Here is a 57,671-nt window from a genome sequence, read left to right on the forward strand (position 1 = left end):
ACTACCGTGTGGTACTTAGGTGTAGATAATGATTCTGATGGTTACTTCGGTAGCCAGTTAACCGCTACTCAGTGTACAAACCCTGGTGGGTACTCGACTACAGCGCCAACAATAAATGATTGTGATGATAACGACAATACCGTTTACCCTGGCGCTACAGAAGTTCCGAATGATGGCATAGATCAAGATTGTAATGGATCAGACCTAACAACACTAGAATCAGAAGATTTGAGTCTTGAAAGATTAACCATTACTCCTAATCCGTTTAATGATTATATCTCAATAAAACTTCCGTTAGGATTTACTAATAGTGAGTTTAACATTAAGGTATTTGATTTAAATGGTAGAATGATCATAGATAGAAGTTATACGAGCATGAATAATGAAATCCAAATTAAGGATTTAGATAAACTCGATCAAGCACCATACCTGTTTAAAATCATAAATAAAAAATCAGGTTTAATAACTTACAAGAGATTGATTAAATACTAATCGTTCTTAAATCAACGTAATCTTAATCAAAAGGGATGATTTTTAATAAAATTCATCCCTTTTTTTGTTCTTTGGTAATAATCATTCAATTTCCTGAATAATAGTTAAAATTTCATCGAAATCAATATTTTTAACCATCTGATTATCAATACAACAAAACATACATTATGCATTTCATCGATTAAATTTGTATTTCATGGAGTTATAATCTACTTTTGTTGAGTAAAATAATTAGTCCCAAGCTAAATTTAACCTCTTATGAGAAAAATTACTTTTTTAATAAGGGCTAGTATACTTATTGCTGGTATGCTACTCTCAACCATTGGCTTCTCTCAAAGTCAAACCTTTACTACATCAGGAAGTTTTACTGTCCCAGCTGGTGTTACGCAAGTAACAGTAGAAGCATGGGGTGCTGGTGGTGGTGGTAGTGATAGAAGTGGCAACGGAAATGATGGTGGTAATGGTGGTGCTGGAGGAGGTTTCAGAGGAGGAATAATGGCTGTAACACCAGGTGATAATATTACAATAACTATTGGTACTGGTGGTAATGGTGCTACTGACGGTGATGGTAACGATGGATCAAATGGAGGAAATACTATTGTCACTCATACTATAGGCACAATTACCGCAAATGGTGGTGCTGGAGGAATCGTTGGTAATTCTGCAGGAGGTCCTGCTGCCGTGGGTGGCGGTGGTTCATTCACTGGAACTATAACAAGTCAAATTGCCTTTACTGGCGGAAATGGTGGTATAGGTGATAATAATGAAGGTGGAGCCGGAGGTGGTGGAGCTGGAAATACTCAAAACGGAGGAAACGGAGACAACGGAAGTGATGGCACCCACAATGGAGGAAGCGGTGGTACGTCTAACGGTGGAAACGGTGGCTCTGGGGGTGATGATGGCTCTGGAGGCAATGGTCAAAATTACGGCGGTGGCGGTGGTGCTGCCGGCGATGCAAATGGTGGAGGAAGAACCGGTGGTAATGGTGCAAATGGATTAGTTGTTCTTAATTGGACCGTTTCTGCTCCAGAAATAAATATACAAGGAAATGCAACAAACATTGTAGACGGAGACACAACGCCTTCCACAGCAGATGATACGGATTTTGGAAATGTAGATGTTACAGTTGGTACAAACGCCAACACCTTTACTATACAAAATACTGGATCTGGAACATTAAACTTAACGGGCGCACCATTAGTAGTTATAGGTGGTGCTCATCCTGGAGATTTTACGGTTACAACTGCACCTGCAGCTTCCGTTGCAGCATCAGGGAGTACAACTTTTACGATTACATTCAATCCGAGTGCAACCGGTTTAAGAACAGCAACAGTAAGTATCGCTAACGACGACTCTGACGAAAACCCTTATAATTTTAATATTCAAGGTACCGGTATTACTACATTACAAGAAATGAATGTACAAGGTAATGGTGCTGATATTGCAGATGGAGATACGACTCCAACTACCACAGATGACACCGATTTTGGAAGTATTGCTGTTGCTGGCGGAACCAATGCAAATACATTTACAATTCAAAATTTAGGAACCGTTTCTACTCTTAACTTAACTGGAGCATCACCATACATAACAATTACAGGAACACATGCAGCTGACTTTACTGTTACTGTAATACCAGCTTCAACAATTGCTGGTAGCAGCAGTACAACTTTTGAAATTACATTTAATCCTAGTGCAGGTGGTTTAAGAACAGCTACTGTAAGTATTGCCAATAACGATTCTGATGAAAATCCATATAATTTTGATATTCAAGGAAACGGACTTTTGGGCCCACCAGAATATACAATTTATTATGAAAATTTCGATAACAACAATGGTGGATGGACCATGTCAAATACAGGTTCTGGTTCTACCTTTGCATATGGAACAAATACTACCGAAGTTGGAGAAGCTAATTATTGGTATACAAACAATTATAATAATTATGCCAATAACACATCCACTTACGCTACTAGCCCAGTCATTGATTTAACAGGTTACTATAATCTAGAATTTAAAATTGATGTTCGTTTTCAAACTGACACTAACGATGGTGCGTTAATTGAATATACAACTGATGGCTCTACTTGGACAACATTGGGAGCCTCTGGTTCTGGTTATAATTGGTACAATGCAACTGGCGTTAATGCTCTTGGTAGTGCCGACGGTTGGAGTGGCAATGGTGATATCACTACAGCAGTAGCAGGTAGAAACAACTTTTATCAAGGCAGTATACCATTACCAACTGCTTTAGACAACCAAGCAACTGTTCAATTTAGAGTATATTTTGCTTCGCAAACTTCTAACGGAAACGGTTTTTGTTTTGATAATGTTTTTATTCATGGAGACCCTTATGTGGCCTTTTCAGATCCAACATTCGCACCAGGTGGTGTAACAAATAATTTAAAATTATGGTTAAAAGCAGATTCTGAAATCGGAACTGTTGCTGATGGAACTGATATTGCCATTTGGAATGATCAAGCTCAAGATAATAATGCCATAAGCGTAACCGCAACTAGCCCAGTTTTTAATAATAATGCAGCTGGAAATATAAACTTTAATCCTTATGTTGATTTTACGAAAGCTAATCAAGATGTGATGAAAGGTAAAGGTGGTTATTATGCAAGAGAATATTTTATAGTTATACAAACAGATGGCATAATAGATATGCAAGTTGCAAATACACAAGCACCAATTTCTGGTAGGCATGCTACACAAACCATGCATAGTGATGGCACCGGGTTATACTTTGGAGCTGGTTCACAAAGGTTTCAGAATTATAATTCCATGGTAAACCATATGGTAAGTACAGTTCCTGCATCATTAGCTGGATTAGGAACAGATGGCTCTTATGGTAGAACGTATTCAAGTGCAACAGATTCTTATGATAACGAAGTCATTGTCTTTAATATAAAAAATAATGCAACCAATACTTCTACTGAAATTTATAAAAATGGTATTCGAATAGACAACGTTACGGGTGAAGTTTCAAGTTCGCCATATGATACATTGCCATTTATCGAATATTTAAATTCTTATTTTTGTTTAGGTAGTGGACGTATTTCTATAAATGGTCACCCATTTGACACCTTTTTTGATGGAAAAATTAGCGAAGTATTAAGTTATTCTTTAGCAAATTCATCAACAGATCAGCATAAAATTCTATCTGCCCTTTGTTTAAAATACGGAATTACACTTCATGATACAGGAAGTACTACTGCCGTTAATTTAAATGACAAAGATTATATCGATTCTCAAAATACAGTAATTTGGGATACTAGTGCAAACAGCGGATATAACTATGATGTCGCTGGAATTGGAAGAGATGATGCTTCAGAATTAACACAAAAACAGTCAAGTAGCTCAAACGATGCTACAGATGGCACAGGATTAATTGAAGGTATTTTATCTATTGGATTAACTGATATTTATGATACTAACAGCGATAATATAACTAGTAACCCTACCAATTTTAATGATAGAGAATTCCTAGTGTGGGGTAATAATGGCGTCGATTTAAACTTAGCTGCCTCTACGGTAAATGTAGATATGAGCTCTGGTATCGCTGGCTTATCAACACCTGTTTCATTTGTTGCGATGCAGCGTATATGGAAAGTTGTTGAAACTGGAGGTGATATTCCTTCATGTAAAGTAAGGATTCCTCAAAATGCTATTCGAAATATCACACCTCCTGGCAATTACTATATGTTTATTTCTGATAATGGTGTATTTGATCCAACTGCAGATTATAGAGTAATGACTGCCGATGGTAGCGGGAATTTAGAAACGAATTATGATTTTAGTGGCACTAAATACATCACTTTTGGATATGCACCTCAAGTCATTGTAGAACGCTCTGTATATTTTGATGGTGCTGTTGATTATATAGACATTGAAGATAATTTAGATTTAAACCCTACTGAATTTACAGTGTCGGCATGGATTAAAAAAGATCTTACTACTTTAAATGCCTCCATTCTTTCCAAAAGAAATGCGGCCAATAGCGAAGGTTATGATTTAAGAATTAATGCACTTGGTAGATTAGAATTTACATTGAATGGTGGTGCCGCAACCTTAACATCTTCTGTAGCAATACCTGCAAATGAATGGCATCAAGTAGCTGTTATCTACGATAGTGGTACTGCCACTTTATACATTGATGGCGTTCCAGATACTTCAGCAACCGGATTACCCGCACCTGTAGCTACTTCTCAAAAATTTCTTATTGCGGCTGCAGATGGATGGGATCCTAATACAACAGATTATTTTGGAGGAAATATAGATGAAGTAAGAGTTTGGGATAGGGCGCTTTCAGTAGATCAATTACGATATATCATGAACCAAGAAATTTCTAATGATGTTACATTAGCATTAGAATATGGTGATGTTATTCCAACCAGTATTACTAAAAATGAAATAAGCGCAATACCTTGGACCGATTTAGCTGGATATTACCCAATGTCTGTTTATACTTATACAAATACAGATGATATGTCTGGAAACGGAAATCAAGGGGCTTTAAGAAATTTAAATACAGTTGATTTTCAAACTGCGCCTCTACCATATCAAACACAGGCTGCAGGGTCATGGGATGCGAGTGCAACATGGTTAAACAATACTGTTCAAACATTACCAAATGCACTTTCCATTATTGACGGAACTACACCTATTGACTGGAATATAGTTGAAATGAACCATGATTTATACCTTGGTGCAAATGCTACAGATGCTAGATCGAGAGATTGTTCAGTTGAAGCTTTAATAATAAATAGTGGCGATTTACAAGTTAACGGGAGTACCGCTTCAAATACTGGTATTGGTTTAACAGTAACACACTATTTAAAACTAGACGGAACTATAGATTTAGAGGGAGAATCTCAATTAGTACAAACAGATCAAAGTGATTTTGATGCTACAAGTACTGGTACACTAGAACGCGACCAACAAGGATATTCAAATACATTTTTATATAATTATTGGTGTTCGCCAGTAGCTCCTACCAGTAATGCTGCATATACGATACCAAATGTTATTAACAATGTTGGCTTCTTAACTTCTGGATATAACGGAACGACTTCCCCAGTAAGAAATGCAGATTATTGGATTTGGAAATATACAAATAGACCAAATGACACCTATAGTGAATGGCAACATTTACGAAGTACTGGGTCGCTAAATGTAGGTGAAGGATTTACAATGAAAGGCCCTGGTACAGGAACACCAGACCAGAATTATGAATTCTTAGGACAACCTAATAACGGCGATTTTAGTTTAGCTGTTACTGTTGATAATGAGTATTTAATTGGAAACCCATACCCTTCTGCTTTAGATGCTAATCAATTTATATTAGATAATATTAGTACTACCGATGGTGGAACCAATACAACTAATGTTATTAACGGTGCACTCTATTTCTGGGATCACTTTACAAATAACAGTCATTATTTAAGTGATTATGAAGGTGGTTATGCAGTATATACCTTATTAGGAGGAACCGTTGCAATTTCTACAGATACAAGAATAAATGCAAGTTATGCTTCTGGAACTAATCTTCCGGAGCGCTATATAGCTGTTGGACAAGGATTTTTTGTGTCAGCAGTTGATGATGGTGGTTTAACCGGATTAACTCAACCTATTGTTGGTGGTAATATTTTAATCAAAAATAGCCAAAGGGCATTTCAAAAAGAGATTGTTTCTGGAAGCAATACAGGTTCTGTATTTCATAAAACTGGTAAAAATTCTAAAACTACCGCTAATAAGATAAAAGATACAAGAGAAAAAATAAGATTAATGTTTGATTCTCCAGACGGTTACCATCGTCAATTACTAGTTGGAGTTGATAAAAGTGCTTCTAATGATTTTGATTTAGGTTATGAAGCTATTCTAGCCGAATCAAATCGTGAAGATATGTATTGGAATTTGAATGGTACAGACCTTGTAATTCAAGCACTAGGTGATTTTAATGAATCGCAAAAAATCCCATTTACAATGAAAATTAATAAAGAAGGATTAGCTGTGATTAAAATTGATGCTTTAGAAAACATAGATGAAAGTAAAAATATATTTGTGCACGATTTAGAATTAGACACGTATCACGATTTAAGAGATGGTAACTTCGGCATCGTTTTAAGTCCAGGAATATATGCTGATCGTTTTGAAATAACATTTTCAAATAATGCTTTTGCATTAAGCACCGATAATTTAGACCAAGAATATGTGTATGTATATTTCTCAAATGAAAAGGAAAGCATAATTGTTCATAATCCTAATTCAAAAAATATTCAATCAGTAGAATTATATAATGTACTTGGTCAATCTATTTATAATCAAACTAATAATGAAAATTCAGATTATTTAGAATTTAAAACAAATAAAATACAAGCTGGAACTTTTATCATAAAATTAAATACGGAAGATGGTATAGTTTCCAAGAAAGTATTAATTGAATAATAAATAAATTTCAATAAAAAAAAGCGAGATTCTCATAATTAAAGCCCTAATAAAATAGGGCTTTACTTAAAAAAAATACATTTAATCGGATTTTAATATCATTTTATCGATATAATTAATAATTTTTATTATATTAGCCAAATAAGTGATTTTATAAACTTATTAATATTTAGCCCCAAACTAAATACCAACTTATGAAGAACATTACTCGCAATATATTATTAGTGCTCTCACTCTACTTTTATAATTTACAATTGCACGCTCAACTTCATCCAGAGCCTAGTTGCGGGCAAAACTTCAATTTAAATTGGACAACTAGCACAGTTAGCGATGATCACTACTGGCCTCCAGGACAACTCTCTACCACTTATACAAACGTCGACGGCTCTGGAACAGATATTACAGTAACTTTTACTGGAGAAACAAGCACATTAGGCTTTTGGGCTGGACAAACACCTAAAGTAGGAACACAATCAAGTTACCTATACAAAGGCATAGATTTATTATCAAATGGTTTCTCGGGTGAAGGAATAACATGTACAATAACATTTAGCAAGCCTATTTATGCATTTTCTTTTGATATTCACCATGTAAATGTTTGGGAAACAAATGGTGATAAATTCACTTTTACTGGAAAAGACACTAATGGTAACACCATTTACCCAGAATTCACGAGCTCTCCATACCCAACATACACGACAGATAATAGTACTGGTGTTGTCAATGCAATATCGAACATGAGTTCAGGTACAAATCCTATTGTAGGGGTTAATTTTGCAGACCCTAACTACATTGAAAGCGTTTCTTTTTTATGGGATGATTGCAACGATTGTGGTCCTAATCTTCCACATGCTGCAGGCATTGGAAATTTTAGCTTTTGTACGCCACAAGCACTAGGTTTTGATGGTGTAGATGATTACATAAGCCGCGATCAATTAATAAATGGTCAATCGGATATCACTATGATGTCATGGATTAAACTGGATGATGATTTTAATGGTGGTGAAATTATGGGTCAACCAAACTTCAGACTATTTGTAAACTCTAGCAATAAATTAAAAGCATATTTTAAACCTAATATTGGCAATGGCATAAGTTCGCCTGAAATATCAAAATTAACTCTTGAAAAGGACCTTTGGTATCATGTTGCATTATCATTTAATTCTAATACTGGCACACTAACGCTTTATTTAAATGGCACTGCTATTTGGAAACATGAAGATAGTGCTTTAATTGGTTCACATATTATTGATACCGACGACTATACTGATTATGATTTTGAAATTGGAAGGAATTCTGAATTCGATAATTACTTTTTCAAAGGATCGATAAATGAGTGCAGAGTTTATAATAAAGCTTTAGATTTAAATCAATTACAGCAACAAATAAATCAAAAAATTGAAAATAACAACGGTAATGTTTCAGGAACAGTAGTACCGAAAGATATTGAAGGCTTAATGTGGAGTGATTTAGTATTGTATTACCAAATGGACGTTCTGGATACAGGCCATACTGCTGACGATTCTGATAGCAAAATTGATGGAATCCTTCATAATATGACGGACTTTCAAGAATACACTGCGCCGCTGCCTTACGAAACTACCTTAACAGCAAATGGATTTTTAACCAATGCTAACAACTGGCTTCATGGTGATGTTTGGGATGTTTCAAATAATATACCTGAACATGCCATAATTAAAATAAATGGTAATCTAGAAACATTCTCAGATTTAAATACGTCCGGACTTATTATAGAAAAAGACGGTTCCTTAACCGTAAATCAAAATTCTGGGGTATATAATACTTGGTATTTAAAGTTAGATGGTAAGTTAGATTTAGTAGAGCAATCTCAATTAATTCAAACCGAAAATAGTACGCTTGATATCAATAGCATAGGATTTTTAGAGAAAGATTTAAAAGGTACCGCAGATATTTATACATACAACTATTGGTCTTCCCCAGTTGGAAGAATAGGCAGCAATAATATAAATAGCAACTATACGGTTAGAGAAATATTTAAGGATGTAGATTTTTTAACAAGTGGTTATAACGGAATAGCTTCTCCTTTATCCATTTCAGATTACTGGATTTGGAAATTTAGTAACAGATTGAGTGATACCTACTCAACTTGGCAACATGTTAGAAGCAACGGTGAAATCATACCAGGTGAAGGCTTTACAATGAAAGGCCCAGGAACTGGCTCTATTACCGAAGAACAAAATTACACTATTCAAGGAAAACCGAATAACGGCGATATTAATTTAACAGTTAATGCGGGTAATGATTACTTAGTAGGTAATCCCTATCCATCAGCTATTGATGCTGTTAAATTTATTGAAGATAATAAATCAATAGACTCTCATAATGGTGCTACGAATGGATCCTTATATTTCTGGAATCATTGGGGTGGCGGTTCTCATGTAGCCAGTGACTATCAAGGTGGATACTCTACTTTCTCCCTTTCTGGTGGTGTTCCCGCTGCATCAAAAAACACAGAAAGTTACCTAGTTTCGACTGGTGGCACTCCTGCTGATATACCTAATAGGTATATTCCTAGCGGTCAAGGTTTTTTTACAACTGCCGTAAAAAATGGTACTATAAAATTCAAAAATACGCAACGTGTATTACAAATTGAAGAAGACGCTAATTCAGGAGCTCATAAAAACAAAAGAAAATCTGAAAACCTAGCTAGCAAATCGTACAACGATACAAGAATGAAAATTCGCTTAGGGTTTAATTCTGTGAATACTCTTCGAAGACAATTGCTAATAACGGTAGATGAAAATGCATCTTCAGATTATGATTGGGGTTACGACTCCAAGTATATAGATACTCAGGTTGACGACATGTACTGGCTTATAAACAGCGAAAAGTACACCATTCAAGGTATAGACAATATTGACGAGGAAACAACCATTCCTTTAGGCATACACACCAATAAAGATGGAATAAACAGTATCGCTATTGATGAGTTAGAAAATATTCCTAATGATAAAAATATTTATTTACATGATAAAGATTTAAACATCTATCATGATTTAAAACAAGGCAAATATGAAACATTTATTCCTGTCGGCGCTTACTTCAATCGATTTGAATTAACCTTTGCTAAAAATCAAACACTAGGTACAGAAGAAAATGAAAACAAGCAAATAGAAGTTTATTTTTCAAATGAAAAACATTGTGTTGTTATAAATAATCCCGAAGCTAAATTTATTGAAACGGTGGAGATGTTTAACATTCTTGGTCAAGCGCTATTTAAAATACAAACCAATACCAACAATAGTTATTTAGAATATAAAACAAGCCAGATCGCGGCAGGTAGTTACATTTTAAATGTAGAAACAGAATATGGTACCATTACCAAAAAAGTATTAATCAAATAAACATAAGTCTAGTAGAAACTCATTATTTTTTTACTTCATTTAATTTGATAATGTTACAACATTTATTCTCATCTCTTTTTGTGAAAATCATTTTTTTATTTTTTTTGTAGTCTAAATAGTATAACATGTTACGTTTTATCGGATTTATTTGTATTTTAATAGATAATTTCATACTATTGACAATAATTAATAAGATTTCCCCTCAAATCTTAAAATAACCTAAAATGAATAATGTTTTATTGCTTAACTCGTATGTTTCTAGCAATAGTTCGTCTCACACTATTATTAACTATTCAAAAAACACAAGTTATAGCCAAAGTTTAAACCCAAACAAAAAAATATGGGCTTTTGCTATTCTTCTAATATTAGCCTTCAACAATTTATTATCGGCCCAAATAACAGGTACAAATAACACACTTGTTGATGGTAGCGGCTCTGATCCTCAAACGGTAAGTACTAGTATTAATTTACCTAGTGGCGTAATTACATCTGCTGCAAACATTTCCGTTTCCATAGTGGTTAATCATAAAAATCTTGGCGATGTTACGGCAACATTATCAGGTCCTTGTGGTTCAACCATTTTGTTTAGTGAGCCTATAGGCGGAACAGGCAGCAGCACTTACGATTTGACTAAAAATGGTAGTTACGTTTTTTCAAATACAGGAGCCTCTTTTCCAATAAGTAGTAATAATAAAGAAGTTAATCATGAATTATATGCAGGAAATTTTAATGGATTAACATTCCCCTGTAATTATGGAGGAAATTGGACGATAACCTTGTCAACAAAATCTGGTGGAGATAATCAGAAAATAACTTTGAATAGTTGGTCAATTACGGTAACATCTACAGTTAAAAAACAACTATATCTTTCCGATCCTTCACAAAGTCTTGACAGAATTGACCCGGTAGCCACAAATGATTTAACCACGGTTATTTCTCCTGTGATAACTCCTGGAAGCTCAGTCACGGTTAATCTAATAGCTACAAAAGATACTGGTATAAAGTTAAAAAAATCAGATAAAAATTATGGTTCATGTACCGCAATTGAAATAGACAGAGAAGCTACAGATCTTCAAAGAGCATTATTTCAGTTCGACTTGTCTTCTATACCTACAGGAGCCATTATACAAAATGCTGAATTGCAATTAAACTGCATATCTGGAGCAGATATGGATGTAAGTGTAATTAAAATCGGTAGTTCTGATTCTTGGGACGAAGGAAACTCATGTGATTCTAATAATTCATCAAATTGGGATTATAGGACGGCCTCCTCAAATTGGAGTGCTATAGGCGCAATTGGCCCAGACCATGATTCAGGTACGCCGGAAGCAACGATAAATGCCAAAGATACGGGTATTCAAACCTGGCCATTAACATGCCTGGTAAAAGAATGGGTTTCAGGTATTTCAATAAATAATGGTATCGTTGTTGGCAGTCAAGACGGTGGAGGAGATCGTATAGCTACTTATGATACTAGAGAAACAACATCAGGTGTAAAACCAACTTTACAAGTCACTTACACAACTGGAGGCATTTCTTTTAATCAAAGTCCTTCATTTTGCAGCCCATTTACTATTAAAGGTGGAAGTCCAATAACAGTCACTAATTATGTTGATATCGTAACTGGAACTATGCCAACTAACCCCGACGTTACTGCAGTTTTAAAAACAGGTTGTTCAAATATCATTATAACCTTGACAAACCCAACTTATAATTCGGGTACTGGAATACTAACTTGGACAGGAACTTTAGCATCCGATGTTACTATTCCGGCAGGTGATGCTATAAATCTCTTTGTGTCTTCAGCCGAATCAGGCGTTGGTTTTTCTATTAATTATGATAGTAAAACAAAACCCTCTAAAATTGAATTTGAAACACCAAGTTACATTAATATAAATTCTCATAATGTATATGATGCACCCTATCCGGGAGGTTCTCTGATAACATCAGCAGGTGTAGTAACTCCTGTGTATGTCCGTACGGTTGTCACTGACCCTTTTGGTTTTGAAGATATTACAAGTTTAGAATTAAATATAGCAGGAAGTCTCGTAAATGTTACATCAGTATCGAATACAAGCTGTACTCGCACATATGAATACAATTGGAATACACCAACTGTGGCAGCCATCTATTCCATACCTGCTAAAGCTAAAGAAGGCTATGAAAATACCGTAACCCATGAAATGCCCCTAACTTTTGAAGTAACAGGTGGATTTGACAGTGACGGTGATGGTGTATTAGATGGTATCGATATTGATGATGATAACGATGGCATTTTAGACACATTGGAATGCCCAAATATTGTTAACCCTCCTTTATTGGACCCAGATTTTGAATCCGTAGACATTGTTTCATCTGGTTTAGATGGAGGGCCAACGGATGTAACACCTACAACAGGTCTATGGAAAGGTGATGCAAACAATATTCCTTTTTGGCAAAGTGCGGATCCTGTGAACAATTATTTAGAAATATGGAGTAATTCTCAAACTGCTGGAAATGATGTTGGAGGTCAAGCCTATACTGGAAACCAGTGGGCCGAAATTAATGCTTCCACCAATGACGGTTTATATCAAGATATTGTCAGCACCCCAGGTGATATACTACAATGGTCTTTTGCACACCGTAAACGAACTGGTTACGCTGGAAGTGCTACTGAAGATATTGCGCGCCTTATGATTGGAGATCCTAATGGCACCATGTCAAGTCAAGGTGATTTTGCTTCAGCAAATAATGCTTCTTGGACAAATCATTCAGGAACATATGTTGTTCCTCCTGGACAAACAACCACCCGATTAACGTTTACTTGGGTAAACTCTGTTTCTGGTTCACCTAGTAGTGGTAATTTTGTAGATAATGTGCAATTATTTGTAATTCCTAACGATTGTGCAGATACGGATGGAGATTCCATTCCTGATTATTTCGATTTAGATTCTGATAATGACGGAATACCGGATATTGTAGAGGCAGGATTAGGATCAATAAGTGCTGGAACTGGTAAAATTCCACTAAGCGTATTTATAGACAATAATAATAATGGCATGCATGATGCCTTTGAACAGCATACTCCTTTAGATTCTGACGGAGATGGTACACCTAACTACTTAGATTTGGATAGTGATAATGACGGCGTATTTGATGTGGATGAAGCGCGAACGGAGCGCTATGTTTTTTCCGAACTTGTTTTTGAAAATGGAGATGGTGATGTTACCGGAGATGGCGTTGGGGATGGTACCGATTCAGAAGCTTTTAGAGAAAGAGATTTTGATGGAAATGGGATTTTAGATTATTTTGGAGATGGCATCTTGGATATATATGATTATGGAACTGGAGCCAATGAATTTGGTAATTTAAGTCAAGGAACTAGCCCTTTATTTATTAAAGACACAGATAATGATGGCATACCTGATTATATTGACACGACATCTGATGGATCAACCTTCGACATATCGCATACACATTATGCAGATTTAGATGCAAATAATGACGGTCTTATTGATGATAACTACGATTCAGATGGTGATGGTATTCTAGATTTATTCGACACTAACGATGCTGTTTTTGGTTCGCCTAGAGACCTTGAAGGAAAGTTTGATTTATTTTTTGATGGCCGAAACGATTTTGCAGAAGATATTAATTTTATAAATGGATGGAATGAAGCCACTATCATGGCTTGGATTAAAATTGATCCTACTGCTTCCGGAACTCAAGTTATTGTGGGTCAAAACACCTTTTACCTTCAACTTAATGCCGATAAAAGTATTTCGGCAATTGCTAACGGAAATACAGCAACAAACGGTGTTGGTATAAACACCAATCAATGGACACATATTGCAGCAACTTATAGCAATAATAATGGTTTGCTTAAATTGTACATTAATGGTGAAGACATATCAAGCACTGAGGTTTCAGGAGCGCTTTCTGCCGATAGTTCTAATTTTACAATAGGACGTAAACCTAACACCAATAGCAATTATTTTAAAGGCTATTTAGACGAAATACGTGTATTTCTTACAGCACTCTCAACCAATGAACTTCAAAAAATGGTATATCAGGAAATTGAGAGTAATGGGAATAATACAAAAGGGCTAATCATTCCTTTAGATGTAGATAATTTAATAGACACTGAAACGAATATTCCTTTGGCTTGGAGTAATTTGAAAAGATACTATAGAATGGATGGTTTCAAAGATGATATTCTAGACGATTTTACAACTCCTAGTGCCGATGTGGGCTTAGGTGCTAAAATCTATAATATAAAAATAATCGATACCCAGACTGCACCACTTCCCTTTGTGACCAAACAGAGTGGTAGACTTAATGCAGCGGTAAATGATCCTGATAATGGTATAAATGGTGATGACGCTATTAATAACAATAGTGCTATCGTTAAAATAGAACACAATGATGTGTTTATTGATAGCGAGCTGAAACAATTAGGCTTATTTATAAACCAACAAGATGCCAGTTCAAATCCTATATTATTTGAAGTTAAAAATGATTCTGAACTTAATGTAAGTTGGTATTTAAAATTAGATGGGAAAATAGATCTTGAAGGTGAATCACAGTTAGTTCAAGGTCAAGAAAGTGTTCTCGATCCAACGAGTTCTGGTACTTTAGAAAAAGACCAGCAAGGAACGGCAGACACTTATACCTATAATTACTGGTCGTCCCCTGTAGGGTATTCAAATAGCACATCTAACAATAATAGTTATTCATTACCAGATGTATTTTCAGGTTTAAACTTTTTATCTTCTGGATATAATGGATCGGCTTCACCTCTGGCCGTTGCAGATTATTGGATTTGGAAATATAGTAACCAACAAAGTGATAATTATTCTAAATGGCAACATGTGCGTAGCACTGGTTCTATGATTGTTGGTGAAGGCTTTACAATGAAAGGTCCAGGAACTGGATCCATATTAACACCCCAAAACTATGTTCTTGAAGGAAAGCCAAATAATGGAACAATAGAATTAACGATTAATGCAGGCAATGACTATTTAGTTGGAAACCCTTATCCATCATCAATTGATGCAAATAAATTTATAACTGATAATGGCCCTACAATTGCTGGTGCAGATGTTGGAGCTAATATAAACGGAACACTTTATTTTTGGGAACATTGGGGTGGCGGTTCGCATAATTTGAGTAGCTACCAAGGTGGCTACGCAACTTATTCACTTTCTGGTGGAGTACCTGCAGCAGCTAAAGGAACGAATGATCCTGATGTTGGAACAGGAGGAACACCAACTAAAACACCAGGGCGTTATATTCCAGTTGCTCAAGGATTTTTTGTAACAGCTGAAAATGGCGGTACTATTGAGTTTAATAACAGTCAGCGTGTATTTCAAATTGAAGATGGAACTAATTCTGTATTTACTAAATCTACAAATGAAAGTAGTAAGAAGTCATCAAATAGTAACACTGTAATTTCAGATGAAAGAACAAAACTGAGACTTGGCTTTAATTCAGTTAACACCATACACAGACAACTTTTAGTAACTATAGATGACGCTGCAACGCCCCATTATGATTGGGGTTATGATGCACCTTATATTGATTCTCAAATGGATGATATGTATTGGGTAATAACAGATAAAAAATATACAATTCAAGGCATAGATGAAATTAATGCATCTACAATATTGCCTTTAGGTATACACACTAAAAATGATGGCTTAAATACGATAACCATAGATAAATTAGAAAATGCGCCAGAAGATTTAAATATCTATTTACACGACAAAGAATTAGAAATTTATCATGATTTAAAACAGAGTGATTATGAGGTCCATTTGTTTTCAGGTCAATATTTAAATCGTTTTGAAATTACGTTTTCTAAAGGACAAACCTTAGGCACAAAAGACGTTTATCACAATATAATTGAAGCTTATTTTTCAAATGAAAAAAACAAAATAGTAATTCATAATCCAAATTCTAACTTAATAGAATCTATTCAAATGTTTAACATTTTAGGACAATCACTATTTAAAATTGAATCGAACACGAGCAACAATCACATAGAATATAATGCTAATCAAATTAATACTGGCAATTATATATTGAAAATTGAAACCGAATTTGGAATTATCTCGAAAAAAGTACTAGTTGAATAAATCATGTAGCCATAGAGCTAGTTATCAATTATAAACGAAGTCTCATTTTTTTAAAAGTAGTAAAATTCTCCAATATCATATAGAATATTGCATTTTATCGTATTTTTTTACACTTTATCGTGGTTGTATTAATAATTTTTGTATATTAGCACCATAAACAATTGATATTTATAATATTAAAGAAGAAATTATACCAATAAAGATTACGGTTTTATTATAAAATAAGTATTGATAGATTAAATAGTTATTTGAGTTAGTCACTTTAAAATAAATACTCCAAATCTAAAATACTAAACAGGTCCTGAACTGACGTTCGGGACTTCTTTATTTAAAAAGACTTATTAACGCTTCAAGTAAAACCTTATCTTGCTCCCCAGAAATCATATTTTTTAAAGTATAAGTATTCGATTCCATCTCCTGCTCACCAACTAAAACTACAAACGGAATATTACGCTTGTTAGCATGATTCATTTGCTTTTTCATTTTGGCAGCATCCGGATATAATTCGGCATTAATACCTTGTAATCGCAATTGTTTAATAGCCTTTAAACTAAACAATGCTTCCTTATCGCCAAAGTTGATAAATAAAACCTCAACATGTTTTGCAACTGTTTCAGGAAATAACCCTAATTCTTCGAGCACTAAATAAATACGATCCAATCCAAAACTAATACCAACACCGCTTACATTTTTTAATCCAAAAATTCCAGTTAAATCATCATAGCGACCACCTCCACCAATAGAGCCCATTTGCACAGTTTCAGGTGCTGCAACTTCAAAAATGGCACCCGTATAATAATTCAATCCTCTAGCTAAAGTAACATCAAGCTGCAATGTAGCAGTTGACAGTCCTAATTCTGAAATGGCTTTATTTATAAAATAAAGTTCTTCAATACCTTTTTTACCTTCTTCAGAAGTATTCAAAATACTTTTCAAACTTGCTATTTGAGACTCGAACGAACCGGATAAAGTGAATAAGGGTTGTAATTTTGTAATACCATCTTCTGAAATACCTTTAGATAGCATTTCTTCTTTTACCTTCTCCTCTCCTATTTTATCTAATTTATCAAGAGCTACTGTAAAATCAATGAGCCTATCGCTAGCGCCAATAACTTCCGCAATTCCAGATAATATTTTACGATTGTTTATTTTAATGGTAACACCTTCCAATTTTAATGCAGAAAAAACAGTGTCGTATAACTGAATAAACTCAACCTCTTGCCATAAAGAGTCACTTCCAACAACATCGGCATCACATTGGTAAAACTCCCTAAACCGGCCTTTTTGTGGTCTATCTGCTCTCCAAACCGGTTGTATTTGGTAACGTTTAAACGGAAATTCTATCTCGTTTTGGTGTTGCACCACGTATCGTGCAAAAGGAACTGTTAGGTCGTAACGAAGGGCTTTTTCGGAGATTGAAGGGGTTAATTTATTTGAATCTTTTTCAGAATAAGCAGCATTATTAGCTTTTGACAAATAATCCCCAGAATTCAAAATCTTAAAAATCAGTCTATCGCCTTCATCACCATATTTTCCCATTAAGGTTTCAGAGTTTTCAAAACTGGGTGTTTCAATGGGTTGAAAGCCATAAGTTTCAAAAGCAGTACGAATCGTATCAAAAATATAATTTCTTTTCGATACTTGTTCCGGATTAAAATCTCTTGTTCCCTTTGGGATGCTTGGTTTTTGGGCCATATATATGCTTGCTTTTACAGGAGTCTTTTTTTAATTATACTTTTTACATCAACGTTTCCTCAACGCCTAAGGACAAACAAAAATAACAGTTTAATTTGAAACAAGTTACTATCTAATTAGAATAGACAATTCTCAATTAATCAAATTATTAAAATAATTAAACAATTCGCCTTTTGTAATCACTGCACCTTGCTCAATCATTTTAAATTTATCTAAATTTTTGTCATCGGTATACGCTTTATCTGCTTGCAAAAACTCAACCGAATCATCCATCAAATTTTCACGAAGCCAATCATAACCTTCTTGAGTTGTAATATCTATAGCTTCATTTTTCACATTCACAACTATGGCTTGCATATTGTTTTCACCTAAATAAAATAAGTACATATGCTGTGGCGCAAAGTGCTCTAAATATTCAGCTTTGTTTAATACACCTTCCCAAATTAAATCGCTAAACACATCCAGTTCGGTTTCAGCAAGCTCAGGTTTATTAACTTTTAAGTTGGTCCACTCATCATGCGTAATAGATTGAGTTGCCAAAAAATTTATAAATTCTTGGTGTAATTCTTCAAATTGTTCTTTGGTAAGTCTTCTATATTTCATAATTAATTATTTGGGCGTTATAACACGCTTTACGCTATACCTGCCTGCCGGCAGGCAGGTCTTTTTGCACACAAAAAGGATGTCGCTGCAATCGTTAACGCAAAAAAAATGCGCTCCTTTTTGTTAGGAGCGCAAATTTAAGAATATCTAAACTATTATTTTAGAAAATATATCTTAATCCAAATTGTGCTTGCCATCTTGATGCTAAACTAGAATCAAAACCAAAGGTACTTGTTTGGCTACCATTAAAAGAATAAGTTGGAGTTCCAGTACCATCAACCGACACACCTATTGGCTGTATGTTATTTGGTTGTTGAATTACGCCCCAATCAGAATTTAACAAGTTTCCAACGTTTAAAATGTCTACACTAAATTGAACGGTATTGGTTTTATCTTCAGAAATTTTAATGTTTAAATCTTGCAAGAATTTAATATCCCAACGCCCTCTCCAAGGCGCGATCGCACCGTATCGTTCAGCATACTTCCCTCGTCTGTCATTTAAATAATCATCTTGCTGTATAAATGATTCTAAGGCAGCAGCATCTCCTGAATTGGCAAATTGCATTTGCCCTATTTCATTAGCTGTTGGAATATAAATTAAATCGTTTAAGTTAGACCCATCTCCATTAATGTCGCCACCATATGTATAGTTAAAACGACCACCTTGAGCATACTCAAAGAATGTGGATAAAGTTGTGCCCCATTTACCATTTCCGTAATTCCATTTTTTACTTGCTACACCAATAAAACGATGTGTATCACCGTATTTAGAATAGCCTAAAACATCATCATTCACATCTCCTAAAGCTGGGTTAAAAGCAAAGGCATCACCAGTAATTTCGGCTTCAATAGAGTTAACATCTTTTGAGTTTAAATAACTATATGCTAACATGGTATAAAGACCGTCGCTAAATGTTTTTTGAGCTTTTACCGAAGCATTCCAAATTCTACCTTTGTCAGAATTCGTAAATACGTAGGCATTATTTATAATATCTGAAGATTGATAAATGGCTCTATTATCAACACCTTGTAATGTTCCTGTCGGAGGTAATAAGCCCCAGTTTTGAACATGTGCACCATTAATATCCTTAGTAAACGATACATCTCCAGTTAAAATTAAGCCGTTTTCAAACTTATAATCTGAACCAATGTTAGTTCTCCAAACTTGTGGATATTTATAATCTGGATCTACCATTTGGTAGAAAAACACTTCAGGATTTGCAATTTGATTTCCTAACCATACAAATGGGAAACGACCTGTAAATAATCCAGAACCACCACGTAATTGGAAGGTATCATCGCCATTAACATCGTAATTGAAACCTATTCTAGGAGAAATTAACCATTCACTGTTAGGCATTCTTGTATTATCTAATAATACGGTTTCTCCTGTATTAGGGTTTCTATAAGGTATGTCTGGCACATAACAACATGCTCTATCAATAACCTCTTGTGCTTTTTGGGCAGTATCAAAAAACATAGGTTTATCAAAACGTAAACCATACGTTAATTTAAAGTTCTCGGTAAGGTTCCATTCATCTTGTAAATAGAAAGATAATTGTCCTACATTGGTTTCAGCTAAAGCCCAACCTCCAGCAACACCTTCGCCATTGGCATCAATCGCATTGTGTGCTGCAGTGGCATCATTTAACATCGCTTCAAGTCCACCACCTGGTGCTGAATCAGCTAAAAAATCTGCTACACTTCCATATGATGGAAAGAAAACACCTCTCGCACCATAAACACCTAAATTAAATGAATTATCAAACTCAAACTTCTCAAAAGATATACCTACTGTAAATGTATGATCACCTTGATAAAAATTTAGATTATCGGTAAATTGGAATACTTTCTGATCCAATTTATTATGAATTGAAAATGGCTCATGACCTGCAATAATGTAGTTCGATCCACCTTCTTGAATCGTAATTGTTGGTGCTGGAACAGATAACGGGTTTCTAAAATCATCAAAATGAGTATATCCTATTTGTAATTTGTTAGAAGAAGTTTCAGAAAGCGTAGAGTTTAATTCTAACTGAACAGATTTTAAATTATTATTAATCTCATAACCTGTATTTTCAAATTGTAATGTTGCTGCACCAGGACCTCTAAACCCTAAAGCTGTTGGATGCGCAGGTTTTTCTTTTGATGCATTTAAGAAATTATATATAACTGCTAATCGGTTGCTATCGTTAATATTCCAGTCTAATTTTACAATTCCTTTTTTAGATTGTGAAGCATATGTAAACCCTTTATAAGCGCCTGTATTATAACCTAAAGTAGCTAATGCACTTTGTACTGCCATGAGGTCTGTCTCGGTAACTCTAGATTCGTTTATAGCACCAGAGCCCGTATTTGGCACCCAACCATTAGACCCTAAATCGTCTCTTTCATCGCTTTCAAAATTCGCAAAAAAGAACAATTTGTTTTTAACTATAGGTCCGCCTATACTAACACCATATTGAGTTTGGTTTAAATCTGGTCTTGTTACTTCTTCACCCTTTATTTTTTTACCAGTCATTTTTTCATTTCTGGTAAAGCCATAAACGGTTCCGTGAAATTCGTTTGTACCACTTTTTGTAACAGCATTTACAGAAGCTCCTGTAAACCCAGATTGAGTCACATCATAAGGGGCCGTAGATACTTGTATTTGGTCTATAGCATCTAAAGAAATAGGTTGTGCATCGGTTTGTCCACCTGGAGTTGCAGCATCTAATCCAAATGGATTATTAAAAATAGCACCATCTAAAGAAAAGTTGTTAAACTGATCGTTTCTACCTCCAAAAGAGTTTCCACTTGCTGTTGGCTCTAATCTAGTAAAATCTGATGCTGATCTTGAAATAGTTGGCAATCGTGTTAATTCTCGTCTGCCTACACTCGTTTCAGCTCCTGTTCTATCGCTTCCAAATGTACCAGTACCTTGGCCTCCTTGAATAACTACTGCATCTAGCTGCTCATTATCCTCGCTCATTACTATATCAAGGTTTTTCGTTTTACCAAGGGTTAGGAACACATCATTAAATGATTGTTCTTTATACCCTACATAAGTAATTGTAATGGCATAAGGGCCACCTACTCTTAAATTTAATAGATTAAATCTTCCATCAATGTTTGATGCTGCACCATACTTAGTACCTGTGGGTGTATGAATGGCAACAACATTCGCACCGGGAAGCGGTTCTGAAGTTTCGTCCTGAATTAAACCTTTAATGTTTGACGTAGTAACCTGTGAATAGGCCAGTACACCAAATGCTAAAAACAAGATTAAAAGCGCTGTTTTTTTCATGAGTTGAGTTTTATTGTGTTAGTTATTATGCGTGCATAGTTTGTAATGCCTAACAAAAATAACATAAATAAAAAAGACCACTCAAAATGAGTGGTCTTTTTATTTAGTCTTTTATTAACTTTATGTTAATATTAATTTGCTTGAGCAATAACTTCGAATTCTAAATCAACAGATACTTCTCTGTGTAAACGCACAACAGCAGTATATTTACCTAATCGCTTTACAGTTGTAACTGTAATGAATTTTTTGTCGATTGATTGTCCTTCTTTTTCTAAAGCAGCTGCAACATCAATGTTGTTCACAGATCCAAATAATTTGTCTCCTGTACCAACTTTAGCAGGTATTTTAATTTCTAAAGCTTTAATTGATTCTGCCATTTTATTAGCATCATCAACTATTTTCTTTTCTTTAAAAGCACGTTGCTTTAAATTTTCTGCCAATACTTTCTTTGCAGATACTGTTGCTAAAACAGCTTGTCCTTGCGGAATTAAAAAGTTTCTACCATAACCGTTCTTAACTGTTACAACATCGTCTTTAAATCCTAAATTTTCAACGTCTTGTTTTAATATAAGTTCCATTGTTATGTGTATTTTATTTTAATAAATCTGCTACATAAGGCATTAAAGCTAAGTGACGCGCTCTTTTTACAGCTACAGACACTTTTCTTTGATACTTTAATGAAGTTCCTGTTAAACGTCTTGGTAAAATTTTACCTTGTTCGTTTACAAACTTTAATAAGAAATCTGGATCTTTGTAATCTATATACTTTATTCCAGACTTTTTGAAACGGCAATATTTCTTTTGCTTATTAGTTTCAATATTAAGAGGCGTTAAATATCTAATTTCGCCGTCCTTTTTTCCTTTTGATTGTTGTTCTATTGATGACATAATTAAGCTTTTTGTTTAAGTTTTTCTCTTCTTCTCTCTGCCCAAGAAATTGCATGTTTATCTAAAGCAACAGTTAAATAACGCATAAAACGCTCGTCACGTCTAAACTCAACTTCTAATGGATTGATTACCTCTCCATCTACAGTGTACTCAAATAAATGATAAAAGCCACTTTTCTTGTTTTGTATTGGGTAAGCTAATTTTTTAAGCCCCCAATCTTCTTTAGCTATCATCTTAGCGCCGTTAGAAACAAGAAAATCTTCGTATTTCTTTACTGTTTCCTTTATCTGATCTTCAGATAAAACGGGATTTAAGATGAAAACAGTTTCATAATGATTCATAAAAATCGTTTTTAATGTTAAAAATTGGGTGCAAAAGTAGTAAATACATACATATAAAACAACAAATATTTAATTCATATTTTATGACTAATTTATATGTTGATATCTCTTAATAAAAATTATATTAGTGAATTATCAATTAATAATATATTTACCACAAATATTATAAAATGTATTTTGTTAAAATTATGTTAAAATGAGCATTTTAACGATGTTTTTTGGTTTTTAACCGAATTATTCGTACTATTGTCGATATCTTAACCGAAATAATATAAAATGTTATGACTTTAAACTGTGTAGTAGTAGACGATTCAGCAATACAACGTCTCTCTATTGTTAAGTTAGTCGAGAATCATCCTTCTCTTAACTTAATAGCAGAGTACAGTAGCGCTTTAGAAACTAAAAATGGTTTAAATACGCATCAAGTTGATTTAATTTTTTTAGACATTGAAATGCCAGTGCTAAATGGATTTGAACTTTTAGACGTATTAAACAACAAACCCCAAATTATCTTTGTAACCGGTAAAACTGAATATGCTTTTAAAGCATTCAATTACGATGCTACCGATTACTTACATAAACCAATTACAAGAGAACGATTTAATACTTCTGTTGATAAAGCCCTAGAGCAACATCGATTGACTTTAGACTTTAACGAAGAAGAAGGTGAACATATCTTTGTAAAGAGTAATCTTAAAAAACGAAAGGTTTATATTAAAGACATTAAATGGATTGAGGCGCTTGGTGATTATGTAAAATTAGTTACCGAAGAGAACAGCTTAGTGGTACTTTCTACCATGAAATCTTTTGAAGCCGAATTACCAGAAGGTAAATTTTTAAGAATTCACAAATCTTACATTGTGAATCTGGATAAAATTGATAGGTTTAATAGTAAAAATGTTGAAGTTGGAGCTTATGAAATTCCTTTAAGTAGAAATAAAAAGACCCAACTCGTTGATGCTTTAAATAACATTTAAATTCTCAACCTAACCTTACTAAATTAAAAGTTATCGACATTTAAAATTACTTTAACCGACCGAAAATCTTTTACACTCAAGAAGCTATTATTAATTTTAATAATGGCTTCTTTTGTTTTTGCCAAAGATTGTTGTTTGGGTATTTTTACTAAAATATTCTTATGAAACTGATTTCTAATTCTTGCTATTGGTGGCGCTTCTGGTCCTAGTATATTTTCTTTAAAAACTTGTCTTAACGACTTTGCATACCAAATGGAAGCTGTTTCTACCCTATTGTAGTCTTTATGTTTAAGGGTGACCTTTATTTGTTTATAAACTGGTGGATACTTAAAATTATATCTGTCATTCATTTGTTCATTAAACATTTCAATATAATTATTCGTAGAAACTTGCTGCAATATATTATGATGCGGATTGTAAGTTTGAATTAATACTTTACCACGTTCTTCCGTTCGTCCTGCCCTACCTGCAACTTGCAGCATCAATTGAAAACTACGTTCGTGCGCTCTAAAATCAGGAAAATTTAACATAGTATCAGCATTCATGATTCCAACTAACTTTACGTTTCTAAAATCTAATCCCTTCGTTAGCATTTGTGTACCTACTAAAACATCAATTTCTTGCTGCTCCAATGCTGTTATTATTTTTTCATATCCGTATTTTCCTCGAGTGGTATCTAAATCCATTCGTGCGACCTTATAATCTGGAAATAGCACTTTTACTTCTTCTTCAATTTGCTCTGTGCCAAAGCCCTTATTATCCAAATCTTGACTTCCGCAGGCTTCACAATCTTGCAGCATAGCAGCATGGTAACCACAATAATGACAGCGTAATTGATTTCTATATTGATGATATGTTAAACTTACATCGCAATTAGGGCACTGTGGTGCATGTCCGCATGTTTTGCATTCTACAATGGGCGAAAATCCGCGACGGTTTTGAAATAAAATAACTTGATGCCCTTCCTTTAGCGTTTCGGTCATTTCTTCAATGAGTCTATCGCTAAAATGCCCTTTCATGCGCTTCTTTTTTAGTTTCTCTTTGATGTCAACCAATTCAATGTCAGGCATTAATACATCATTAAAACGGGTTGCAATTTCAACTAAACCGTATTTGCCTTGTTGCGCGTTAAAATAACTTTCCAAACTAGGTGTCGCAGATCCTAAAAGTGTTTTAGCTTGATGCATATGTGCTAATACTACTGCAGTGTCTCTTGCATGGTATCTAGGCGCAGGATCAAATTGCTTAAACGATTGTTCGTGCTCTTCATCAACAATTATTAATCCTAAATTATTAAATGGTAAAAATATTGATGAGCGCGCTCCTAAAACTATTTTCGCTTTCGCGGAATTACGCAGTACATGATTCCAAACTTCAACACGCTCATGGGCAGAATATTTAGAATGAAATACAGACACTTGCTCTCCAAAATAATTTTGAAGTCTTGTTACCAATTGAGTTGTTAAAGCTATTTCTGGTAATAAATACAAGACTTGTTTTCCTTTTTCAAGAACAGCTTCAATTAGTTTTACATATACTTCGGTTTTTCCTGAAGATGTGACACCATGCAACAAAGTAACTTGATGCGTTTTAAAAGATTCATTTATTTCAGATAAAGCCGTTTTTTGTGCTTCATTTAATAATTTAGAGTTTTCAGTTTCATCTCCTATATATTGTACTCTATCCGTTTGAATATGATATTCTTCGAGAACGCCTTTATCTATTAATGCTTTAATTATCGATGATGATGCTCCACTTTCATTGGCTAAATCCGATACTTTTACAGGTTTTTTTGTTTTGGCAGAAATGGAAAACAAGGTCATTATGACATCACGTTGCTTTGGTGCTCTACTCAATTCATCTAACAAATTATGTAATTCCTTTTCAGATGAAAAGTGCGTATGGAGTTTAACATAACGGACCAATTTTGGGATGTACTTTTCATATACCTCTTCCTCAACAATTATTGCATCTTTTTCTATTAATCTTTTTATAACTGGAAGCACATTTTTTTTATCAAGAATGTTCGAGATATCATGAATTTTTAAAGTTGATTGGTGGTGTAGTGCTTCAAAAACCAAAAACTCATCGTCTTTTAAAATTGACTCGTCGAAAGTTTTTACTGTATTTAAGGTTATAACGGTTTCGCTTTCTAATATAAAAGCAGATGGTAAAGCCGCTCGCATAACATCGCCAAGGGTACACATGTAATAACTTGCCATCCAATTCCATAATTGTAATTGAATATCGTTGACAATTGGCGAATCATCTAATATTTGCTGGATATCTTTAGCTTCATAAGCAACGGGCGCATTGTTATGAATATGATAAACGATACCTGTATAGATCTTAGATTTCCCGAAAGGCACAGCTACACGCATGCCAACTTTTAAAAATTGCGCTTCGGCAGCAGAAATTTTATATGTAAACAGCTTTTGAAGGGGAACCGGAATAATGACATCAATAAAATAAACCATATTCTATTTGATTTTTCTGAGCTTATTTAATGATGCATTTAATTCGTACCCTAGTAAAAGTATGTTGGCATTTAACCACAAGTAAAAAAGTAGTATTAATAATGCGCCTATAGATCCGTAGAGCTTATTATACTGACCAAAATTTTCAATATAAACTCCAAACAGATACGATGTGAGCATAATTAACAAGGTTGTAAAAATGGCGCCAACTGAAAAGAATTTAGAATCTCGTCCCTCTCGTGTTCCAAAATAGTATAATGTGGAAGTCGCAATATAAACCATTACTACAAAAAAGAGATATTTCACCACATCTGCCCAAAACACAGCGTTTGCGGCTACTTCATAACCTCTCTCTTCTAAAGCATTTAGCAATTCTTGTACTACATAAATTTGAATATATCCTAAAACAATAATCGTTATAATTAGCAAAAACGCTAAAATTAGTGCAATACTTAAGGCATACATATATTGCTTAAAAACATTACGTGTTAATTGCTCATGATAAGAGTTTTCAAAACCAGAAAAAACAGCATTTACACCATTTGCCATAAGCAAAATGGATAAAACAAACACAGATGATAGTAACCCGCCTCTTTGAGATTGATCTATATTTTCAAAAATATTTTCGAAGAAAAAATCAGATGTACTTGGTGGTAAGAACGATTCTAAAAATTGTAAAAATTCTATTTTAAAATCATCAATAGGTACATAAGGTATAATGATTAAAACGAATAATAAAAACGGAAATATGGCTGTAAAAAAACTAAAGGCTATAGCACTTGCACGCGTTGTAAGCGCTCCTTTAACAATCCCTGTTATATAAAGTTCTAGTAAATCAAAAAAAGATAACCCCTCTAGACCTGGCAGTTTTAATCGCTTTAATAGTCGTACCAATATGTTTATAATTGGGATTTTATCAAGCTTATCTTCAATAGGATTAGTCATTAATAATTTGCACTTTAGGTAATGACAAAGTTATTAAAATAAGATGGCAAATTTATTTAAAAGAAAATTAAGCTATTAAATTTATTTTATAGCTTTCAAACTCAAGTCCATGTTATACACAGAGTGCGTTAATGCCCCACAAGAAATAAAGTTTACTCCACATTCGGCATAATGTCTAATAGTTGTTTCATTTATATTACCCGAAGATTCTGTTAAACACTTATCACCAATCAATTTAACAGCTTTTCTAGTATCTTCATAATCAAAATTATCTAATAAAATTCTATAGACACCTTCGTTATTTAAGATTTCTTGTACTTCACTTAAATCTCTGGCTTCAACCATAATTTTCAGGTTTTTACCAGTTTCATTTAAATATTGCTTAGTCATTTCAATAGCTTTGGTAATACCACCAGCAAAATCAATATGATTATCTTTTAGCATAATCATATCGTAAAGTGCAAATCTGTGATTTTCTCCACCGCCAATTTTAACTGCCCATTTTTCTAAAACACGAATACCTGGAGTCGTTTTTCTAGTATCTAAAATTTTAGTTTTTGTGCCTTCAACCAAATCTACAAACAATCTCGTTTTAGTTGCAATCGCACTCATGCGCTGCATAGCGTTTAACACGGTACGTTCTGCCTTTAAAATTGATTGTGAAGACCCCTCGATATACATAACAACATCACCATAAGTAACCTCAGTACCGTCTTCTATACGAACATCTAACTTTAAATTTTTATCAACGTATGCTAATACTTTTTTAGCAAAATTAACACCGCCAATTATGCCCTTATCTTTAACTAAAATCTTAGCTTTTCCTCTAGCATTTTCCGGAATACAGGCCAATGAACTATGATCGCCATCACCTACATCTTCTCGAATGGCATTTTCAATAATCATCCTCACTTCTGTATCAAACTGCTCTTGTGTAATCATAATAAAAAGTTGGTTAATGCCAACAAAAATAAGAAATAGATTTACTAATTTAAATATTAGTTTTACGAATTTTCAATTTTTTTCTTATTTAAATGCATTATTCATAATTTCTAAATAGTAATTTTGCTTTATGACGATAAAATTAATTGCCATTGGCAAGACTGATAATAAGCAGCTTATACAATTAATAGATAATTATATGAAGCGCTTAAGCCATTACATAAAATTCTCATTGGAAATTATTCCAGACCTTAAAAACACTAAAAATTTAAGTGAAACACAACAAAAGGACAAAGAAGGTGAATTAATCTTAGGCAAAATTAATACAACAGATGTTGTTATATTACTAGATGAAAACGGTAAACAATTTGATTCTGTATCATTTTCTTCTTATTTACAAAAGCACATGAATTCTGGAATTAAACAATTGGTGTTCGTAATTGGTGGTCCATATGGTTTCTCTGAAGGTATTTACAAAAAAGCAAATGGAAAAATATCACTATCAAAAATGACATTTTCCCATCAAATGATTCGCTTATTTTTTATTGAGCAGCTTTACAGAGGTTTCACAATATTAAAAAAGGAACCTTATCATCATCGTTAACTGCTTTTATTTGTAAAACTAAAAAGTTTTATAAACTTGCTTGCGTTTTTTAAGTTGACGCTCTAAATCTTTAATTGTTTCTCTTACAGAAACCTCATAATTTCTTTCGTTAGAAATGGCATAAATTCGGGGTCCTGGCAAACTTAGTTCGATACTGCATATTTTGCCTTCGGTATGATTTTTTTCATCTTGTTTAAAATGTACCGAGGCACTTATTAAAAACTCATATTTATTAAATAATTTTTCTAATTTCTCTTTTGTAAAAGCCGAAAGGGTTTCACTAACATCTACTCCTACGTACTGAAAATTTACTGTCATAATCAATCTCTTTTGTATATTAATATATTCTAAATATAATTAATTTTTAATAATTCAAAATTGATTAAAATCATAAAAAACGTAATTTTTTATAATTCATAATTTGGATAAGCCTTTATAGATTTAAATTCAATTAGTTGTATTTTTGAAATCCAAAAATTTAAATGCCATGGAACTCGTTTTTGCCACAAATAATCTAAACAAGTTAAAGGAAGTACAGGCTTTAATTCCCTCAACAATTAAACTATTAAGTTTAAAAGACATTGGGTGTTTTGAAGATATTCCAGAAACCAAAAACACCATTGAGGGTAATGCCATTCAAAAAGCAAATTATATAAAAGAATGCTACGGTTTTGATTGTTTTGCTGATGATACTGGATTAGAAATAGAAGCGCTAAATGGCGCTCCTGGAGTGTTTTCTGCACGTTATGCCGGAGAGCAGCGCAGTGCTGAAGACAATATGAATAAGGTACTGAAGAATTTGATGCAAACTAAAAACCGGAATGCTCAATTTAAAACGGTTATTGCATTACATTTAAATGATACTTTAAAATCATTTACGGGTACCTGCAAAGGTGAGATAACCAATCATCAACAGGGAGAAAACGGTTTTGGGTACGACCCTATTTTTAAACCCAATGGCTTTGATATCACCTTTGCTGAAATGGAACTTAGTATTAAGAATAGCATTGGGCATCGTGGAAAGGCCATTCTAAAACTTGTTGAATTTTTAAATACTATCAAACCTGAAAATAAGTTATAAAAAAATATATTTCATGTTGGCTGTTAATATTCTTTATGTTACTTTTAAAATATGACTGATGAAGCTATAGAAAAAGAAAATGCTGCCATTGCTAAAGCGTACAAAGAACTCCTACAAGTAAGTTACAGGACTCTTTCGGATGATGATAAAAAACTTATCCGAAGTGCTTTTGAAGTTGCATTAGATGGCCATAAAAACCAAAGAAGAAAATCTGGAGAAGCTTATATTTTCCACCCCATTGCTGTGGCTAAAATTGTGGCTCAAGAAATTGGGCTTGATGCCACTTCCATTGCTGCTGCACTGCTTCATGATGTAGTTGAAGACAACCCCGATTATAGCATTGAAGATATTAAAAAACAATTCGGGAAAACTATTGCTACTATTGTTGATGGACTTACTAAAATATCATCGTTAAGCAAAGAGAAAGATATGGATGTTTCTCTACAAGCAGAGAACTTTCGAAAAATGCTTTTAACGCTTAATGATGATGTCAGAGTTATTATTATAAAAATTGCCGATAGACTCCATAATATGCAAACTATGGATTCTATGCGACCTGATAAGCAAGAAAAAATTGCTTCAGAAACCTTATACATATATGCGCCTTTAGCACACAGAATCGGACTTTATAATATCAAAACCGAACTTGAAGATTTAGGTTTAAAATATACCGAACCAGATGTATACAACGATATTTTAGATAAAATAAAAGAAAGCAAAGAAGAGCAGGACAAATACATTGCTCAGTTTAGCGAGGTTATTAAAAATTCTTTAGATAAAGAGAATTTGAGATACGAAATAAAAGGACGGCCAAAATCTATTTTTTCTATTAAAAAGAAAATGATAGATCAAGGTGTATCCTTTGATGAAGTATATGATAAATTCGCCATTCGAATTATTTACAAATGCGACTCAGACCCACATAACGAAAAATTTATTGCTTGGAAAATCTATTCGATTGTTACAGACCATTTTAGACCTAACCCTATTAGATTGCGCGATTGGATCTCGTCTCCTAAATCAACTGGATACGAAGCATTACATATTACGGTAATGGGGCCAAAAGGTAGATGGGTTGAAGTACAAATACGAAGCGAACGCATGCATGAAATTGCTGAAAAAGGTTATGCAGCGCACTATAAGTATAAGCAAGGTAGTGAAACAGAAGATAATTTAGAAACTTGGATTAACAGATTACAAGAAACACTCGAAAGTCATGAAATGAACGCTGTAGATTTTGTAGAAGAATTTAAATTAAACCTGTACTCTAAAGAAATATTTGTTTTTACGCCTGCGGGCGATTTAAAGTCGCTTCCAAAAGGTGCTACTGCTTTAGATTTTGCATTTCACATCCATACGGAAGTTGGCATGAAAACACGTGGTGCAAAAGTTAATGGAAAACTGGAACCACTAAGTCACGAATTAAAAAGTGGCGACCAAGTAGATATCATCACTGCCGAAAATATTAAACCCAACCCGAACTGGCTCGATTATGCTACTACGGCAAGAGCAAGGAGCAAAATTAAATCGGCACTAAAAGAAAACAAAAAATTAATTGGTGAAGATGGGAAGGAGATTCTTCGTAGAAAGCTAAAACAATTAAAAGTTCCGCTTGATGAGAAAACCATCAATGAAATGGTTAACTATTTCAAGCTAAAAACAAGCTTAGATTTATTTTACAGAATTGGTGTTGGCACGATTGATAATACCATGCTAAAAAATTATGCGTCTTCTAGAAGCAACGCATTAATGAGCTTTTTTAAAAATAAAATTTCTAGAAAGCATACCATTTCTAAAGAAGAATTAGAAAAACAAGAAATCACCTTAAAATATGATTCGTTAGTATTTGGAAAGGATGAAGAAAAGTTAGATTATAAACTAGCAAATTGCTGCAACCCAATTCCTGGAGATAAGGTTTTTGGTTTTTTAACGGTAAATGAAGGTATTAAGGTTCATAAAAAAAATTGTCCTAACGCGGTAAGCTTACAATCAAACTACGCCTATCGTATTATGCCTGCTAAATGGATTGATTCATCACAGCAAGAATTTTTGGTTAAAATAGTTGTTTCAGGAATCGATCATATTGGGTTAGTAAATGATATTACAAGTATAATTTCTGAGAATATGCACGTAAATATGAAAAGTATTAGCTTCGAAAGTAACGACGGGCTTTTTTCAGGAAAAATTAATGTGGTTGTAAAAAATAATACCATAATTAGAAAGCTTTTAGAAAAACTTAAAAAAATTAATGGTATAGATAAGGTTACAAGAGTCTAAAAAAGTGTAAATTTGCGACGAAATTATGGACGGAAAGGCAGATACAAAAAATCAAGAAATTGTAAAAAGCGTATTTACAAGCTTTTTAGAAAGTAACGGGCACCGCAAAACACCCGAAAGATATGCCATACTTCAAGAAATTTACAACAATACTGAGCATTTTGATATAGAATCTCTATATCTAAATATGAAAAATAAAAAGTATCGCGTTTCTCGTGCGACGCTTTATAATACCATAGAATTACTTCTAGAATGTAAATTGGTAAGAAAACATCAATTTGGACAAAACCAAGCACATTACGAAAAATCTTATTTTGACAGACAACACGATCATGTTATTTTAACAGATACAGGTGAAGTCATTGAGTTTTGCGATCCTAGAATTCAATCCATAAAAAAAACTATCGAAGAAGTTTTCGATATCGAAATTAATAACCATTCACTTTATTTCTACGGAAATAGAAAATCAACAACTAATAACTAATATTTTACAATGGCAGTAGATTTACTACTAGGACTACAATGGGGAGACGAAGGCAAAGGAAAAATTGTTGACGTATTAACTTCAAACTACAATATCATTGCACGATTTCAAGGTGGTCCAAACGCAGGACACACTTTAGTTTTTAACGGACGAAAACATGTTTTACACACCATTCCATCTGGAATTTTTCACGATGACGCTACTAATTTAGTAGGTAACGGTGTGGTTATTGATCCTGTGATTTTCAAAGGCGAACTAGACAAACTAGAAGAACAAAATGTTGATTACAGAAAGTCGTTATTAATTTCTAGAAAAGCACACATCATTTTACCAACACACAGATTGTTAGATGCTGCAAGTGAAGCCTCAAAAGGTAAAGCTAAAATTGGTTCTACTTTAAAAGGAATTGGTCCAACATACATGGATAAAACGGGCAGAAACGGTATTCGTGTTGGCGATTTAGAATTAAGCGATTGGAAAGAGCGTTATAGAAATCTTGCAGATAAGCATGAATCTATGATTGCTTTTTACAACGTTGAAATAGAATACAATTTAAAAGAACTTGAAGAAGAATTTTTTAAAGCTGTTGATGTTTTAAAATCTTTAACTTTTATTGATTCTGAAGAATACATTTACCAAGCTCAAAAAAGCGGTAAAACAATTTTAGCAGAAGGCGCACAAGGCTCTTTGTTAGATATCGATTTTGGAACCTATCCTTTCGTAACTTCCAGTAATACTACAGCTGCTGGTGCTTGTACAGGTTTAGGAGTTGCTCCTAACCAAATTGGAGAAGTATTTGGCATATTTAAAGCCTATACGACACGCGTTGGTTCTGGCCCATTTCCTACCGAGTTGTTTGATGAAGACGGTGCAACTATGGCCAAAGTAGGTAACGAATTTGGTGCTACTACAGGTAGACCAAGACGTTGTGGTTGGCTAGATTTAGTAGCCTTAAAATATGCTTGTCAGGTAAACGGCGTGACACAATTGATGATGATGAAAGGTGATGTGCTTTCAGGGTTTAAAACATTAAAGGTTTGTACTTCTTATAAATATAAAGGAAAAGTAATCGAACATTTACCTTATAACATTGAACCAGAAAATGTGGAACCTATTTATACAGATTTTAGTGGATGGAATGAAGATTTAACAGAAATGTCTGAAGCTTCACAAATGCCAAAAGCACTAAACGACTATATAGCATTTCTTGAGAAAGAACTTGAAATTCCTATAACTATAGTTTCTGTTGGTCCTGATAGAAAGCAGACTATTTTTAGGAAATAATTCCAATTAAAATATATCATGAACGAACGCTCCAAAACATTTTGGAGCGTTTTTTGTTTCAAAACAATTATCCATTATAATAATCGTTATTTTTGCGACAAACATTTGTGATTTTGAACAAGCTAAAAACCTTATTTTTTATTTTATCAATTGTTGCATTCAATAGTCTTTTAAATGCACAATCGAAAAAGCAAATTCAAATTGAATATGCGGGTAAATTAACTATAGATGAAGAAAATTATCCTGGAGCAAAAATATTAACCAGAGATGATGCAGAACAAGTTCATATAGAACATAGTGGAACCAATTTATGGTGTGATAAAGCTATTCATTATAGTAAAGAAAATTTTATTGAAGCTTATGGTAACGTTATTTTAAAACAAGGTGACACCATCAATATGACCTCGAATTATATTGAATATAGCGGTATCACCGAATTTGCATTTGCAAGTGGTAGCGTGATTTTAAAAGACCCTAACTCTACTATTTCTTCTGATACACTTTATTTTGACAGAACAAAAGAAGAAGCTTTTTATAAAAGTGGAGGTACTGTGGTTAAAGACTCCTCTGGGACTATTACTAGCAGAATTGGTAGATATTTCATGAGTCAGAAAAAATATCAATTTGTTGAAGATGTCGTTTTGGTTAGTGAAGAATCTACAATTAATTCAGACTATTTTGATTTCTATTCAGATACTGGTTATGCCTATTTATTTGGTCCATCAACAATAACCACAGAAACGAGTAAAACCTATTGCGAAAAAGGATTTTATGACACTGAAAACAAGGTAGGATATGCCCTCAAAAAGGCAAGGATTGAATACGACAACAGAATTATTGAAGGCGATAGTTTATACTTTGATAACAATACAAGTTTTGCCTCTGCATCTAATAATATAAAAGTAACCGATACTATTAATAGAAGTATAGTCAAAGGACATTATGCCGAAGTTTTTAAAGACAAAGACTCTTTATTTATAACAAAACGTGCATTGGCTATTACTTTACAAGAACAAGATTCCGTTTACATACACGCCGATAAAATTATGGTTACTGGTAAGCCAGAAGAGAGAATTATTAAAGCTTATTATAATGCTAAAATCTTTAAAACAGATTTAAGCGGAAAAGCGGATTCAATCCACTCCGACCAAAAAACAGGAATCACAAAATTAATAAATCTTCCTACCAGAGCATCTTCTGATAAGTTTGCTGTAAAACGGAGACCTATACTCTGGAATATTGAAAGCCAAATGACTGGAGATACCATCCATTTATTATCAAATAAAGAAACAGAAAAAATTGATTCGCTTTTAGTTTTTGAAAATGCCTTCATTATAAGTAAAGACACCATTAGCCAAAATGGATACAACCAAATTTCAGGCAAACGCTTAGTAGGGCTATTTAATGATGAAAATCAATTAAAGCAAGTTGATGTTACCAAAAATGCCGAATCCATTTTTTACGCGCGAAATGACAAACAAGAACTTATTGGAATTGACAAATCTAAATCTGGTAGTATTACCATTTTATTCGACAATGGAGATATAGACGAATACACAAGGTACAATCAAATTGACGGAAATTTATATCCCGAATCACAATTTCCTGAAAATGAAAAAATACTTAAAGGTTTTGATTGGCGCGAGGAAGAACGACCTAGAAGCGTTGAAGATTTATTTAAGGACGATCCTCCTTTAGTATTACCAAAGATTAAGGGATTAGACGATTATATTCCACAAGAGCAGTTTTTTAATATTGATCTTAAAGACAGATTAAGTGCTTCAAAAAAAATATATAAGTTTAAAATTCCAGAGAAAAATAATCTGCTGCTTTATACCAATGAATTTGACAATAACAAATGGTATAAGAATGGTTTGAAAGTTTTAAATAATAAAGAAATCGCACCAAATGGCAAAAATAATGCTGTAAGCATAATTGGTACTGGAAATAAAGATGGGCACATTTTACAACAGGTTAGCGAAAAGGAAGGTGTTTTTAAATTTTCTATTTGGCTGAAAGGATCTGGATCAATAAGAATTAGATTTCAAGAAGCTGGAGGTGACTATACTAATTATGAAACACTTGACATAGAATTAACCCATAGCTGGGAGCAATACGAGATTGAATCCGAAAAAGATACTGATGGTAATGGATTAAGGTGTGTGATTAGTAATATTCAAACGATCGACAATGTTTATCTATGGGGCGCTGAATTAATAAAGACTTCGAGTTCAAAATCAACTGAAAAAGCAAAGCTTGTTGTTAAAAAACCAATACTGAAAAAACAGTAGGTTATGAAGTCTGATTTCTTAAAATATCAAGCTCAAACCACACCCCATCCGTTGGCCATGGAGATATCTCATGCTAAAGGATCTTATATTTACGATATCTATAACAAACCACACTTAGATTTTGTGGCTGGAGTTTCTGCATGTCCTTTAGGCCATAACCATCCAAAAGTTATTGATGCTATTAAAAAGCAGTTAGACAGCTACTTACACGTTATGGTATATGGAGAATATATACAAAAGCCAGCTGTAGAACTCACAAAATTATTAGCAAAACATTTACCAAAATCATTAGAAAAAACGTACTTAACTAATTCTGGAACAGAAGCCATAGAAGGTGCTCTAAAGTTAGCTAAGCGAGCAACAGGAAGAAGCGAAATAATAGCTGCGAATAAGGCTTATCACGGAAACACGATGGGTGCCATGAGCGTTATGGGATATGAAGAACGAAAACAAGCTTTCAGACCTCTTATACCAGATATTAAGTTTATAAACTTTAATTCTTTTGATGATATTGAACAGATTACCAGTAAAACGGCTTGCGTTATATTAGAGACTATACAAGGAGGGGCAGGATTTATTGAACCCAAACCAGGTTATTTAGAGCATGTGCAACATCAATGTAAAAAGGTTGGTGCCTTATTTATTTTAGATGAAATTCAGCCAGGAATGGGAAGAACAGGCAAACTTTTTGGATTTCAAAACTACAATTGTGTTCCAGATATTTTAGTCACTGGTAAAGGACTTGGTGGCGGTATGCCAATTGGGGCTTTTACAGCCTCAAGTAAATTAATGGATTTACTGCAAGACCAACCTAAACTTGGGCATATTACAACCTTTGGTGGTCATCCGGTTATTGCAGCTTCAGGATTAGCAACTTTAAAAAAAATCACAGAAAGCCAAATAATACCTAAAACACTTGAAAAGGAACTATTATTTCGCAAACTATTAGTTCACCCTTTAATAAAAGAAATTAGAGGTAAAGGACTTATGCTAGCCATAATTTTACCTTCTTCAGAAATAGCAAATGCATTAATTCTTAAATGTCAAGATAGAGGTTTAATACTTTTTTGGCTCCTTTTTGAAACCAAAGCTGCAAGAATAACTCCGCCGCTAACCATATCAAATGAAGAAATTACCAAAGGATGTGAAATGATTTTAGAAGTTTTAGACGAAATACACTCCTAACAAAATCACTTCAACATATTGATAATCAAAAAGTAGCAGCAATATCCTTCACCAAAGCTTTAAATGTTGATTACTTTGTTAAAAACATTTGATCATTCTTCAACAGAAAAACAAATAGAACGTTAATTTTATTCATGTAGAAACTTACAAATGTGCCTATGGAGTTTAGTCATGATGACAACAACAATTTGCCTCTTACCAAGTTTGAATCGATGTTAAAAACAAACCACGTTTTGTTCTTCGATTCTGAAGAATTTGAAAACATTATTCATCATTACTTAAACCAAGGTAAAATAGCATTAGCAAAAAAAGCTATTAAATTAGGTCTAGATCAGCATCCAACTTCTATAAATTTAAGATTGTTTAGAGTAGAGATTTTTGTCTTCGAAAACAAGCTAATTGAGGCGGATAAACTTTTAAGTGAATTGTATGCTATAGATCCAACCAATGAAGAAATCTACATTCAAAAAGCAAATATTTTCTCTAAAAAAGATGATCATGAGCAAGCTATTGAAGTGCTAAAACAAGCATTAGAACTCACTGATGATGTTATTGATTTATATTCCTTAATTGGAATGGAATATTTGTTTCTTGATCAGTTTGAAAATGCGAAAACATTTTTCATGAAATGCTTAGAAGCTGATATGAATGATTACTCAGCACTTTACAATGTCATTTATTGTTTCGAATTTTTAAATCAAAACGAAGAAGCCATTTCATTTTTAAATGAATTTTTAGACAAAAATCCATATTGCGAAGTGGCATGGCATCAATTAGGGAAACAATACTACACCTTAAAAGACTATAAAAAAGCATTAACAGCTTTTGATTTTGCTATTATTTCTGATGACACTTTTGTTGGCGCATATATAGAACGTGGCAAGGTTTTAGAAAAATTAAAATGCTTTGAAGATGCCATTGAAAACTATACCATCACTTTAAAATTAGATGAACCAACTTCCTTTGCATTGTTGCGAATTGGTAATTGTTACGAAAAGTTAGGAAATGAAGATTTGGCCCTTCAATATTATGATAGAACGGTACATGAAGATCCTTTATTAGATAAAGGATGGATTGCAATTACCAAGTTTTACAATAAAAGAGGAAATCATCAAAAAGCATTATTCTACATTAATAAGGCGATAAATATTGACTCTGAAAACGTGTTATATTGGAAGCTTTATTCTCAAATAAATCAAAGATTAAAATTTTACGAAGAAGCTGAACGCGGTTACAAAAAAACGATAGAATTAGGGAACTTCGAGTTAAACACATGGTTATCCCGTGGCGATTTATTAATAAAACTAGGAGAGCCTGAAGCTGCTATATTTAATTTTGAACAAGCAGTTGTTTTTTATCCCGACAACGCTGAAATTGAATTTAGACTAGCAGGAATATTTTTTACACTGAAAGAAATCGATAAAGGAACTTTTCATTTAAAAAACGGGCTAAAAAATAACGAAGATTATGCGTTTATAATTGATGAACTTTTTCCCAATCTTACGAATCAACCAATCGTAAAAAATATACTCAAGAAAATCTACAAGTAAGCTTTCTCAACTTACATCAACAAGTTTTTTTTTAGTCTCCAATTGTATACCTTTGGATTTCTATTAAATCAAAATTATGCAAAGAAACCTTAAGGAATATTTAATTATTTCATTTAAAGGATTAGCCATGGGAGCAGCAGATGCAGTTCCTGGGGTTTCCGGCGGTACAATAGCTTTCATTTCCGGAATTTATGAAGAACTTATTTCTACCATAAGCAACATTAAAGGATCGCTTTTTAAAACCCTTTTTAAATCTGGTTTCAAAACTTTTTGGCAAGAATTAAACGGGAATTTTTTATTGGCTCTTTTGTCTGGTATTATCATCAGCTTTGTGTCATTCATGAAATTAGCCAAATATCTTTTAGAACACCATCCTATTTTAATTTGGTCCTTCTTTTTTGGATTAATTGTAGCCAGTATTTATTTCGTTGGCAAACAGATAACAAAATGGAATATAGTTACCATACTGGCATTAATAATTGGTGCAGGCATTGCTTTTTATGTAAGTAAACTCCCAGCCTCGGATGCTAATGACAATCCTTGGTTTTTATTTCTAGCCGGAGCCATAGCTATTTGTGCTATGATTTTGCCTGGAATCTCAGGCTCATTTATACTCATTATATTAGGGGCGTATAAAACACTTAGTAATGCAATACATGACATCGATATTAAAAAACTTATCATATTTGTTTCTGGAGCTGTAGTTGGACTGCTTAGCTTTAGTCACGTATTAAAATGGCTCTTTAAAAATTATCATAACACGACGCTCGCTTTGTTAACTGGGTTTATTTTTGGGTCATTAAATAAAGTTTGGCCTTGGAAAAACACACTAACATGGCATACTAACGCAAAAGGTATTCAATCGCCTTTATTACAAGAAAGTATTTCTCCTTTTTCTTTTCAAGGTGATAATCATTTTATATTTTCCATAATTCTAATGATTTTAGGATTCTTAACTATTTTTATTCTTGAAAGAGTTGGGTCAAAACAAGCGTAATGGAAAGCACCAGAACACTCACAGATAAGTTGTTTCTAATCTTAAAAGGATTAGGCATGGGTGCTGCTAATAAAGTACCCGGAGTTTCTGGTGGTGTAGTTGCTTTTGTTGCTGGGTTTTACGAAGAATTTATTTATTCATTAAGAAAAGTAAATAAAAAAGCGTTTAAATTACTATTTAATGGTCGCTTTAAGAGTTTTTACAGATATATCAATGGCAGGTTTTTAGGCTTATTATTCTTCGGCATGATTGTAAGTTACTTTAGTGTTTCTAAAGTTTTAGACTATCTTATAAAACACTACGAACTTTACATATGGAGTGTGTTTTTCGGAATGATTATTGGCTCCATTTATTATATCAATAAAGATTTTCAAGACTGGAATTATAAAACATACACCTCACTTGCTTTAGGAATAATCCTTGGTGTGAGCATAAGTTTTTTAAACCCCGCGAAAGAAAACGACAACTTATGGTTTGTTTTTTTCTGCGGCATTATTAGTGTTTCTGGTATGACTTTACCTGGATTTTCAGGGTCTTTTATTCTTATTTTACTAGGAAACTACGTGTTGCTGTTGGTCGATTCTGTAAATGCATTGTACGATACAATGTCAGATATTATTCGTGGCGATTTAAGTTTTATAGATAACCACGAACGACTTAGAATGCTTAAAGTACTTATCGTTTTTACTTTAGGTTCGGTTACAGGCTTGGTTACATTTTCGCATGTTTTAAGCTATATTTTAAAGCATTATAAAAGTATTACACTTTCAGCAATTATTGGTTTTATTATAGGGTCTTTAGGTGTTGTGTGGCCATGGAAAAAAACTATTTACAAAATCGACAAATCTGGTAATTTCTTATTAGATTCAACAGGAGAAAAAATAATTGAAAATTATCAACGTTTCAAACCAGAATTAAATACTGAAACGTATTACGCCATTGCTTTTATAATTCTAGGTGTTTTAATAGTTTTAGCGTTAGAATGGTACGGACAAAAAACAAGAAGAATAAAATGAACAAATTAGGCCTGTTAGGTAAAAATATATCCTATTCTTTTTCAAAAACATACTTTAAAAAGAAATTTGAGAATGAAAACATTAACGATATTACTTATGAAAATTTCGATATTGAAAGTATTGAACTCTTTCCTTCAATAATTAAAAACACTAAGGGTTTAAAAGGGCTAAACGTTACTATTCCGTACAAAGAACAAGTTATTCCTTACTTAGACAAAATCAATAAAAAGGCCAAAACCATTGGAGCAGTTAACACCATTAAGGTAACTAAAAAAGGAAAATTAAAAGGCTATAATACAGATTGCTACGGTTTTAAAAACACGCTGAAACCTTTTGTTAAAAAGCATCATAAAAACGCATTAATTTTAGGTACTGGCGGTGCAAGTAAAGCCATTGCGTTTTCGTTGCATGAAATGGGAATCTCCTATCATTACGTATCCAGAAAATTAAAAGAAGGTATTGATTTTACTTATGATACTTTAACAGAAAGCGATATTGCAAATCATCAAATTATAGTAAATTGTACGCCATTAGGCACGTTTCCAGATGTAGATGTATGTCCAAAAATTCCATATCAAGCCATAACAAAAAATCACATTCTCTTCGATTTAATTTACAATCCAGACGAAACAAAGTTTTTAAAATTAGGGAAACAAAACCAAGCCACTATTGTTAACGGATTGAATATGCTAAAACTACAAGCCGAAAAATCTTGGTCTATTTGGAATATAAAATAAGCACTTCTAAAATATAATTAAATCTTATAGTACTTTGTAAATACTTTACTTGTTAGTATCTTTAATGTCGAAACCATTATTGACGAACCTTAACATTTTTAAAATGTCTGATATTAAAAAATCTAACGAAGTAGAAGGAACTACAGAACAGAATTCTGAAGACCAAAATTTAAACAATAATCAAGAAGTTGAAGCTACATCTGCTGTTGAGGCCGAAACTCCAGAAACATCTACTCAAACAGATCAAACTATCACTGAAGACCAAACTGAGAATGCTGAGACAGATGCTGACCATGACGAAGTTTTAAATGAAATTGAAGAATCGAATGCCGAAGACGCCGAAGATGAAGGTAATAAAGACCGACATACTATTGAGGTAAAGGCATACGATACCATGTCGTTAGAAGCTTTGGCTATCGAATTAGAAAAGCTTATAAAAAATGAGAAAGTTCAAGCTATAAAATCTCATGTTGAAAATATTAATTCTGAATTTAAAACCAAGTTTCAAGCTTTAATAGAAGAAAAGAAGGAAGATTTTATTAATAATGGTGGCAACGAAATCGACTTCTATTACAGTTCTCCAGTTCAAAAACGATACAAAGAAGCTTACAATACTTACCGAAAAAAAGTGCATGAGCACTACCAAAGTTTAGAAAAGAATTTAAAGCAAAACTTACAAGATAAGCTTGAAATTATTGAGGAGTTAAAAGGCTTGATAAATGTTGAAGAAAACATAAACACTACTTATAAACACTTCAAAGAATTACAAGAACGTTGGAGAAACACGGGACCAATTCCTCGAGATAAGTATAACAATGCATGGAATAGTTATCACCACCATGTAGAGCGTTTCTACGATTTTTTACACATCAATCGAGACCTACGCGATTTAGACTTTAAGCACAATTTAGAAAAGAAATTACTCATCATTGAACGTGCCGAAGAACTTGCTAAAGATGATGATATTATGCGCGCCTTTAGAGAACTGCAAGAGCTTCATAAAATGTGGAAAGAAGAGTTAGGGCCTGTAGCTAGGGAACATCGTGAGGAAATTTGGGAGCGTTTTAAAGTAGCTACCAAAACAATTAATGATAAACGCCAGCTTTATTACAAGGAAATAGATAAGGTTTACGAGAAAAATCTAGAAAACAAATTAGAAATAATTTCTAAAATCAAGGAAGTTTCAGAACAAGAAAGTAAGAGTCATGGTGGCTGGCAGAAAAAAATAAAAGAAATTGAAGTGCTTAGAGAAGCCTTTTTTAATGCAGGTAAAGTTCCTATTAAGGTGAATGAAGAAACGTGGGCAAAATTTAAAGATGCGGTAAGAACGTTTAATAGAAAGAAAAATTCTTTTTATAAAGATCTTAAAAAAGAGCAATACAATAACCTACAACTAAAACTAGATTTAATAAAAATTGCTGAAGACAATAAGGAAAGTGAAGATTTTGAAACCGTAACGCCTTTGATGAAAAAAATTCAAAGTGATTGGAAAAAAATCGGTCATGTTCCTAGAAAAGACAGCGACAAAATATGGAAACGTTTTAAAGCAGCCTGTAATTATTATTTTGATAGAATACATGCCAAAAGAAACGCTGCAAGCCAAGAACAAGTTGATGCTTACAATAAAAAGAATGAGCTTTTAAAAGGATTAAGTGATTTGAAGCTTCCAAAAGATAAAGAAAAAGGCGTTGAAACTATTAAAGAGCAAATTAAAGAATGGCAATCCCTAGGTAGAGTGCCTAATGACAAACGTTATATTGAAGGTAAATTTCAGAAAACGATTGATAGTTTGTTGTCTTCATTAAAGGTTGATAAAAAAGAAGCCGAATTGATTAAGTATGAAAATAAATTGGATAGTCTTAATGATTCGGAAAACTCAAAGCATTTAGATAACGAACGCATTTATATTCGTAAAAAGATTGATGAAGTCAAAGGTCAAATCAATCAACTTGAGAATAATTTACAATTTTTTACCAATGTTGATGATGACAATCCGTTAGTAAAAGAAGTACATACCAACATTAAAAAACATAAAGACGATTTGGTATTGCTAAAAGCAAAACTTCGAAAAATAAAAGATTTATATTAAAGCTTTTTTGCTTCTTCCCAAATTTTGTATTTGAAAATCACAGATTTTCTAATTCCTTATTTTGGCAATCGCTTTGCTTCTTCCCAAAACACATCCATTTCAGCAAGTGTCATGTCTTTTAGAGGTTTGTTTAATTTTTTGGCTTTTTCTTCTAGATACTGAAAACGTTTAGAGAATTTTTTATTTGTTCGTTCCAAAGCATTTTCTGGATTGATTTTTAGAAAACGTGCGTAGTTAACCATCGAGAACATGACATCGCCAAATTCGCTTTCTATTTTATCTTGGTTTCCAGCTTGTACTTCGGTTTTAAACTCGTTAAGCTCCTCCTCTACTTTTTCCCAAACTTGATGCGGCGCTTCCCAATCAAAACCTACACCAGCTACTTTTTCTTGAATTCTGTTTGCTTTAACCAGTGCCGGCAAACTTTTTGGGACACCTTCTAAAACACTTGTTTTGCCTTCTTTAAGCTTTAGGTTTTCCCAATTGCGCTTTACATCGTCTTCATTGTCTACTTTTACGTCACTATAAATATGTGGATGTCTGCTTATTAGTTTTTCGCAAATACTATTGCATACATCTGCGATATCAAAATCTTTCGTTTCGCTGCCTATTTTAGAGTAAAACACAATGTGTAACAAAACATCGCCTAATTCCTTTTTTACTTCGTTCAAATCATTATCCAGAATGGCATCACCAAGTTCGTAAGTTTCTTCAATAGTTAAGTGGCGTAAGGTTTCCATGGTTTGCTTTTTATCCCACGGACATTGCTCGCGTAACTCGTCCATTATGGTAAGTAACCTATCAAAGGCTTTCAGTTGGTCTGCTCTAGAATTCATTTTTGAAGTTTTTGTAAAAATACAATTTTGATGATGTTGACATGGTATTATTTATCCAAAATAATTGCTTGATTTTGTCAGAAAAATAGACTAACTTCGTTTAACGTCGGATATAAAACATTTAAACGTTTGATATCCGCCTTAGTTACCTGCAAGCTGAAAAGCCAACCGCACAGTCAAGCACATTTTATTTTTTTCGTGCCTCAAAAAATAAAAAGAGCTTGCCTTTTCCCACCACCACAATCCGAAAAATAATCTGAATTAAATCTTGGAATTCAAAAATGTTTTATATATTTGGACAATATTTGTCTAAAACAATTTTGACCAATGAAAACATTAGGTGACACTTTAAAATGTGCAAGAGAGGAAAAAGAATTGATACTGCGAAAAGTTGCGGCTGAAGTAGATATTGACCAATCTCTGATTAGCAAGTTTGAGAAAAATGAAAGAAAACCAACAATGGAACAAATCATAAGACTTGCCAATTTTTATGGACTTTCCGAAAGTGAATTAGTAATAAATTGGTACTCTGAAAAAATTGCGGACGAACTAAAATACACGGAATCTACTTCCGAAATATTAAAAGTAGCAGAAGAAAAAATTAACTATTATAAAGCTCAAGAAAATGGAAAATAAGAAAATGAAAGTTGCAGAATTATTTGCAGGAGTTGGAGGTTTTCGTCTTGGACTTGAAAAAAGCAATTATGAAGTTGTTTGGAGTAACCAATGGGAACCGTCAACCAAAATGCAACACGCTTCAAAAGTTTATGAGGAGAGATTTGGTAAAGAAAATCACTCTAACGAAGATATAAATGAAGTTGTGACTAGAAATGTAGAAGAAATTCCAGATCACGATTTGTTGGTTGGTGGATTTCCTTGTCAAGATTATTCTGTTGCAACAACTTTACATAATTCAAAAGGATTAAAAGGTAAAAAAGGTGTTCTTTGGTGGTCAATTCACCAAATTTTAGAAAACAAAAAAAATAAGCCAAAATACTTGTTTTTAGAAAATGTTGATAGACTTTTAAAATCGCCAGCAAAACAAAGAGGTCGTGATTTTGCTGTAATGCTTCAAAGCTTAAATGATTTAGGTTACGCAGTAGAATGGCGAGTTATAAATGCAGCTGAATATGGAATGCCACAAAGGAGAAGAAGAGTTTTCTTTATTGGCTATCATAAATCGACAGAAGTTTACAAAAGACTTCAAAAATCGAATAAAACAAATTGGCTAACAGAAGAAGGAACTATTGCAAACGCTTTTCCTGTTGCTAAAACAAATTCAATTCAAGAAGTAGAATTAAAAGGAGATTTAGTAGAAATAACCAATAATTTTAATAAAAACGGAAAGTTGTCGCCTTTTCAAAATACAGGTTTACTAATTAAAGGTAAAGTTTATACTACCAAAACAGAACCAAATTATGATGGAAAGAAAACCGTTTTAGCAGACGTATTACAAAATGGAGAAGTTACACCTGAATTTTTCATTGATGAAAAAGACAAAGACAAATGGGAATATTTAAAAGGAGCTAAAACCATTGAACGCAAATCAGCGGATGGATTTGTTTACAAGTATTCAGAAGGCGGAATGATTTATCCTGATGCTTTAGACAATGCTTCAAGAACCATAATAACAGGCGAAGGTGGAAAATCACCTTCAAGATTTAAACACGTAGTTGTTTCTGATAGAGGTTTACGAAGATTAACACCTATTGAGTTAGAAAGACTAAATATGTTTCCAGATAATCACACTAAACTAGATGGAATTACAGACACTAAACGTGCATTTTTTATGGGAAATGCTTTAGTAGTTGGTGTAATTGAAAAAATTGGAGAAGAACTTTATAAACAGGTAAATTCATAATGGCAGGATATTTATTTAGTTTAAATAGCATTGAATCATTAATTGAATCTATAAATTTAGGAGTTTACTCAACTTTAATTTCAAGACCAAATAATAATATTTGGAGGATTCAACACGAAGGAACTTTTGCTGATTATTGTTCTATGAAAGAAGGAGATAATGTCTACTTTTTTTTTGAGAGAAAAATTTATGGAATTGGTAAATTGATTAATATAAATGGTAGCTGTAAGTTTCTAAACTACCCTAACGCCAATTTACCCAATAATCAAAACTATATTGACATTCAAAATGATTTACTTTATGACAATGGAGAAAATAGTATAAACAATAGATTCATTTGCACTTTTGAGCCTTTTCCATTTTTCTTTCAAAATGGAATTGATATGGATGAAACTTTGTCATCTGCACCAGAGAAGTTTAAAATATTAAGAGCTTTTTGGAAATTAAGTTTTATAAAATTTTCAGATACCGAGAATCAAGCATTTAAAGATATAATCTTAAGAAGAAATATTGCTGCAATTAACAATCCTGATAACGATAACACCTTTGAAAGTAATTATCAAATTAATCACGATTTAATAAGAGAAAAAACAAATAACAATCTTGATTACCAATTAAATATAGCACCTTTTTTAAATACCATAAATAACGTAAACGGTAGTTTAAGGCACGAAATGGCTATTGAAGCATCTCTTATTTATCAAATAACAAATAATTCACAAAACGCAATAAACATATTTGGCTCTTGGGATTATATTACTCATCAAGTTATTGCTTCACCATTTAAACCTGTTGATTATATGGATAAAATGGATGTTTTTGGCTATAAATATATACAGGATCAAAAACCAACGATTTCAGATTATTTGGTAGTAGAAATTAAGAAAGATGAAATTAATTCTCAAGATATATTACAACTAATGAAATATGTTGATTGGGTAAAAAACGAATACGCTTATGGCGATTATAGTATGATTAAAGCATATATGCTCGGTTTTAGTTATACACAAGATGCTTTAGATACTTTTCTTGAAAATGTTGAGCGTAAATTCATAAAAGGTGTAAGACCATCTGTTTCTACAGAATGGAAAAATGTAAAATTAATTCAGTACAGATTCAACGAGGAGAATAATTTATTAGACTTTACAGATATTACACCAAATGAATAAAGAAGGTAATTTTGATATAAACTCACCAAATTCAATTATTGAGTTTGCAAAACTTTTAAAAGATCAAAGTTTAAGACAAGCTTGTGGTATTGAAATTGAAAAACACGGTTACAGAGGAAAGGGTAATTTTGGTCAAATATTAGAGAAGTTTTATTTCGGCTATGAGCCGAATTCTGATGCTGAACCCGATTTCAAAGAAGCAGGAATTGAACTAAAATCAAGTCCTTTAAAAACCTTAAAAAACGGAGAGTATCGCTCAAAAGAAAGACTTGTTTTAAATATCATAAACTATCTAGAAGTTCATAAAGAAGAATTTGAAACGAGTTCCTTTTGGAAGAAAAACGCACATTTACTTTTAGTATTCTATTTACACGACAGAGATTTAGACTTACTCGATTATTTAATAAAGTTAGTTGACGGTTGGCAATACCCAAACGAGGATTTAAAAATCATTAAACAAGATTGGGAATTTATCAATCAAAAAATCAAAGATGGAAAAGCTCACGAATTATCAGAAGGAGATACGTTTTATCTTGGTGCTTGTACAAAAGGATCAACTGCTCTAAAATCATTCAGAGATCAACCATTTAATAAAGAACAAGCAAAACAACGAGCGTATTCTTTAAAACAAGGTTATGTCAATCACATAATCGCAAATATTGCTCAAGAAGAGACTGCTGTTTATGGAAAAATAATTGAACATCCTGAAATTTTAGAGAAAGTACGTTCAATAGAAGAAATAGTAATTTTAAAATTCCACCCATTTTATGGAAAATCCGCAGAACAGATTGAACAAGAATTAGGTTTAGAATTAAATCAAAAAGCCAAAAGTTATTTTGCAAATCTTACAAATGCTATTCTTGGACTTGAACTCGGTCAAAAGATAGAGGAATTTGAAAAAGCAGATATTCAAGTAAAAACAATTCGACTTAAAGAAAATGATTTACCAAAGGAAGATATTTCATTTCCAACATTTGAATATCAAGAACTTGTAGTAACCGATTGGGAAGATTCGGATTTTAAGAATATTTTAGAAAGTAAATTTTTCTTTGTGTTCTATCAGTTTGAGGGAGAAAATTTGATTTTAAGAAAGGTAAAGTTTTGGAATATGCCTCATTCCGATATTCTTACAGCCAAAAATGTTTGGGAAGAAATGGTAAAGACTGTTTCAAATGGAGAAATCGTAAAAGAAGTAACTGAAAAAGGTGTCAGAAAAACTTATTTTCCAAAAAAGTCTGAAAACAAAGTGAGTCACGTTAGACCACACGCAAGAAATGCAGCAGACACGTATGAATTACCAATTGCAGATAAATTGACAGGATTGACTGAATATACAAAGCATTGTTTTTGGCTAAACGCAAGTTATGTGAAAGACGAAATATATCTGAAATAAGCCAACGCTAAAAGCCATACACATTTGCAATTCGCTACAGCCACCACACAAAAGCCAAAAATTGCAAAAGAGTATGTCTTTGCCAACGCTAGCAAGTTTGCGGAAAAAAAAGCCAGCAGGTAACAACGTGTATAAAACATAGCTATTATAGGCTTTCCGAGAGATTTTTGTATATTTATAAAGTACGCCAAATTTTTTATTTGGTTATATTTAGAAAAGAAAATTAAACATAAAAATTAAAAATTCGGCTCGTGCTAAATCCGAAAAGTTAGCGTTTATTTATACGCTACATTTCATACACAAGACCGTTAAACGAACTCTTCCAAAAACAAAAATACTTTCAGTTTAAAACATCAGTTAGCAAATAATTGCGTTAGGGATTGCAGTGGCATCCTTTTTAAAAAATGGTTAGCAATAAATTAGCTTTGAGTCATGCATAAAAAGCTAGCCACGTCGCTCGCTCCTCGCTATGACGTTTTTAAAAAGATATAACGAAAAGCCCGACCTATACCCTGAACTAAATTCAGGGTATTGGTAACGCCCAACTTATCGGTACAATTCCGATAAACATCGAAATGACTTGAAGTATCATTATCATAAACAAAAAAAATCCAGCTTAAAAACTGGATTTTAAAATATATATGCTTGAAATTTAAGCGTTTTGCTTCTTAATTAAATTAAGTGCCGAACCTTCGTTATACCATGCAATTTGCGCATCGTTATAAGTGTGATTTAATTTGATGGTATCTTTTGTTCCGTTGGTGTGCACCACTTCGAGTGTGAGTTGCTTACCTGGAGCAAAGGCGTTTAAATCTAGGAAGTTGAAAGTATCGTCTTCTTGAATTAAATCGTAATCGGCTTCATTAGCAAAGGTTAACCCCAACATACCTTGTTTTTTAAGGTTCGTTTCGTGAATTCTGGCAAACGATTTTACAATTACTGCCGCAACACCTAAATGACGTGGTTGCATTGCCGCATGCTCTCTTGAAGAGCCCTCGCCGTAATTATGATCGCCAACCACAATGGTTTTTATGCCTGCTTTTTTGTATTCGCGCTGTACATCTGGCACACCGCCATAATCGCCAGTTAATTGGTTTTTAACAAAGTTGGTTTTTTTATTGAAAGCATTCACCGCTCCAATTAAGGTGTTGTTTGCAATATTATCTAAATGCCCACGGAAACGTAACCAAGGTCCTGCCATAGAAATATGGTCGGTAGTACATTTTCCAAAGGCTTTTATTAATAGTTTGGCACCTGTAATGGAATCGCCAATAGGCTCGAAAGGTGTTAAGAGTTGTAAACGCTCAGAATCGTCTTTTACCGAAACTTGAACGTGACTCCCATCGGCTTCTGGCGCTAAATAGCCGTTATCATCTACAGCGAAACCTTTTGGTGGCAATTCCCATCCTGTTGGCTCATCGAACATGACTTCTTCACCATTTTCATTTATTAATTTATCTGTTAATGGATTAAAATCTAAACGACCGGCAATAGCTATGGCTGCTGTTATTTCTGGTGATGCTACAAAGGCGTGTGTGTTCGGATTTCCATCGGCACGTTTAGCAAAATTTCTATTAAATGAATGAACGATGCTGTTTTTAGGCGCGTTTTTAGGGTCTGAATATCTGGCCCATTGCCCAATACATGGCCCGCAAGCGTTGGTGAATATTTTAGCATCTAGATTTTCGAAAATGCCAAGAATACCATCGCGTTCTGCGGTGTATCGTACTTGCTCTGAACCAGGATTGATACCGAGTTCCGCTTTCATTTTTAAGCCTTTATCTATAGCTTGTTGCGCTATGGATGAGGCTCTTGATAAATCTTCGTAAGATGAGTTGGTGCAAGATCCTATTAATCCCCATTCTACTTTTATTGGCCAATCGTTAGCTTTTGCCTTTTCGGTCATGGCTTTACCAACGGTGGTTGATAAATCTGGGGTAAATGGTCCGTTTAATAATGGTCCTAATTCCGATAAATTAATTTCTATCACCTGATCGAAATATTGTTCTGGGTTTGCATAAACCTCGGCATCGGCAGTTAAGTGTTCTTTTACTTTATTAGCAGCGTCGGCAACATCGGCTCTTTCAGTAGCTCGTAAATAACGTTCCATAGATTCGTCGTAACCAAATGTAGATGTGGTTGCTCCAATTTCGGCACCCATGTTACAAATAGTTCCTTTACCTGTACAAGACATGGATATTGCTCCTGGTCCGAAATATTCAACAATTGCTCCGGTTCCACCTTTAACTGTTAGAATTTCGGCCACTTTTAAAATGACATCTTTAGGCGCTGTCCAACCCGATAATTTTCCGGTTAACTTTACACCAATAAGTTTAGGGAATTTAAGTTCCCATGCCATTCCCGCCATAACATCTACTGCATCTGCTCCACCAACGCCAATAGCAACCATTCCTAATCCTCCTGCATTTACGGTATGCGAATCGGTACCAATCATCATACCTCCTGGGAAGGCATAATTTTCTAATACCACTTGGTGAATAATACCCGCACCTGGTTTCCAGAAGCCAATACCGTATTTATTTGAAACGGATTCTAAGAAATTAAAAACTTCACTACTTACCGAGTTTGCATTTTTTAAATCGGCCGCAGCGCCATCTTTAGCTTGAATAAGGTGATCGCAATGTACCGTTGTTGGCACTGCAACTTTACTTTTCCCAGCTTGCATAAACTGAAGCAATGCCATTTGCGCGGTTGCATCTTGACATGCAATTCTATCGGGAGCGAAATCCACATAATCTTTTCCTCTCTGAAATGCCTTGTTTGGAGTACCATCCCAAAGATGAGAATATAATATTTTTTCAGATAATGTTAATGGTTTCCCTACAATCTCTCGAGCCTTATTTACTCGCTCTCCCATTGTGGTGTAAACACCTTTGATCATTTCAATGTCAAATGCCATATTTCTATATTATTAGTTGAGTTAAAATTGAACAACAATATACAAAATATAGAGTGGTTTTGAAAATGAGTTTGTACTAATAAAAAGTTAATCTCAAAAAGAAAGCCCGAGTATAAAACCCGGGCATTTTAGTTATTAAAATAATATTGAAATTATCTCACTAATTGCTTTGTAGAAGGTGCAAATCTTGTTAAAACAATACCATCTACTGCGGTTTCATATTCTTCCATAGTTGGTGTTCTTCCAAGAATAGTGGATAAAACAACTACTGGAGTTGATGATAATAAAGATTCTCCTTTTTTCTCACCAGAATCTTTTACAACGCGTCCTTGGAATAAACGTGTCGATGTTGCCATTACAGTATCTCCTGGTTCTGCTTTTTCTTGGTTACCCATACAAAGGTTACAACCCGGGCGCTCTAAATACAGCATGTTTTCATATTTAGTACGTGCAGCCGCTTTAGGCGCATTATCGTCAAATTCGAAACCAGAATATTTTTGAAGCACTTCCCAATCGCCTTCTTCTTTCAATTCATCTACAATATTATAGGTAGGAGGTGCTACAACCAGAGGTGCGTTGAATTCAACTTTACCTTGTTGCGATTCAATATTTTTTAGCATTTGGGCTAATATTTTCATATCGCCTTTATGCACCATACAAGATCCTACGAAGCCTAAATCTACTTTTTTGGTTCCGCCGTAGAACGACAATGGTCTAATTGTATCGTGAGTATAACGTTTAGAAACATCTTCGTTATGCACATCTGGATCAGCAATCATTGGTTCAGCAATTTCATCTAAATCAATCAATACTTCAGCATAATACTTCGCATTCGCATCAGGTCTTAGTGCTGGTTTTTCTCCAGATTTAATTTCTGAAATTCGCTTATTAGCTTTATCAATTAAGCCTTGTAACACTTGCTTTTTGTTATCCATACCCTTCTCAATCATGATCTGGATTCTAGATTTAGCAATTTCTAAAGATTCTATTAAGGTTTCGTCCTCTGACACACAAACTGAAGCTTTAGCTTTCATTTCTGCTGTCCAATCGGTAAACGTAAAGGCCTGATCTGCAGTTAATGTTCCTATATGTACTTCTATAACTCTTCCTTGGAAAACATTCTCACCACCAAATTGCTTTAACATTTGTTGTTGCGTAGCATGAACCACGTCACGGAAATCCATAAAGCTTTTCATAAGGCCCTTAAAAGTCACTTTTACTGATTGTGGAATTGGCATTGTCGCTTCTCCTGTAGCTAAAGCTAATGCCACGGTTCCTGAATCTGCACCAAAAGCAACACCTTTAGACATACGTGTGTGCGAATCGCCACCAATAATGATAGCCCAATCATCAATAGTAATATCATTTAAAACTTTGTGAATCACATCAGTCATTGCATGGTAAACACCACGAGGATCGCGAGCTGTGATTAAACCAAAGTCGTTCATGAATTGCATTAACTTTGGAATGTTGGCTTTTGATTTATTATCCCAAACCGATGCTGTATGACAACCCGATTGGTAAGCCCCATCAACAATTGGAGAAATAACTTTAGCCGCCATAGATTCTAATTCCTGAGCCGTCATTAATCCTGTGGTATCTTGCGATCCTACAATATTAACTTCTACACGAACATCGGAACCTGCATGCAACACTTTTCCAGGAGTGTTACCTACAGCATTTTTATTGAATATTTTTTCAACTGCAGTTAATCCTTGTCCTTCGATAGAAATTTCTTTAGAAGGTGCATAAACTTGTGGAATATCAATACCTAAAGTTTTAGCTGCGAATGTTTGTAATTTTTTACCAAAAACAACAGCATAAGAGCCTCCTGCTTTTATGAACTCCACTTTTTGTGGTGTTAAAGCCGCAGAGATATCAATTAATTCTTGATCGCCTTTATATAATTTTTTCTCTTTCGTATTTATGGTAAGAACTGTTCCAGTTTCTACTGAATACTTTTGTTCTAATACTGGTTCTCCATCGGCATCTAAAACGGTATTACCGTTAGCATCTTTTAGTTTTACCCAGTTTTTTAAATCTATTCCTATACCCCCAGTTACACCAACAGTAGTTAAAAAGATTGGGGAAATCCCATTGGTTCCAGCAATAATTGGAGCTATATTTATGAAGGGCACATAAGGACTTGCTTGAATACCTGTCCATAATGCTACATTATTAACACCAGACATTCTTGAAGACCCAACTCCCATAGTTCCTTTTTCCGCAATTAACATCACTCGCTTATCTGGATGTTGTTCTTTTAACGCTAAAAGTTCGTTTTGCATGTCTTTATTATGCTCAAAAATACATTGTCCGTGTAATTCACGGTCTGATCTAGAATGCGCATCACTACCAGGAGATAGTAAATCTGTTGAAATATCACCTACTCCAGCAATGAATGTTACAATATCAATTTCTTCATCTATTTCAGGAAGCTTCGTAAAAAACTCCGCTTGTGCATAGCTTTCAAGAATTTCTTTAGCTATTTTATTTCCGCTGTTATAGGCTTTTTCTAATCGAGCTGTATCTGCCTCGTATAAATACACTTGCGTTTTTAAAACTTCGGCAGCTTCTTTAGCCTTTACAGTATCATCACCTAAAGCAATATCAAGTAACACTTCAATAGAAGGTCCACCTTTCATATGAGATAACAATTCAAAAGCAAAAGTTGGTGTAATTTCTTCAATTAGAATTTCACCAAGAATAATTTCTTTTAAAAATTTAGCTTTTACATCGGCTGCACTGGTAGTACCAGGTACCACGTTATAGATAAAAAAGTGTAATGAATCTTTTCTATACTTGTTATCTAAATCTCTAATTTGCTCTATAATTGCACTTAACAATTCGGCACCATCAATTGGCTTAGGACTAAGCCCTAGATCTTTTCTTTCTTCGATCTCATTGATGTAACTTTCATAAATATTCATAAGAAAAATGTTTTCAATTTTATATTCAATTTAAATCATAATGATTTACTTGAATAGTACTAAATGATATTTGTAAGGATGTAACCTGACTTGATTTTTTTAAAGTCCCGAAAATTACAAAATTAATATGTAGATGTAAAAATAAACCTTGCAATACATTCACTGAAAATCGCAATTTATTATTGTCACATTTTTAGTTAATCTCATTATATATTATCTAAAAAATTCGGAATATAAATGATTATTTAGCAACATTTAATTGAGATTTCATGTCATTATGGTAATAAGTATTACCAAAAAAACCTCAGTATTCAATCGTTGTAGTAAGATATCTGCTATAAAAAACGCTAAGGGTATAATATGAGTTGAATAATTTTAAAACAAAAATAACTTTAGAATAAGCTTTCGATAATTTGAGTCTCAGAAATTCCTTCAGCTTCGGCTTTGTAATTCTTTATAATTCTATGGCGAAGAGTGCTTTGAGCAACCGCTTGAACATTTTCAATATCGGGTGAAAATTTACCATGAATAGCAGCATGAGTTTTGGCAGCTAAAATTAAATTTTGCGATGCTCTAGGACCAGCACCCCAATCTAAATATGTTTTCACAAGCTCTGGTGCTTCCTTAGAATTTGGTCTTGTTTTGCCAACCATAGACACCGCATATTCAATGACATTATCTGCAACAGGAATTCTACGAATTAAATGCTGAAAATCTACAATCTGATTTGATGAGAATAAGGCATTGATAGTAACTTTTTCGTCGTTGGTAGTTGCTTTTACTACCTGAACCTCTTCTTCGTAAGAAGGGTATTCTAAATTTATAGCAAACATAAATCTATCTAACTGAGCTTCAGGCAACGGATACGTACCTTCTTGCTCGATAGGGTTTTGAGTGGCCAAAACAAAATAAGGTAATTCCAATTTATAATGATGACCTGCTACCGTAACCGCTCGTTCCTGCATAGCTTCTAATAAAGCGGCTTGTGTTTTTGGAGGTGTTCTGTTAATTTCATCTGCTAAAATAATATTAGCAAAAATAGGCCCTTTTATGAATTTAAAATGACGGTCTTCGTCTAATATTTCACTACCTAGAATATCACTTGGCATTAAATCTGGAGTAAACTGAATACGTTTAAAATCTAACCCTAATGCTTGTGCAATGGTGTTCACCATCAAGGTTTTTGCTAAACCAGGTACACCTATAAGCAACGAATGACCACCAGAAAATATTGAAATAAGTATTTGTGTTACAACTTCATCTTGACCAACAATAACCTTGGCAATTTCAGTTTTTAATTCTTTAAATTTTTTTACAAAGTCCTCAATGGCAGCAACGTCACTCATATTATTATTTTTTTAACCAGTTACCAGAAAAATCACAACCTCTATGCTCTTTACTTATTTTAATATAAGTATCGAGTATTTTTTCATCTTGCCACTTTTCAATGGCTCTAATTTTCTTTTCCTCTAATGCTAAATCTTTAATTTTTAAAAAGTCACGTGCATAATCTGCCTTATGCTCATCAATTCTATCTGTAACCATTAAAATTTTAAATTTTACTTTACCAGTTCTATCTTCTTCACGCAGTACTAAACTTACTTCGCCATCTTTTAAATTCTGAATTTGTGCATAAAGCTCTGGGTCCATTCTTGTTAATTCAAAATTATAATCTTGTGTAGTTGGGTTAATCAATTGCCCGCCATCATATTTTGTTTCTTTTTCATCACTCACTTCTCTTGCTGCTTCTGCAAATGTAATTTCTTCAGCTACAATTCGCTTTCTTACATTTTCTAGTCGCTCTTTAGCTTCATCTATAGCTTCGTCTGAAACTTTTGGAGTTAATAAAATATGGGCCACATCATATTCTTGTCCTCGTATTTTTTCTAGAGTAATAATATGGTATCCAAAATCGGTTTTGAAAGGTTCTGAAACTTCACCTTCTTGTAAGGCGAAAGCAACCTGTCTAAACTCCTTAACCATACGCGGTTGTTTTCTATTTAGCGTATACTTTCCACCTTTACTTGCAGATCCAGGATCTTGAGAATATAAGACTGCTTTAGAACGGAAACTTGCTCCCCTTTCGATTATATCCGCTTTAAATTGTCTTAACCTATCGATAACTCTTTTTATTTCTTCTTCTGAAACTTTAGGCTCTGCAACAATTTGAGCTACTTTTAGTTCTGTCCCAAATGTTGGCCGTTCATCTTCAGGAATCTTATTAAAAAATGTTCTTACTTCTTCTGGAGTAATCTCAATTTCTTCAACGATTTTAGATTGCATTCTTTGAGCTAATAAGTTCGATTTGTTAATTTCAAACATTTCATCTCTAAAGCTTTTTTCATCTTCTTTGTTATAAAATTCTAACA

At 33.5% G+C, this 57,671-nt stretch carries 36 protein-coding genes (1 of these 36 running past the window's edge); 21 read left to right on the forward strand and 15 right to left on the reverse strand.

Annotated elements, in window-relative coordinates; genetic code table 11:
* From BUA46_RS13120 to BUA46_RS13135, 4 genes are all read left to right on the forward strand, one after another.
* The coding region (locus BUA46_RS13120; RefSeq protein WP_143148137.1) for a putative metal-binding motif-containing protein at positions 1–492 on the forward strand (492 nt) is incomplete at its 5' end.
* Positions 493–750: 258 nt separating this feature from the next.
* Positions 751–6,942, forward strand: a complete 6,192-nt coding sequence (locus tag BUA46_RS13125) for a choice-of-anchor D domain-containing protein (RefSeq protein ID WP_019388295.1) — start codon at positions 751–753, stop codon at positions 6,940–6,942.
* Positions 6,943–7,136: 194 nt separating this feature from the next.
* Positions 7,137–10,328, forward strand: coding sequence for a DUF8693 domain-containing protein (locus BUA46_RS13130; RefSeq protein WP_081496194.1), 3,192 nt, complete (start codon positions 7,137–7,139; stop codon positions 10,326–10,328).
* A gap of 224 nt (positions 10,329–10,552) precedes the next feature.
* On the forward strand, positions 10,553–16,444 hold the full coding sequence (locus tag BUA46_RS13135) for a DUF8693 domain-containing protein (protein WP_019388298.1): 5,892 nt from the start codon (positions 10,553–10,555) through the stop codon (positions 16,442–16,444).
* 324 nt (positions 16,445–16,768) lie between these two features.
* Here BUA46_RS13135 and hisS read toward each other — a convergent pair whose 3' ends face one another.
* From hisS to rpsF, 6 genes are all read right to left on the reverse strand, one after another.
* Complete coding sequence (hisS, locus tag BUA46_RS13140) at positions 16,769–18,139, reverse strand: histidine--tRNA ligase (protein ID WP_019388299.1); 1,371 nt, start codon at positions 18,137–18,139, stop codon at positions 16,769–16,771.
* A 132-nt stretch (positions 18,140–18,271) separates the two neighbouring features.
* Entirely contained in the window at positions 18,272–18,742 is a 471-nt protein-coding gene (locus BUA46_RS13145) for a DUF6495 family protein (protein WP_019388300.1), read from the reverse strand.
* Between the two features lie 160 nt (positions 18,743–18,902).
* Positions 18,903–22,028, reverse strand: coding sequence for a TonB-dependent receptor (locus tag BUA46_RS13150; protein WP_019388301.1), 3,126 nt, complete (start codon positions 22,026–22,028; stop codon positions 18,903–18,905).
* Between the two features lie 131 nt (positions 22,029–22,159).
* The gene (gene rplI, locus BUA46_RS13155) at positions 22,160–22,606 is read right to left on the reverse strand and encodes a 50S ribosomal protein L9 (protein WP_019388302.1); all 447 of its coding nucleotides are present in this window, start codon (positions 22,604–22,606) and stop codon (positions 22,160–22,162) included.
* Positions 22,607–22,619: 13 nt separating this feature from the next.
* Positions 22,620–22,916 carry a 30S ribosomal protein S18 gene (rpsR, locus tag BUA46_RS13160; RefSeq protein ID WP_019388303.1) on the reverse strand — a complete coding sequence of 99 codons (297 nt, stop codon included), beginning with the start codon at positions 22,914–22,916 and terminating at the stop codon, positions 22,620–22,622.
* 2 nt (positions 22,917–22,918) lie between these two features.
* Positions 22,919–23,257 (reverse strand): 30S ribosomal protein S6, encoded by a 339-nt coding sequence (rpsF, locus tag BUA46_RS13165; protein ID WP_019388304.1) that lies wholly within the window; start codon positions 23,255–23,257, stop codon positions 22,919–22,921.
* A 281-nt stretch (positions 23,258–23,538) separates the two neighbouring features.
* Between rpsF and BUA46_RS13170 the strand changes: the two genes are divergently transcribed.
* Positions 23,539–24,234, forward strand: coding sequence for a LytR/AlgR family response regulator transcription factor (locus BUA46_RS13170; RefSeq protein ID WP_019388305.1), 696 nt, complete (start codon positions 23,539–23,541; stop codon positions 24,232–24,234).
* Positions 24,235–24,257: 23 nt separating this feature from the next.
* On the opposite strand, the gene priA is transcribed toward BUA46_RS13170, so the two are convergent.
* From priA to nadC, 3 genes are all read right to left on the reverse strand, one after another.
* Positions 24,258–26,711 (reverse strand): replication restart helicase PriA, encoded by a 2,454-nt coding sequence (gene priA / locus BUA46_RS13175; protein ID WP_019388306.1) that lies wholly within the window; start codon positions 26,709–26,711, stop codon positions 24,258–24,260.
* Between the two features lie 3 nt (positions 26,712–26,714).
* Positions 26,715–27,656, reverse strand: a complete 942-nt coding sequence (locus BUA46_RS13180; RefSeq protein ID WP_019388307.1) for a YihY/virulence factor BrkB family protein — start codon at positions 27,654–27,656, stop codon at positions 26,715–26,717.
* Between the two features lie 81 nt (positions 27,657–27,737).
* Positions 27,738–28,598 (reverse strand): carboxylating nicotinate-nucleotide diphosphorylase, encoded by an 861-nt coding sequence (nadC, locus tag BUA46_RS13185; RefSeq protein WP_019388308.1) that lies wholly within the window; start codon positions 28,596–28,598, stop codon positions 27,738–27,740.
* A gap of 130 nt (positions 28,599–28,728) precedes the next feature.
* Here nadC and rlmH point away from each other — a divergent pair, with 130 nt between their 5' ends.
* On the forward strand, positions 28,729–29,202 hold the full coding sequence (gene rlmH / locus BUA46_RS13190; RefSeq protein ID WP_019388309.1) for a 23S rRNA (pseudouridine(1915)-N(3))-methyltransferase RlmH: 474 nt from the start codon (positions 28,729–28,731) through the stop codon (positions 29,200–29,202).
* 18 nt (positions 29,203–29,220) lie between these two features.
* Here the strand turns inward: rlmH and BUA46_RS13195 are convergent, their stop codons facing one another.
* Positions 29,221–29,520: an HPF/RaiA family ribosome-associated protein gene (locus BUA46_RS13195; RefSeq protein WP_019388310.1), complete on the reverse strand. Its 300-nt coding sequence runs from the start codon at positions 29,518–29,520 to the stop codon at positions 29,221–29,223.
* Between the two features lie 169 nt (positions 29,521–29,689).
* Here BUA46_RS13195 and BUA46_RS13200 point away from each other — a divergent pair, with 169 nt between their 5' ends.
* The 11 genes from BUA46_RS13200 to BUA46_RS13250 all read left to right on the forward strand — a co-directional run bounded on the left by BUA46_RS13200 (position 29,690) and on the right by BUA46_RS13250 (position 44,193).
* Positions 29,690–30,283 (forward strand): non-canonical purine NTP diphosphatase, encoded by a 594-nt coding sequence (locus tag BUA46_RS13200; RefSeq protein ID WP_019388311.1) that lies wholly within the window; start codon positions 29,690–29,692, stop codon positions 30,281–30,283.
* A gap of 51 nt (positions 30,284–30,334) precedes the next feature.
* Complete coding sequence (locus BUA46_RS13205; protein ID WP_019388312.1) at positions 30,335–32,560, forward strand: RelA/SpoT family protein; 2,226 nt, start codon at positions 30,335–30,337, stop codon at positions 32,558–32,560.
* A 25-nt stretch (positions 32,561–32,585) separates the two neighbouring features.
* A complete protein-coding gene (locus tag BUA46_RS13210; RefSeq protein ID WP_019388313.1) occupies positions 32,586–33,044 on the forward strand; it encodes a Fur family transcriptional regulator in 459 nt (152 codons plus the stop codon).
* A 9-nt stretch (positions 33,045–33,053) separates the two neighbouring features.
* Positions 33,054–34,328: an adenylosuccinate synthase gene (locus BUA46_RS13215; protein WP_019388314.1), complete on the forward strand. Its 1,275-nt coding sequence runs from the start codon at positions 33,054–33,056 to the stop codon at positions 34,326–34,328.
* A gap of 107 nt (positions 34,329–34,435) precedes the next feature.
* Complete coding sequence (locus tag BUA46_RS13220; protein WP_143148142.1) at positions 34,436–36,619, forward strand: OstA-like protein; 2,184 nt, start codon at positions 34,436–34,438, stop codon at positions 36,617–36,619.
* Positions 36,620–36,622: 3 nt separating this feature from the next.
* Entirely contained in the window at positions 36,623–37,804 is a 1,182-nt protein-coding gene (locus BUA46_RS13225) for an aspartate aminotransferase family protein (protein ID WP_019388316.1), read from the forward strand.
* Between the two features lie 158 nt (positions 37,805–37,962).
* Positions 37,963–39,354, forward strand: coding sequence for a tetratricopeptide repeat protein (locus tag BUA46_RS13230; RefSeq protein ID WP_026010110.1), 1,392 nt, complete (start codon positions 37,963–37,965; stop codon positions 39,352–39,354).
* A gap of 76 nt (positions 39,355–39,430) precedes the next feature.
* On the forward strand, positions 39,431–40,351 hold the full coding sequence (locus BUA46_RS13235; protein ID WP_019388318.1) for a polyprenyl-phosphate transporter: 921 nt from the start codon (positions 39,431–39,433) through the stop codon (positions 40,349–40,351).
* Complete coding sequence (locus tag BUA46_RS13240; protein ID WP_019388319.1) at positions 40,351–41,367, forward strand: DUF368 domain-containing protein; 1,017 nt, start codon at positions 40,351–40,353, stop codon at positions 41,365–41,367. Before BUA46_RS13235 ends, BUA46_RS13240 begins: the two co-directional genes overlap by 1 nt.
* A complete protein-coding gene (locus BUA46_RS13245) occupies positions 41,364–42,104 on the forward strand; it encodes a shikimate dehydrogenase family protein (protein ID WP_019388320.1) in 741 nt (246 codons plus the stop codon). The genes BUA46_RS13240 and BUA46_RS13245 overlap by 4 nt, the downstream gene beginning before the upstream one ends.
* Before the next feature lie 103 nt (positions 42,105–42,207).
* Positions 42,208–44,193 carry a DUF349 domain-containing protein gene (locus BUA46_RS13250; RefSeq protein ID WP_143148138.1) on the forward strand — a complete coding sequence of 662 codons (1,986 nt, stop codon included), beginning with the start codon at positions 42,208–42,210 and terminating at the stop codon, positions 44,191–44,193.
* Positions 44,194–44,249: 56 nt separating this feature from the next.
* Here the strand turns inward: BUA46_RS13250 and mazG are convergent, their stop codons facing one another.
* Positions 44,250–45,029, reverse strand: a complete 780-nt coding sequence (mazG, locus tag BUA46_RS13255) for a nucleoside triphosphate pyrophosphohydrolase (protein ID WP_019388322.1) — start codon at positions 45,027–45,029, stop codon at positions 44,250–44,252.
* A 327-nt stretch (positions 45,030–45,356) separates the two neighbouring features.
* Here mazG and BUA46_RS13260 point away from each other — a divergent pair, with 327 nt between their 5' ends.
* Genes BUA46_RS13260 through BUA46_RS13275 form a run of 4 tightly spaced genes read left to right on the forward strand, consistent with a single transcriptional unit; the run spans position 45,357 to position 49,452 of the window.
* Positions 45,357–45,665, forward strand: a complete 309-nt coding sequence (locus tag BUA46_RS13260) for a helix-turn-helix domain-containing protein (RefSeq protein WP_019388323.1) — start codon at positions 45,357–45,359, stop codon at positions 45,663–45,665.
* Entirely contained in the window at positions 45,655–46,890 is a 1,236-nt protein-coding gene (locus BUA46_RS13265; RefSeq protein ID WP_019388324.1) for a DNA cytosine methyltransferase, read from the forward strand. The genes BUA46_RS13260 and BUA46_RS13265 overlap by 11 nt, the downstream gene beginning before the upstream one ends.
* Positions 46,890–48,059 carry a hypothetical protein gene (locus tag BUA46_RS13270; RefSeq protein ID WP_019388325.1) on the forward strand — a complete coding sequence of 390 codons (1,170 nt, stop codon included), beginning with the start codon at positions 46,890–46,892 and terminating at the stop codon, positions 48,057–48,059. Before BUA46_RS13265 ends, BUA46_RS13270 begins: the two co-directional genes overlap by 1 nt.
* A complete protein-coding gene (locus tag BUA46_RS13275) occupies positions 48,052–49,452 on the forward strand; it encodes a Sau3AI family type II restriction endonuclease (RefSeq protein ID WP_019388326.1) in 1,401 nt (466 codons plus the stop codon). Before BUA46_RS13270 ends, BUA46_RS13275 begins: the two co-directional genes overlap by 8 nt.
* A 652-nt stretch (positions 49,453–50,104) precedes the next feature.
* Here BUA46_RS13275 and BUA46_RS13280 read toward each other — a convergent pair.
* The 4 genes from BUA46_RS13280 to BUA46_RS13295 form a co-directional block, all read right to left on the reverse strand.
* Entirely contained in the window at positions 50,105–52,372 is a 2,268-nt protein-coding gene (locus BUA46_RS13280) for an aconitate hydratase (RefSeq protein ID WP_019388327.1), read from the reverse strand.
* Positions 52,373–52,524: 152 nt separating this feature from the next.
* Positions 52,525–55,302 carry a bifunctional aconitate hydratase 2/2-methylisocitrate dehydratase gene (locus tag BUA46_RS13285; protein ID WP_019388328.1) on the reverse strand — a complete coding sequence of 926 codons (2,778 nt, stop codon included), beginning with the start codon at positions 55,300–55,302 and terminating at the stop codon, positions 52,525–52,527.
* 392 nt (positions 55,303–55,694) lie between these two features.
* On the reverse strand, positions 55,695–56,648 hold the full coding sequence (locus tag BUA46_RS13290) for an AAA family ATPase (RefSeq protein ID WP_019388329.1): 954 nt from the start codon (positions 56,646–56,648) through the stop codon (positions 55,695–55,697).
* Between the two features lie 4 nt (positions 56,649–56,652).
* Positions 56,653–57,671, reverse strand: the 3' portion of a protein-coding gene (locus tag BUA46_RS13295; protein ID WP_019388330.1) for a peptidylprolyl isomerase. The gene runs 430 nt beyond the window's last position; 1,019 of the gene's 1,449 nt are visible here — the last part of the coding sequence; its start codon lies off the right edge, out of view; the stop codon is at positions 56,653–56,655.

The sequence above is a fragment of the Algibacter luteus genome, from assembly GCF_900141715.1.
GTDB classification, from domain to species: domain Bacteria; phylum Bacteroidota; class Bacteroidia; order Flavobacteriales; family Flavobacteriaceae; genus Arenitalea; species Arenitalea lutea.

Excerpts from the sequence above, each read along its gene's own strand:
- BUA46_RS13125 (WP_019388295.1), top strand. The coding sequence starts at position 751 with ATGAGAAAAATTACTTTTTTAATAAGGGCTAGTATACTTATTGCTGGT.
- BUA46_RS13205 (WP_019388312.1), top strand. The coding sequence starts at position 30,335 with ATGACTGATGAAGCTATAGAAAAAGAAAATGCTGCCATTGCTAAAGCG.
- BUA46_RS13225 (WP_019388316.1), top strand. The coding sequence starts at position 36,623 with ATGAAGTCTGATTTCTTAAAATATCAAGCTCAAACCACACCCCATCCG.
- BUA46_RS13290 (WP_019388329.1), bottom strand. The coding sequence starts at position 56,648 with ATGAGTGACGTTGCTGCCATTGAGGACTTTGTAAAAAAATTTAAAGAA.
- BUA46_RS13200 (WP_019388311.1), top strand. The coding sequence starts at position 29,690 with ATGGAACTCGTTTTTGCCACAAATAATCTAAACAAGTTAAAGGAAGTA.
- BUA46_RS13230 (WP_026010110.1), top strand. The coding sequence starts at position 37,963 with ATGGAGTTTAGTCATGATGACAACAACAATTTGCCTCTTACCAAGTTT.
- BUA46_RS13250 (WP_143148138.1), top strand. The coding sequence starts at position 42,208 with ATGTCTGATATTAAAAAATCTAACGAAGTAGAAGGAACTACAGAACAG.
- BUA46_RS13145 (WP_019388300.1), bottom strand. The coding sequence starts at position 18,742 with ATGAAATATAGAAGACTTACCAAAGAACAATTTGAAGAATTACACCAA.
- nadC (WP_019388308.1), bottom strand. The coding sequence starts at position 28,598 with ATGATTACACAAGAGCAGTTTGATACAGAAGTGAGGATGATTATTGAA.
- BUA46_RS13195 (WP_019388310.1), bottom strand. The coding sequence starts at position 29,520 with ATGACAGTAAATTTTCAGTACGTAGGAGTAGATGTTAGTGAAACCCTT.
- rplI (WP_019388302.1), bottom strand. The coding sequence starts at position 22,606 with ATGGAACTTATATTAAAACAAGACGTTGAAAATTTAGGATTTAAAGAC.
- BUA46_RS13270 (WP_019388325.1), top strand. The coding sequence starts at position 46,890 with ATGGCAGGATATTTATTTAGTTTAAATAGCATTGAATCATTAATTGAA.
- BUA46_RS13275 (WP_019388326.1), top strand. The coding sequence starts at position 48,052 with ATGAATAAAGAAGGTAATTTTGATATAAACTCACCAAATTCAATTATT.
- BUA46_RS13170 (WP_019388305.1), top strand. The coding sequence starts at position 23,539 with ATGACTTTAAACTGTGTAGTAGTAGACGATTCAGCAATACAACGTCTC.
- BUA46_RS13285 (WP_019388328.1), bottom strand. The coding sequence starts at position 55,302 with ATGAATATTTATGAAAGTTACATCAATGAGATCGAAGAAAGAAAAGAT.
- BUA46_RS13245 (WP_019388320.1), top strand. The coding sequence starts at position 41,364 with ATGAACAAATTAGGCCTGTTAGGTAAAAATATATCCTATTCTTTTTCA.
- BUA46_RS13130 (WP_081496194.1), top strand. The coding sequence starts at position 7,137 with ATGAAGAACATTACTCGCAATATATTATTAGTGCTCTCACTCTACTTT.
- BUA46_RS13180 (WP_019388307.1), bottom strand. The coding sequence starts at position 27,656 with ATGACTAATCCTATTGAAGATAAGCTTGATAAAATCCCAATTATAAAC.
- rpsF (WP_019388304.1), bottom strand. The coding sequence starts at position 23,257 with ATGAATCATTATGAAACTGTTTTCATCTTAAATCCCGTTTTATCTGAA.
- BUA46_RS13215 (WP_019388314.1), top strand. The coding sequence starts at position 33,054 with ATGGCAGTAGATTTACTACTAGGACTACAATGGGGAGACGAAGGCAAA.
- mazG (WP_019388322.1), bottom strand. The coding sequence starts at position 45,029 with ATGAATTCTAGAGCAGACCAACTGAAAGCCTTTGATAGGTTACTTACC.
- BUA46_RS13260 (WP_019388323.1), top strand. The coding sequence starts at position 45,357 with ATGAAAACATTAGGTGACACTTTAAAATGTGCAAGAGAGGAAAAAGAA.
- BUA46_RS13280 (WP_019388327.1), bottom strand. The coding sequence starts at position 52,372 with ATGGCATTTGACATTGAAATGATCAAAGGTGTTTACACCACAATGGGA.
- rpsR (WP_019388303.1), bottom strand. The coding sequence starts at position 22,916 with ATGTCATCAATAGAACAACAATCAAAAGGAAAAAAGGACGGCGAAATT.
- rlmH (WP_019388309.1), top strand. The coding sequence starts at position 28,729 with ATGACGATAAAATTAATTGCCATTGGCAAGACTGATAATAAGCAGCTT.
- BUA46_RS13235 (WP_019388318.1), top strand. The coding sequence starts at position 39,431 with ATGCAAAGAAACCTTAAGGAATATTTAATTATTTCATTTAAAGGATTA.
- hisS (WP_019388299.1), bottom strand. The coding sequence starts at position 18,139 with ATGGCCCAAAAACCAAGCATCCCAAAGGGAACAAGAGATTTTAATCCG.
- BUA46_RS13135 (WP_019388298.1), top strand. The coding sequence starts at position 10,553 with ATGAATAATGTTTTATTGCTTAACTCGTATGTTTCTAGCAATAGTTCG.
- BUA46_RS13265 (WP_019388324.1), top strand. The coding sequence starts at position 45,655 with ATGGAAAATAAGAAAATGAAAGTTGCAGAATTATTTGCAGGAGTTGGA.
- BUA46_RS13150 (WP_019388301.1), bottom strand. The coding sequence starts at position 22,028 with ATGAAAAAAACAGCGCTTTTAATCTTGTTTTTAGCATTTGGTGTACTG.
- priA (WP_019388306.1), bottom strand. The coding sequence starts at position 26,711 with ATGGTTTATTTTATTGATGTCATTATTCCGGTTCCCCTTCAAAAGCTG.
- BUA46_RS13210 (WP_019388313.1), top strand. The coding sequence starts at position 32,586 with ATGGACGGAAAGGCAGATACAAAAAATCAAGAAATTGTAAAAAGCGTA.
- BUA46_RS13240 (WP_019388319.1), top strand. The coding sequence starts at position 40,351 with ATGGAAAGCACCAGAACACTCACAGATAAGTTGTTTCTAATCTTAAAA.